Origin of the sequence: Enterovirga aerilata (genome assembly GCF_013044135.1) — a bacterium.
In the GTDB taxonomy this organism is placed as follows: Bacteria; Pseudomonadota; Alphaproteobacteria; order Rhizobiales; family Beijerinckiaceae; genus Enterovirga; species Enterovirga aerilata.
On record NZ_JABEPP010000005.1, the window covers coordinates 175,001 to 231,319 of the forward strand.

Annotated in this window: 54 protein-coding genes (2 of these 54 only partly in view); 31 read left to right on the forward strand and 23 right to left on the reverse strand. The window is 70.0% G+C overall.

All coding sequences use genetic code 11. The features are described from left to right. Positions 1-1,957, forward strand: the 3' portion of a protein-coding gene (locus HJG44_RS17940) for a M23 family metallopeptidase (protein ID WP_210261212.1). Its footprint begins 101 nt before the window's first position; 1,957 of the gene's 2,058 nt are visible here — the last part of the coding sequence; the start codon falls outside the window, past its left edge; the stop codon is at positions 1,955-1,957. A gap of 2 nt (positions 1,958-1,959) precedes the next feature. Here HJG44_RS17940 and gluQRS read toward each other — a convergent pair whose 3' ends face one another. Beyond that, positions 1,960-2,829: a tRNA glutamyl-Q(34) synthetase GluQRS gene (gene gluQRS / locus HJG44_RS17945; protein WP_171219704.1), complete on the reverse strand. Its 870-nt coding sequence runs from the start codon at positions 2,827-2,829 to the stop codon at positions 1,960-1,962. A 47-nt stretch (positions 2,830-2,876) separates the two neighbouring features. Between gluQRS and HJG44_RS17950 the strand changes: the two genes are divergently transcribed. Continuing rightward, the gene (locus HJG44_RS17950) at positions 2,877-3,494 is read left to right on the forward strand and encodes a DNA-3-methyladenine glycosylase family protein (RefSeq protein ID WP_246736341.1); all 618 of its coding nucleotides are present in this window, start codon (positions 2,877-2,879) and stop codon (positions 3,492-3,494) included. A 2-nt stretch (positions 3,495-3,496) separates the two neighbouring features. Here HJG44_RS17950 and HJG44_RS17955 read toward each other — a convergent pair whose 3' ends face one another. Then, the gene (locus HJG44_RS17955; RefSeq protein WP_171219706.1) at positions 3,497-4,279 is read right to left on the reverse strand and encodes a TIM barrel protein; all 783 of its coding nucleotides are present in this window, start codon (positions 4,277-4,279) and stop codon (positions 3,497-3,499) included. 73 nt (positions 4,280-4,352) lie between these two features. On the opposite strand from HJG44_RS17955, the gene ilvD reads away from it, so the two are divergent. The 3 genes from ilvD (at position 4,353) to HJG44_RS17970 (ending at position 7,896) form a co-directional block, all read left to right on the forward strand. Further along, positions 4,353-6,059 carry a dihydroxy-acid dehydratase gene (gene ilvD, locus HJG44_RS17960; RefSeq protein WP_171219707.1) on the forward strand — a complete coding sequence of 569 codons (1,707 nt, stop codon included), beginning with the start codon at positions 4,353-4,355 and terminating at the stop codon, positions 6,057-6,059. A gap of 394 nt (positions 6,060-6,453) precedes the next feature. Further along, positions 6,454-7,344, forward strand: a complete 891-nt coding sequence (locus tag HJG44_RS17965) for an NAD(P)-dependent oxidoreductase (protein ID WP_171219708.1) — start codon at positions 6,454-6,456, stop codon at positions 7,342-7,344. A gap of 129 nt (positions 7,345-7,473) precedes the next feature. Next, the gene (locus HJG44_RS17970) at positions 7,474-7,896 is read left to right on the forward strand and encodes a DoxX family protein (RefSeq protein ID WP_346767198.1); all 423 of its coding nucleotides are present in this window, start codon (positions 7,474-7,476) and stop codon (positions 7,894-7,896) included. Between the two features lie 13 nt (positions 7,897-7,909). Here the strand turns inward: HJG44_RS17970 and HJG44_RS17975 are convergent, their stop codons facing one another. After that, positions 7,910-9,133 carry an alpha/beta hydrolase gene (locus HJG44_RS17975; protein WP_171219709.1) on the reverse strand — a complete coding sequence of 408 codons (1,224 nt, stop codon included), beginning with the start codon at positions 9,131-9,133 and terminating at the stop codon, positions 7,910-7,912. A gap of 465 nt (positions 9,134-9,598) precedes the next feature. Beyond that, positions 9,599-10,471 (reverse strand): sulfurtransferase, encoded by an 873-nt coding sequence (locus HJG44_RS17980; protein ID WP_171219710.1) that lies wholly within the window; start codon positions 10,469-10,471, stop codon positions 9,599-9,601. 363 nt (positions 10,472-10,834) lie between these two features. On the opposite strand from HJG44_RS17980, the gene HJG44_RS17985 reads away from it, so the two are divergent. Then, the gene (locus HJG44_RS17985; RefSeq protein ID WP_246736342.1) at positions 10,835-12,055 is read left to right on the forward strand and encodes an extracellular catalytic domain type 1 short-chain-length polyhydroxyalkanoate depolymerase; all 1,221 of its coding nucleotides are present in this window, start codon (positions 10,835-10,837) and stop codon (positions 12,053-12,055) included. Here HJG44_RS17985 and HJG44_RS17990 read toward each other — a convergent pair. After that, complete coding sequence (locus tag HJG44_RS17990; protein WP_171219711.1) at positions 12,012-13,103, reverse strand: lysine-2,3-aminomutase-like protein; 1,092 nt, start codon at positions 13,101-13,103, stop codon at positions 12,012-12,014. The two genes, HJG44_RS17985 and HJG44_RS17990, sit on opposite strands and share 44 nt — an antisense overlap. Further along, a complete protein-coding gene (gene epmA / locus HJG44_RS17995) occupies positions 13,100-14,170 on the reverse strand; it encodes an EF-P lysine aminoacylase EpmA (protein WP_171219712.1) in 1,071 nt (356 codons plus the stop codon). Before epmA ends, HJG44_RS17990 begins: the two co-directional genes overlap by 4 nt. A 105-nt stretch (positions 14,171-14,275) precedes the next feature. Between epmA and efp the strand changes: the two genes are divergently transcribed. Further along, on the forward strand, positions 14,276-14,842 hold the full coding sequence (gene efp, locus HJG44_RS18000) for an elongation factor P (RefSeq protein WP_346767199.1): 567 nt from the start codon (positions 14,276-14,278) through the stop codon (positions 14,840-14,842). A gap of 19 nt (positions 14,843-14,861) precedes the next feature. Continuing rightward, entirely contained in the window at positions 14,862-16,034 is a 1,173-nt protein-coding gene (locus HJG44_RS18005) for an aminotransferase (protein ID WP_171219714.1), read from the forward strand. 35 nt (positions 16,035-16,069) lie between these two features. Here HJG44_RS18005 and HJG44_RS18010 read toward each other — a convergent pair whose 3' ends face one another. The 11 genes from HJG44_RS18010 to tkt form a co-directional block, all read right to left on the reverse strand. After that, complete coding sequence (locus tag HJG44_RS18010; RefSeq protein ID WP_171219715.1) at positions 16,070-17,284, reverse strand: ABC transporter substrate-binding protein; 1,215 nt, start codon at positions 17,282-17,284, stop codon at positions 16,070-16,072. A 108-nt stretch (positions 17,285-17,392) separates the two neighbouring features. Further along, positions 17,393-19,558: a glycoside hydrolase family 3 N-terminal domain-containing protein gene (locus HJG44_RS18015; RefSeq protein ID WP_171219716.1), complete on the reverse strand. Its 2,166-nt coding sequence runs from the start codon at positions 19,556-19,558 to the stop codon at positions 17,393-17,395. Positions 19,559-19,722: 164 nt separating this feature from the next. Next, entirely contained in the window at positions 19,723-20,703 is a 981-nt protein-coding gene (locus tag HJG44_RS18020) for a tetratricopeptide repeat protein (RefSeq protein WP_246736343.1), read from the reverse strand. Further along, positions 20,700-21,356 carry a thiamine phosphate synthase gene (locus tag HJG44_RS18025; protein ID WP_171219717.1) on the reverse strand — a complete coding sequence of 219 codons (657 nt, stop codon included), beginning with the start codon at positions 21,354-21,356 and terminating at the stop codon, positions 20,700-20,702. The genes HJG44_RS18020 and HJG44_RS18025 overlap by 4 nt, the downstream gene beginning before the upstream one ends. Positions 21,357-21,442: 86 nt before the next feature. Further along, on the reverse strand, positions 21,443-22,534 hold the full coding sequence (fba, locus tag HJG44_RS18030; RefSeq protein ID WP_171219718.1) for a class II fructose-bisphosphate aldolase: 1,092 nt from the start codon (positions 22,532-22,534) through the stop codon (positions 21,443-21,445). A gap of 70 nt (positions 22,535-22,604) precedes the next feature. Further along, positions 22,605-22,889, reverse strand: coding sequence for a hypothetical protein (locus HJG44_RS18035; protein ID WP_171219719.1), 285 nt, complete (start codon positions 22,887-22,889; stop codon positions 22,605-22,607). Beyond that, positions 22,889-24,097, reverse strand: coding sequence for a zinc metallochaperone GTPase ZigA (gene zigA, locus HJG44_RS18040; protein WP_171219720.1), 1,209 nt, complete (start codon positions 24,095-24,097; stop codon positions 22,889-22,891). Before zigA ends, HJG44_RS18035 begins: the two co-directional genes overlap by 1 nt. 106 nt (positions 24,098-24,203) lie before the next feature. After that, positions 24,204-25,400 (reverse strand): phosphoglycerate kinase, encoded by a 1,197-nt coding sequence (locus tag HJG44_RS18045; protein ID WP_171219721.1) that lies wholly within the window; start codon positions 25,398-25,400, stop codon positions 24,204-24,206. Beyond that, positions 25,397-25,855 carry a hypothetical protein gene (locus tag HJG44_RS18050; RefSeq protein WP_171219722.1) on the reverse strand — a complete coding sequence of 153 codons (459 nt, stop codon included), beginning with the start codon at positions 25,853-25,855 and terminating at the stop codon, positions 25,397-25,399. Before HJG44_RS18050 ends, HJG44_RS18045 begins: the two co-directional genes overlap by 4 nt. A gap of 76 nt (positions 25,856-25,931) precedes the next feature. Next, positions 25,932-26,939, reverse strand: coding sequence for a type I glyceraldehyde-3-phosphate dehydrogenase (gap, locus tag HJG44_RS18055; protein WP_171219723.1), 1,008 nt, complete (start codon positions 26,937-26,939; stop codon positions 25,932-25,934). Between the two features lie 57 nt (positions 26,940-26,996). Continuing rightward, positions 26,997-28,931 (reverse strand): transketolase, encoded by a 1,935-nt coding sequence (gene tkt, locus HJG44_RS18060; protein ID WP_246736363.1) that lies wholly within the window; start codon positions 28,929-28,931, stop codon positions 26,997-26,999. A 233-nt stretch (positions 28,932-29,164) separates the two neighbouring features. Here tkt and HJG44_RS18065 point away from each other — a divergent pair, with 233 nt between their 5' ends. The 4 genes from HJG44_RS18065 to HJG44_RS18080 all read left to right on the forward strand — a co-directional run bounded on the left by HJG44_RS18065 (position 29,165) and on the right by HJG44_RS18080 (position 31,316). Next, a complete protein-coding gene (locus HJG44_RS18065) occupies positions 29,165-29,461 on the forward strand; it encodes a DUF4164 family protein (RefSeq protein WP_171219725.1) in 297 nt (98 codons plus the stop codon). Between the two features lie 3 nt (positions 29,462-29,464). Further along, a complete protein-coding gene (locus HJG44_RS18070; protein WP_171219726.1) occupies positions 29,465-29,845 on the forward strand; it encodes a cell division protein ZapA in 381 nt (126 codons plus the stop codon). 94 nt (positions 29,846-29,939) lie between these two features. After that, positions 29,940-31,115 carry a winged helix-turn-helix domain-containing protein gene (locus HJG44_RS18075; protein WP_346767214.1) on the forward strand — a complete coding sequence of 392 codons (1,176 nt, stop codon included), beginning with the start codon at positions 29,940-29,942 and terminating at the stop codon, positions 31,113-31,115. A gap of 45 nt (positions 31,116-31,160) precedes the next feature. Then, positions 31,161-31,316, forward strand: a complete 156-nt coding sequence (locus tag HJG44_RS18080; RefSeq protein WP_171219727.1) for a type II toxin-antitoxin system PemK/MazF family toxin — start codon at positions 31,161-31,163, stop codon at positions 31,314-31,316. An 81-nt stretch (positions 31,317-31,397) separates the two neighbouring features. Here HJG44_RS18080 and HJG44_RS18085 read toward each other — a convergent pair whose 3' ends face one another. The 6 genes from HJG44_RS18085 to HJG44_RS18110 form a co-directional block, all read right to left on the reverse strand. Continuing rightward, on the reverse strand, positions 31,398-31,574 hold the full coding sequence (locus HJG44_RS18085) for a CsbD family protein (protein WP_171219728.1): 177 nt from the start codon (positions 31,572-31,574) through the stop codon (positions 31,398-31,400). 78 nt (positions 31,575-31,652) lie between these two features. Beyond that, on the reverse strand, positions 31,653-32,093 hold the full coding sequence (locus tag HJG44_RS18090) for a metallopeptidase family protein (RefSeq protein WP_171219729.1): 441 nt from the start codon (positions 32,091-32,093) through the stop codon (positions 31,653-31,655). 4 nt (positions 32,094-32,097) lie between these two features. After that, positions 32,098-32,358 carry a hypothetical protein gene (locus tag HJG44_RS18095; protein ID WP_171219730.1) on the reverse strand — a complete coding sequence of 87 codons (261 nt, stop codon included), beginning with the start codon at positions 32,356-32,358 and terminating at the stop codon, positions 32,098-32,100. A gap of 7 nt (positions 32,359-32,365) precedes the next feature. Then, positions 32,366-33,655: a hemolysin family protein gene (locus HJG44_RS18100; RefSeq protein WP_171219731.1), complete on the reverse strand. Its 1,290-nt coding sequence runs from the start codon at positions 33,653-33,655 to the stop codon at positions 32,366-32,368. A gap of 84 nt (positions 33,656-33,739) precedes the next feature. Continuing rightward, positions 33,740-34,285: a hypothetical protein gene (locus HJG44_RS18105; protein ID WP_171219732.1), complete on the reverse strand. Its 546-nt coding sequence runs from the start codon at positions 34,283-34,285 to the stop codon at positions 33,740-33,742. A 79-nt stretch (positions 34,286-34,364) separates the two neighbouring features. Further along, positions 34,365-36,650 carry an NADP-dependent malic enzyme gene (locus tag HJG44_RS18110; RefSeq protein WP_171219733.1) on the reverse strand — a complete coding sequence of 762 codons (2,286 nt, stop codon included), beginning with the start codon at positions 36,648-36,650 and terminating at the stop codon, positions 34,365-34,367. A 338-nt stretch (positions 36,651-36,988) separates the two neighbouring features. Here HJG44_RS18110 and mutS point away from each other — a divergent pair, with 338 nt between their 5' ends. From mutS to HJG44_RS18205, 19 genes are all read left to right on the forward strand, one after another. Beyond that, the gene (gene mutS / locus HJG44_RS18115) at positions 36,989-39,730 is read left to right on the forward strand and encodes a DNA mismatch repair protein MutS (RefSeq protein ID WP_171219734.1); all 2,742 of its coding nucleotides are present in this window, start codon (positions 36,989-36,991) and stop codon (positions 39,728-39,730) included. A gap of 358 nt (positions 39,731-40,088) precedes the next feature. After that, positions 40,089-40,523 carry a TadE/TadG family type IV pilus assembly protein gene (locus HJG44_RS18120; RefSeq protein ID WP_281411542.1) on the forward strand — a complete coding sequence of 145 codons (435 nt, stop codon included), beginning with the start codon at positions 40,089-40,091 and terminating at the stop codon, positions 40,521-40,523. Between the two features lie 4 nt (positions 40,524-40,527). After that, positions 40,528-42,192, forward strand: coding sequence for a TadG family pilus assembly protein (locus tag HJG44_RS18125; protein ID WP_346767215.1), 1,665 nt, complete (start codon positions 40,528-40,530; stop codon positions 42,190-42,192). Between the two features lie 123 nt (positions 42,193-42,315). Further along, positions 42,316-42,999 (forward strand): hypothetical protein, encoded by a 684-nt coding sequence (locus HJG44_RS18130; protein WP_171219737.1) that lies wholly within the window; start codon positions 42,316-42,318, stop codon positions 42,997-42,999. Positions 43,000-43,312: 313 nt separating this feature from the next. Beyond that, positions 43,313-44,224 carry a metal ABC transporter solute-binding protein, Zn/Mn family gene (locus HJG44_RS18135; RefSeq protein ID WP_171219738.1) on the forward strand — a complete coding sequence of 304 codons (912 nt, stop codon included), beginning with the start codon at positions 43,313-43,315 and terminating at the stop codon, positions 44,222-44,224. Positions 44,225-44,276: 52 nt separating this feature from the next. Then, positions 44,277-44,612 (forward strand): hypothetical protein, encoded by a 336-nt coding sequence (locus HJG44_RS18140; protein ID WP_171219739.1) that lies wholly within the window; start codon positions 44,277-44,279, stop codon positions 44,610-44,612. 113 nt (positions 44,613-44,725) lie between these two features. After that, complete coding sequence (ruvB, locus tag HJG44_RS18145) at positions 44,726-45,772, forward strand: Holliday junction branch migration DNA helicase RuvB (protein ID WP_171219740.1); 1,047 nt, start codon at positions 44,726-44,728, stop codon at positions 45,770-45,772. Between the two features lie 64 nt (positions 45,773-45,836). Beyond that, complete coding sequence (locus tag HJG44_RS18150) at positions 45,837-46,142, forward strand: hypothetical protein (RefSeq protein WP_171219741.1); 306 nt, start codon at positions 45,837-45,839, stop codon at positions 46,140-46,142. Continuing rightward, entirely contained in the window at positions 46,142-46,552 is a 411-nt protein-coding gene (gene ybgC, locus HJG44_RS18155; RefSeq protein ID WP_171219742.1) for a tol-pal system-associated acyl-CoA thioesterase, read from the forward strand. Before HJG44_RS18150 ends, ybgC begins: the two co-directional genes overlap by 1 nt. Continuing rightward, positions 46,549-47,322: a phosphodiester glycosidase family protein gene (locus HJG44_RS18160; protein WP_430395076.1), complete on the forward strand. Its 774-nt coding sequence runs from the start codon at positions 46,549-46,551 to the stop codon at positions 47,320-47,322. Before ybgC ends, HJG44_RS18160 begins: the two co-directional genes overlap by 4 nt. A 155-nt stretch (positions 47,323-47,477) precedes the next feature. Next, complete coding sequence (gene tolQ / locus HJG44_RS18165) at positions 47,478-48,188, forward strand: protein TolQ (protein ID WP_171219743.1); 711 nt, start codon at positions 47,478-47,480, stop codon at positions 48,186-48,188. Positions 48,189-48,198: 10 nt separating this feature from the next. Then, positions 48,199-48,645 (forward strand): protein TolR, encoded by a 447-nt coding sequence (gene tolR, locus HJG44_RS18170; RefSeq protein WP_171219744.1) that lies wholly within the window; start codon positions 48,199-48,201, stop codon positions 48,643-48,645. A gap of 17 nt (positions 48,646-48,662) precedes the next feature. Next, complete coding sequence (gene tolA, locus HJG44_RS18175) at positions 48,663-49,901, forward strand: cell envelope integrity protein TolA (RefSeq protein ID WP_171219745.1); 1,239 nt, start codon at positions 48,663-48,665, stop codon at positions 49,899-49,901. A 39-nt stretch (positions 49,902-49,940) separates the two neighbouring features. After that, positions 49,941-51,272 (forward strand): Tol-Pal system beta propeller repeat protein TolB, encoded by a 1,332-nt coding sequence (gene tolB, locus HJG44_RS18180; RefSeq protein ID WP_171219746.1) that lies wholly within the window; start codon positions 49,941-49,943, stop codon positions 51,270-51,272. A gap of 187 nt (positions 51,273-51,459) precedes the next feature. Beyond that, positions 51,460-51,996 carry a peptidoglycan-associated lipoprotein Pal gene (pal, locus tag HJG44_RS18185; protein WP_171219747.1) on the forward strand — a complete coding sequence of 179 codons (537 nt, stop codon included), beginning with the start codon at positions 51,460-51,462 and terminating at the stop codon, positions 51,994-51,996. 82 nt (positions 51,997-52,078) lie between these two features. After that, a complete protein-coding gene (gene ybgF, locus HJG44_RS18190) occupies positions 52,079-53,044 on the forward strand; it encodes a tol-pal system protein YbgF (RefSeq protein ID WP_171219748.1) in 966 nt (321 codons plus the stop codon). Next, the gene (gene tilS / locus HJG44_RS18195; protein WP_430395078.1) at positions 53,044-54,150 is read left to right on the forward strand and encodes a tRNA lysidine(34) synthetase TilS; all 1,107 of its coding nucleotides are present in this window, start codon (positions 53,044-53,046) and stop codon (positions 54,148-54,150) included. The genes ybgF and tilS overlap by 1 nt, the downstream gene beginning before the upstream one ends. Before the next feature lie 59 nt (positions 54,151-54,209). Continuing rightward, positions 54,210-56,129 carry an ATP-dependent zinc metalloprotease FtsH gene (gene ftsH, locus HJG44_RS18200; protein ID WP_171219749.1) on the forward strand — a complete coding sequence of 640 codons (1,920 nt, stop codon included), beginning with the start codon at positions 54,210-54,212 and terminating at the stop codon, positions 56,127-56,129. A gap of 127 nt (positions 56,130-56,256) precedes the next feature. Next, positions 56,257-56,319, forward strand: the start of a protein-coding gene (locus HJG44_RS18205; protein WP_246736344.1) for a DUF72 domain-containing protein. The gene runs 753 nt beyond the window's last position; the window shows 63 of its 816 coding nt (coding positions 1-63); it begins with the start codon at positions 56,257-56,259; the stop codon falls past the right edge of the window.

A 56,319-nucleotide genomic window follows, 5' to 3' on the forward strand; every position in this document is an offset into this window, starting at 1 on the left:
TGCGAGCTTCGGGAACGAGCCCCCGCTCGACCCGGCCGTCCCGGCTGCCGCCTCGGGCGGCCGTCACGCCGTGAGCTTCCGCTGGCTCGGCGCCTGCGTCCTCATCGGCCTCATGGGCGGGCTTCTTCTCGGCTCCGCGATCTACGTTTCCTCCGAGGGAGAGACGACCTTCGCTGACCTTCCCCAGCGAGCCCCTACTCTGGCCTCGCGCGGCGATGGCGCCGGAGCCGCCCGAAAAGCCGACAAGCTCGTCCGCACGGAAATGGTGGCGTCGGCCAAGCAGAGCTTCCGCACGCCGATGACGCTGCGCGCCGGCGACCGCGAGGTGATCAAGGTGCGCAACTTCGTGCGCATCGCCACGAACCTCTCCCTGACGAGCGGGGTCTACGCCTCGGACATCCCACCCTTCAATCCGCTGCGCTTCTTCGCTGACACTCCCGGCGAGCGCGGCTTCGAACCGCCGCCGGAGACTTCCGACGCGGAGGTGTCGGTGGTGAAGAGCGAACTCTCGACGCTCGCGGTCGAGTTCGGGCAGCATGGCCTGAGCGACGAGCAGGTGGTGCTCCAGCTCGAAGACGAGGCGCGGCTGCGCGCGGAGGCCGGCCGGCGCGCCAATGCCCCGCTGCCCTCGACCGCGATGCTGTCGCGGATGCTCGGCCGCATGCCAGCCGCCGCGGCCGTGCCCGTGCTTCCCGGCGGTGATGCCGCCCTGCAGGCCCCCTTCCGCTCGATCGAGGTCCGGGTCGTTCCGGAGAACGTCACCGAGGCACCGAAATCCGGCCCGAAATCCGCGGAGGTCGATTTCGAGGAGCGGGTGGTTCCCATCCGGCGGGGAGAGACGCTCGAGAGCGTCCTTCGCGCCAACGGCGCAAGCCCGGACGATGTCCGCGCGATCCTCGCCACGCTCGTCGGACGCGACCGTCAGCTCGGGCCGGTGGACGGGATGCAGCTGCGTCTCCTCCTCGCGCCGCCGCCTCGCCCCGGCGAGGCTCGCCGCCTCGTGCGCGCGATCCTCTTCGGCGAGCGCGGAATCGAGGCGATCTCGGCCATGAACGACCGCGGCGCCTTCGTGTCGGTCACGCCGCCGCAGACGCAAAGCGCGGCCCGCGCCCAGGGCCGGGCCGGAGGCGAGGAAGAGGAGGAGGACGAGCAGGAGGGAAGCGGCGTCACCCTCTACAACAGCCTCTACGAGACCGCGCTCAAGCAGGAGCTGCCCCGGCAGACGGTCGAGGAGCTGGTCCGCATTTTCGGCTACGACGTCGATTTCCAGCGCCGGGTCGCGCCGGGAGACAGCTTCGAGATCTTCTACGCGACCGACGACGAGGGCGGAGATCGTCTGGAGATCCTGTCCGCTACGATCACGCTCGGGAACGACACCCACCGGGTCTACCGCTACCAGGGCGAGGACGGCTCGGTGGACTATTTCGACGACGCGGGCCGCTCGCTGAAGAAGTTCCTGATCCGCAAGCCGGTCGTCGAGGCGCGGCTGAGCTCGGGCTTCGGCACGCGCTACCATCCGATCCTCGGCTACGCGAAGATGCATACCGGCGTCGACTGGGCCGCCCGGGTCGGGACGCCGATCTTCGCGGCCGGCAACGGCACCGTGATCAAGGCGGCGTGGGACTCTGGCTATGGCCGCAGGACCGAGATCCAGCACGCCAACGGCTACGTCACGGCCTATAACCACCAATCCTCCTTCGCGCGCGGCATCGCGCCCGGCGCGCGGGTGCGGCAGGGACAGGTGATCGGCTATGTCGGCTCCACGGGTCTCTCGACGGGCGCGCATCTCCACTACGAGGTGATCGTGAACGGCCATTTCGTGGATCCGATGAAGATCCGAGTCCCGCGCGGACGGGAGCTCGACGGGCGGGCGCTCGTGGAGTTCGGCCGCCAGCGCGACCAGATCGACCAGCTCATGCAGAAGGCCTCGCCCAACCGGCTGGCGCAGCGCGGCTGAGCTCAACCGAAGCCGAGGCGGCGCCGTATGTCCTCCGGGGACTCGCCGGCGGCGCGGAGGGCCGCCAGGGAGACCGAGCTGCGGCTCTTCGAGAGCTTCCGGCCGCCCTCGTCCGTCAGGAGCGCGTGGTGGTGGTAGAGCGGGCGGGGCAGGTCGAAGAGCCGTCCGAGCAGCGCGTGGATGTCGGTCGCCGCTTCGAGATCGACGCCGCGCACCACATGCGTGACGCCCTGCGCGGCGTCGTCGAGCACGACGGACAGATTGTAGCTCGTCGGCGTCTCCTTCCGAACGAGGACCAGGTCGCCCCAGCGCTCCGGCCGCGCCGCGACGGACCAGTCGCGGCCGTCCGGATCGAAGCCGCGCCAGGAGACGGGGCCGGCCGCGGCGCTCGCGGCCGCCATGTCGATGCGCCAGGCGACGCGTCCTCCCGCAGCAAGGAGGCTTTCGCGCCCGGCCCGAGGCAGGTTCCGGCAGGTACCCGGGTAGAGGGGCGTCCCGTCAGGGTCGCGCGGCCATCTCCCGCCCGTCTTGCTCTCCCACGCCGCTACCGTCGCGGCGATCTCGCTCCGGCTGCACCCGCACGGATAGAGGAGGCCGGCTCGGCGCAGCCTCTCGGCACCGGCCAGATACTCCGCCATGTGTCCGGATTGCCTGCGGACGGGCTGCGGCCAGCTGAGGCCGAGCCAGGCGAGATCCTCCTCGATTCCCGCGATGTTCTCCGGCGTCGCACGGACCAGGTCGATATCCTCGATGCGCAGGAGCCAGATGCCCCCAAGCCGGTGCGCGACGGCGTCGTTGAGGAGGGCGGAATAGGCATGGCCGAGATGGAGCCGCCCGTTCGGGCTCGGCGCGAAGCGCAGGATCGGGCTCATCGGCGCGGCCTCGCCGCATGAGCGGGCGCCTCGATTCGGAGGAAGCCATGGCGACCGGGCTGGCGGAGCTCTGCCGGCTCGATCCGGACCTGGCGCGCCTTGTCGCAGCGGGAATGCGGCCGCCCCTGCGCAGGCGCGAGCCCGGGCTTGCCGGCCTGCTCTCGATCGTCGTCGGCCAGCAGGTCTCGACCGCGAGCGCACGGGCCATTCTCGCCCGCCTTGCGGCCGCGTTCCCGGACCTCTCCGCTGCCCGGATCGCGGCCGCGTCGGATGCCGAACTCCTGGGCGCGGGCCTCTCGCGGCCGAAGCTCAGGACCCTGCGGGCGATCTCCGCCTCCATCCTGGCGGGCAGGCTCGACCTCTCGAGCCTCGCCGGCATGCCGGCGGCCGAGGCGCATGCCGCGCTGACCGCCGTCCCGGGGATCGGGCCATGGACGGCCGACATCTACCTCCTGTTCTGCCTCGGCCATCCGGACGTCTTCCCGGCCGGCGACCTTGCGCTTCAGGAAGCCGTCCGCGCGCTGCTCGGCCTGCCCGCCCGGCCGAACGCGAAGGCGCTCGCCGCGATCGCCGAGCGCTGGCGTCCATGGCGCGGCGTCGCGGCGGGGCTGCTCTGGGCGCATTACCGGCGGATCAAGAGCCGCGAAGGTGTGCTCGCGCTTTGAGGTCACCCCCGCCCGAACCAGGCCGGCGCCTCCTTCATCCAGCCGAGCCCGTCTTCCGTCCGGCCCAGCGGACGGTACTCGGCGGCGGCAGCACCGTCGTAATGGACGGCGCGAAGCGCGCCGAATGCAGCCTTGAAGTCGAGCTCGCCCGTGCCCGGCTCGTGCCGGCCGGGATTGTCGGCGAATTGCACATGGCCGATGAGCTCGCCCGCACGCCGGATCGCCGCAACCAGATCGGGCTCGGTCCGGGCCATGTGGTAGAGGTCGAATTGCAGGCGGATCCGCGGGTCGCCCTGCCCGGCATAGAAGCGGAGGAACTTGTCGAGGCTGTCGAGCCAGAAGCCCGGCACGTCGAAGGGGTTGATCACCTCCAGCATCAGCTCGGCCCCCGCGCGCTCGAAACGCCTGGCGGCGAGCGCCACGTTGTCCGAGAAGACGCGGGCGGTCGTCCTGTCGTCCTGCCCGATGGGTGGAGGACCGGCCAGCAGGTTGACCTTGCTGACGCCGAGCTCCTCGGCATAGCGCACGGCCTGCTCCACTCCCTGCGCGAAGGCGTCGCGCGCGCCTGCATCCGTTGCCCGGCCGTTGCCACCGCGGCCGTCGGAGGCCGGGAGGTTGATCAGTACGATGGGCAGGTCGCCGGCGGCCCGGCGGATTTCCTCGGTGCTCCACTCGTAGGGGAACTGGACCTCCGCGCCCGCGAAGCCCGCCCGCGCGGCCGCGGCGAAGCGATCGAGAAACGGCACCTCCGTGAACATCAGGGTGAGATTCGCGACGAGCTGCATCGACCCCCGGCCCGCTTGCGGCGACTTGCCTCACATCCGATAACGCCGCCCTTTCCGAGGAACAAGGAATCCGATGCGCCTGAGGTCTGACGTCACGCGGCACGGCATCGAACGCACGCCGCACCGCGCCTTCATGCGCGCGATGGGCCTGGACGATGCGGCCATCGCCCGGCCGATGGTCGGGGTCGTGTCGATGAAGGGCGAGGTCACGCCCTGCAACATGACGCACGGGCCGCAGGCCGACGCCGCGAAGGAGGGCGTGACCCGGGCCGGCGGCACGCCCCGCGAGTTCACGACGATCTCCATCTCGGACGGGATCGGCATGAACCACGAGGGCATGAAATTCTCTCTCGTGTCGCGGGAGCTGATCGCCGATTCGATCGAGGCCGTCGTGCACGGGCATGCCTATGACGGGCTGATCGCTTTCGGAGGCTGCGACAAGACCCTGCCAGGCGCCATGATGGGTCTCGTGCGCTGCAACGTGCCGGGCGTCTTCCTGTATGGTGGCTCCGCCCTCCCCGGCCGCCATGCGGGCCGGAACGTGACCGTGCTGGACGCCTACGAGGCGGTCGGCACCGTGATGACCGGAGCGCTCGACGAGAGCGTGCTCGATGAGATGGAGCGGGTCTGCAAGCCGACCTTCGGTGCCTGCGCCGGGCAGTTCACGGCCAATACCATGGCCATGGTGTCCGAAGCGCTCGGGCTGACCGTGCCCAATTCCTCCATGGCGCCGGGCGTCTATTCCGAGCGGCTGGAGATCGCAAAGCGCGCCGGCGCGATCGTCATGGAGAACATCGTACGCGGCGGCCCGCTGCCGCGCGACCTGATCACCCGCGCCTCGCTGGAGAACGCGGCCGCCATCGTCGCCGCGACCGGCGGCTCGACCAATGCCGCGCTCCACATCCCGGCCATCGCGCACGAGGCCGGGATCCGGTTCACGGTCGACGACGTGGCGGAGGTCTTCGCCCGGACCCCGCTGATCGGCGACCTGCGCCCGGGCGGGCGCTTCCTGGCCAAGGATGTCTACGACCTCGGCGGGGTGTCGATCATCATCCGCGAGCTGATCTCCGGCGGCTTCATCGACGGCTCGACCCTGACCGTGACGGGCCAGACTCTGGAGGAGGAGCACGGGGCGGCGCCCCGGCCGGACGGGACGGTGATCCGCCCCGTCGCGGAGGCCATCCGGCCGGATGGCGGGCTCGTCGTCCTGAAGGGCAATCTCGCCCCGAACGGCGCTCTCCTGAAGGTCGCCGGGCTGAAATCGACGCTGTTCGAGGGCACCGCCCGCGTGTTCGATTCGGAGGAGGATTGCGCGCTCGCGGTCCGGGCTCGCGCCTACGCGGCCGGCGACGTGCTAATCATCCGCTACGAGGGGCCGAGCGGCGGGCCCGGCATGCGCGAGATGCTGGGCGTCACGGCGCTGATCTACGGCCAGCAGATGGGCGAGAAGGTCGCGCTGCTCACGGACGGCCGCTTCTCCGGGGCGACCCGCGGCATGTGCATCGGGCATATCGCGCCGGAGGCGGCAATCGGCGGGCCGCTTGCGCTCGTCCAGACCGGCGACCGCATCCGCATCGACGGGGCGGCGCGGACATTGGACCTCCTGGTCGATGACGCCGAGATCGCCCGGCGCCGCGCCGCCTGGACGCCGAAGCCGACCCGCCATCCGGCCGGGCTGCTCGCAAAGTACGCCCGCCTCGTCGGCGGCGCGGAAAACGGGGCGGTGACGCATGCGGGAAGGGCGGTTTGGACGAACCCGGCCGGTGAGGCGGGGCTGTGAGCCTCGTTCACAACGAGCGGGTCAAGCTCACGGCGACGTATCTCAATGGCCTCGCGATCGCGGTTTTCGCCGTGGGCGGACTAGCGCCGGTCGCGGCACTCGTGAGCGGCGCGGCTCAGGCGGGCGCGGCGGCGCCGATCGGGATCCTGACGTGCGTTTGCGTTTGCCTCAGCGCAGGCCTACATCTTGGAGCAAGGCGCGTCTTAAGGAAGCTGGAGCCATGACCTGGGCGCAGATTGCCTCGCTCTACATCGCTCCCGTCGGAGCCGTGATCATTGCGGTCGCGCTCTATTTCTTTGCAGACCGACCCGTTGAGCGGCGGAAAGGGCATTCTTCGCGTTGACGGCCGGCCTATCGTAACCCCAGCTTCTTGGCCGCACGACTGCACCTCCACATGGCGGACCCGACTCCCCTCGGCTTCATCGGCCTCGGTCTGATGGGCGGGCCGATGACCCGGCGTCTGCTCGCCGCCGGGCGCACCGTCACCGTCTGGAACCGTTCGCCTGACAAGCTGGAAGCCGCCGTGGCGGTGGGCGCGAAGCGCGCGGGGAACCCGGCCGAGGTCGCCGAAGCCGCCGAGATCGTCTTTCTCAACCTCACCGACAGCGCGGCCGTCGAGGCGGTGGTGTTCGGGCCTGAGGGCCTGAGCGCCGCCCCGGGCCGAGGCAAGCTCGTCGTCGACTTCTCGTCGATCCGGCCCGATGCCACCGTCGAGATTGCCCGCCGCCTGGAAGCGGCGAACGGCATGCGCTGGGTCGATGCGCCTGTGTCCGGGGGGACGAAAGGCGCCGAGGAAGGCTCGCTCGCCATCATGGCCGGCGGCGAGGCGGCCGATATCGAGCGCACGCGGCCTCACATCATGACGATGGCGGCGCGGCTCACCCATATGGGCCCGCTCGGCTCCGGCCAGACCACGAAGCTCTGCAACCAGATCGTCGTCGGATGCACGATGGCGGTGCTCGCCGAGGCGACGCGGCTCGCAGCGAATGCCGGCATCGATCCGTGCCGGCTGCCCGAAGCCCTCGCCGGGGGCTTCGCGGATTCGAAGCCGCTGCAACTGTTCGTGCCGCGCATGGCGGCCGGCATCCACGACCCGCCGCTCGGCCACGCCTATACGATGCTGAAGGATCTGGATTCGGCGCTCGACGCCGCGCGCGAGACCGGAACGCCGGCACCCATGGCGGCGCTCGCAGCCCAGCTCTTCCGCCTCCTCGCCGCAACGCGGGGCGAGAAGGCGGATGCGCTCGAGCTCTACAAGCTCGGGGAAGCGGCGGCGCAACGCTGAGGGACGCCAGATCGCGGCCTTCACTCCGCGCCGTTGCGCAAGGCCGGGATTGCACGGGCGCAAAGGCCGGAGCTTGACCGTAATCCCGGTTCCCCCGATCACAAGCGGACCGAAACCGGGAACAGTCACGTGATCGATTCTACCTACGGGGCCGCCTGGGCGCCGCGCGTGCTCAGCGTCGTGCGCATCGTAGCGGCGCTCATCTTCCTGCTGCACGGAACCCAGAAGCTGTTCGGCTTCCCGGCTCCGCCTCCGAACGGCTTTCCCGCAGTCTTCTCCCTGCTTTGGATCGGCGCGATCCTGGAACTCGTCGGAGGCCTTCTGCTCATGGCAGGGCTCTTCACGCGCCCTGTCGCCTTCATCCTGTCGGGCGAGATGGCCGTCGCATACTGGATGTTCCACGCGCCGCGAAACCTCTACCCGACGCTGAACGGCGGCGATGCCGCGATCCTCTACTGCTTCATCTTCCTGTATTTCGTCTTTGCCGGCCCCGGCCCCTGGAGCCTCGACGCGAAGCTCCGCCGCGACGGCAAGCTGCCCGCCTGGGCCTAGGCGCTTCGAGCGCTCAATCCGTCGCGACATCCTCGCGAGGATCGTGAGCGCCCGGGACGATCGCCCTGAAAGTCTCCTCCAGGTTGCGGCGGCTGGCGGGATCGACAACCGCGGCCGGAACGGAAACGGCGGCGGTCGCCGCCGCCCCGAGCGAGCGCGCCGCACCGCCCACCACGAGCCCGATCCCCTCACCCAGGCTCTCGTCCTGGCCGACCGTCTGGCCGGCCACCAGCCGCGCACCGATCGAGCGCACGACCTCCGGCGATTCGGCGAAGGTCGCGTGGTGGAGCGGATCGCCGGAGCGCATGCGGGTGAGATCGACCGCGGTGATGTTCGCCTTGGCGAGCGAGCTTCGGTAAGGCTCCACCTCGGGGTCGATGGCGCCGAGCTGGACGTTGCTGCCCCAAAACAGGCGCGAGAAGGCGAGCGCCCTGTCGTCCTGCGCCACGAACAGCGTGATCTTGGGACGGTTCGGCCCGAGATCCTGGACCTGCGTGCGGGCGACATCAAGGTCGATGTCCGGGGCCGCGAGCATGACGTTGCGGATCTTCGCCGGCACGCGGCCCTTGCGGATCGCCTGCTGGCGCAGCGCTTCCAAGGTAACCCAATTCCCCATCGAATGGGCCAGCACGTCGATATCCGTGATCGCGGGCTCCGCCGAGAGCTCGGTCAGCAGGCGCTCGAGCGCGGTCCGCGAATAGGTCGCGCTCTCGCGATCGTAGGGATAGGCGAGGAGCCGGCCGCGGGACGGCCAGGTGAAGAGCACGGCCACGCCGGGCGCTCTGCTGTCGTGCTTGATCTGCGCGAAGCGGAAGACGGCGTCGTCGAACTGGTTGTTGTAGCCGTGCACGAAGACAAGGACGCGGCGCTGGCCCGAGCGGCGGACCATCTCCCGGACGGAGCTGTGCAAGCCCGCATCATTCAGCGGGTCGGACCGCAGGGTCACGAAATGGCGGGCAGGATCGCCGGGAGAGCTGTCCGGCCACTCGACCTCGCCAACCCGGTGGGCCGGCGGAATGGAGACGTCGATCCGGCGGTAGGACACGTGATGGGACCGCTCGCCTCCGAAGAGGAGCCCGGGCTCGCCGGGAAGAGCCTTCCGGGTGGTCGCGACCAGAATCGGAACACGCGTCGCCCCGACCGCCTGGGCGGAGACGGGCAGAAGGGCATCGGGGGCGCGCGTCCCGCAGCCGGCCAGCGATCCGGCCAAGGCCGCGGCGAGAAACGCCCGCTTCATCGAGTTCCCCATCGCGCAACAGGATAGCGCCCCCGGCCGAGCTTGTCGCGCGGCGCGGTCCGCACCTCAGGGCGGCGCGGGTTCGGGCTCCTCCGGCGGCACGTCGGGCGGAGGTGGCGCGAGCGCACGCGTCAGCTGCGGTGCATTGAGCGTCTCGATAGGCCGGAAGCTCGAACCGTCCACCTGCCCCGGCACGCGGATGCAGCCGACGCAGATGAAGCGGAAGCGATCCCGCCGCGCGAGCTTCTGATCCAGCGTCTCCTCTCCCCGGTTGCCGGATTCGGCCCCCGACGGCCCGACCGTGAACCGGAGCGGCTGCTCCTCATCCGCCCGGAGCGCGCCAGCGCCCAGCCCAGGCAGGAGGGCCAGAGCGGCCGCGAATGATCTGATCGGTCGAGGCAGAATCGACGTCCCTTCGCGTCGGTAAAGTAACCCCGAAGAGCCGCTCGGCCAAACGACCTCCGCTCAGCTGCGGTTGAGGACGGGCCCCGTCTCCACCGGACGGTCCGGGTCCGCGGTCCATTCGGACATCGAGCCGTCGTAGAGCTTCACGTCCCGCCGGCCGAGCACCTCGGCCAGGACGAACCAGTCGGTCGAGGCGGCTTGGCCCGTGTTGCAGAAGGTGACGACGGGGCCCGGCCCTGCCGGCGCAAACAGGCCTTCCAGCTCCGCCCTCTCCTTCAATCCATGACGTGCGCTGTCATAGGCCTGCGCTCCTTCGATGTTGATGGAGCCGGGAAGCCGTCCAGGCCGCGCGGCCTGCGGCGATTTCTCCTCGCCGGTGAAGGACTTCGGGCCGCGCGCATCGACGAGGAGCGCACCTCCCTCCCTGACCGCGCGCTCCACTTCGGCGAGCGTCGCCCTCACGGAGGGGTGGATCGTGACCGGATAGGTGGTCGGCTGCGGCTCCGTCGGCTCGATCGAGACAGGCTTGCCCGAACTCGCCCAGCCCTCCCAGCCGCCATCCAGCATCGAGAGGCGGCGATGGCCGGCGGCCCGGAAGGTCCAGAAGATGCGTGCCGCCACCGAGAAGTCGCCGGACGACATGCCGGCCGGCACGATCACGACATGGCTGTCCGGCTTGATGCCGAGCCTGCCGAACAGGGCCGACAGGCGTTCCGGATCGGGCAGCAGGCCGGCGGCCGCGCCTTTCTGCTGCCGCCATCCGTCCGCCACGTAATCGGAGTGGATCGCGCCCGGGATGTGCCCGGCATCGAAAGCCTGCCGGCCCCCACCATAGCCGGCCGAGCGGATATCGAGCACGACGAGGCCCGGCACGCCGAGCCGCTCGGCGAGTTCGTCGGGGGAGATCAGGGCCGGGGCGGTCTCGGTCGGCATCGGGCGTTCCTCGTTCTGCCCGCAGCCATGCCGCACCCGCCGCGCTCCGGCAACGGCCCTCGCACGACGCGCCCTGGTTGCCGAGCCGGCACGCGCGCCTTAACGCCTCCCGCAAGCTTTTCCGGGAGTACGCCTTGGACACAAGCTGGATGCGCTCGCGCCGCGGCGCGATGCGGCTGTTCGGAGCCGTCGCGCTCCTCGGGCTGGCGGGCAGCAGCGGCACGGCCCTGTCCTAGGCGGAGCGGAAGCTGCTCGCCTGGCGCTAGAAACCGTACAGCGACGGAACAGTCCCTCGCATCCTGCCGTTGCGCAACATATTTCATTGTGCGGCGCAGCATGACAGCTGTGCAGGAGATTCGAACGATGCGCGGACTAGCCTCGAACCTGTCCCGGCTCGCCCAAGGCCGGAACCTCATGGAGGACCTTCTGCGCAGGGTGGATACGTCCCCTACGCCTGGCCCGGCCCAACCGCGAACGGCTTTGACGAGGGTGGCCTCGTTCGGGACCAATCCAGGCAATCTCGGCATGCTCACCTACGTGCCGGACCAGCTCGCGCCGTCGCCGGCGCTCGTCGTCGTCCTCCACGGGTGCACGCAGAGTCCGGCCGCCTATAACGACGGAGCGGGCTGGTCGGACCTCGCGGACCGGCACGGCTTCGTCCTGCTCTTCCCGGAACAGACGAAGGCAAACAACCCGAAGGCTTGTTTCAGCTGGTTCCTGCCGCACGACACGGCGCGGGGCTCGGGTGAGGCGGAATCGATCCGTCAGATGATCGAGGCAGCCGCCGCCGAGCACGGCATCGACCGCTCACGCATCTTCGTCACGGGGCTTTCCGCGGGCGGCGCGATGGCCGCCGCGATGCTCGCCACGCATCCCGAGCTGTTTTCCGCCGGCGCGATCATCGCGGGTCTGCCTTACGGCGCAGCCGGCAATGTCCAGGAAGCGTTGAACGCGATGTTCCAGGGCCAGAACCGGCCGGCCTCCGAATGGGGTGACCTCGTCCGCTCGGCCTCCCCGCATCGGGGGGCCTGGCCTCGAATTTCGATCTGGCACGGAGCGGCCGACCAGGTGGTCAAGCCCGGCAACGCGGCGGAACTCGTGAAGCAATGGACGAACGTTCACGGACTGCCCATCACGCCGGACGAGCGCAGCTTCTTCGCAGGGAATTCGCGCGAGGTCTGGCACGACGCGTCCGGGGCGGAGGTGATCGAGTCCTTCGACATTGCCGGCATGGGGCATGGCACCCCGCTCGCAGTCGGCGAAGGCGACATGGAGGGAGGCGCGGCCGGCGCCTTCATGCTGGATGTCGGCATTTCGTCCACCCATCACATCGCCGGCTTCTTCGGCCTGACCGAGGAGGCCGCCGGCCACACGGCGATCCGGAGCAAGCCCACGATCCGGGCACAGGTCGCATCGTCGGGCCGGGAGGCTCTGGACGGCGAAATCCTGCCGCCTCGCCGAGAGACGAGGCAGGAGGGAGGCCACTTCGACCCCGAGACGTTCGGCGTGCCTGCCTCGCTTCCGCCTCAGGTGCTGCGGGTCATTCAGAACGCCTTCCAAGCCGCCGGGCTCGTGAAGCGCTGAGCGGCGCGCCGCCATCGCGATAGCGGTGCCGGCCTCCCTGCCAGTCCTCGACCAGGATGGCGTCGTCCTCCTCGGCAAGGTAGTTCGGGCCGAGGGGCGACTTCCCGAACCCTCCCGGAATGTCGAGCACATAGGTCGGCTGCGCGAGGCCCGAGACCCGGCCGCGCATCGCGCGCATCAGCTCCTGGCCCTCCGCAATGCCCGTACGCAGATGCGACGTGCCCGGCGCGAGGTCGCCGTGATGCAGGTAATAGGGCTTGATCCGGGCCTCGACGAACGCGCGCAGGAGCGCCTCGAGCGAGGCCGGATCGTCGTTGACGCCGCGCAGCAGCACCGACTGGCTCAGCATCGGGATACCGGCATCGACGATCCGGGCGCAGGCCGCGCGGGCCGTTGGTGTCAGCTCGCGCGCGTGATTGGCGTGCAGCACGAGCCAGGTCGCCTTGCCGGCCGCCTTCAGCGCCCCGACCAGCCCAGGCGTGATCCGGCCGGGATCGGCGACCGGCAGCCGGGTGTGGATGCGCAAGACCCGCACGTGCTCGATCCCGGCGAGCGCCGCGACAAGCTCGCCGAGCCGCCGCGGCGACAGGACGAGCGGATCGCCGCCGGACATGACCACCTCCCAGATCGTCGGCCGCCCCCGGATGTAGTCCAGCGCGCGCTCCAGGTCTTCCGGCGAGAGCGCCTCGGCCTTGCCCGGCCCGACCATCTCGCGCCGGAAGCAGAAGCGGCAATACACGGCGCAGACATGGACCGGTTTCAGCAGGACCCGGTCCGGATAGCGGTGGACGATTCCCTCCACCGGCGAATGCGCCTCGTCCCCGATCGGATCCGCGAGCTCCTCCGGGCGGGAAGCGAGTTCCTCGGCCGAGGGCACGAACTGCCGCGCGATCGGATCGGCGGGATCGGAAGGCTCGATCAGCTCGGCCAGCGCGGGCGTGATCTGGACGGCGTAGCGCGCCGCGACGGCCTCGAGCCGGGCGAGGTCTTCCGGTGCGGCGAGTCCCGCCTCGACGAGGTCGCCCGGCCGGCGGAGGGTACGGTTCATCGTGGCCCGATGTCAGCTTCTGCGACCGGCGTCCAGATCACGTCCTCGATCCGCTCCGCTCCGGTCGCCAGCACGACGAGACGGTCGAGCCCGAGCGCCACGCCGGAGGCCGGCGGCATCTCGGCGAGTGCGGCGAGGAAGTCCCCGTCCACCGGGTAGCGTTCGCCATAGATGCGTGCCTTCTCGTCCATCTCGGCCGCGAAGCGGCGGCGCTGCTCGGCGGGATCGGTCAGTTCGCCGAACCCGTTCGCGAGTTCGACCCCGCAGGCATAGAGCTCGAAGCGCTCCGCCACGCGGGGATCGTCTGCGGCCGGCCGAGCCAGCGCGGCTTCGGCGACGGGATAGCGGTCGAGCAAGGTTGGCCTCCCCTCGCCGAGCCGCGGCTCGACCTTCTCGACGAGGACGCGGCTGAACATGTCGGACCAGGTATCGTCCTCCGCGATGCGTATCCCGGCAGCCCGGCAGGCGCCTGCCAAAGCGTCGCGGTCCGTCTCCCGCGCCCCGACCGTCGCCAGGAGGTCGATCCCGGCAAGGTCGCGGAACGCGTCCGCGACGCTCACCCGTTCGGGCCAGACCGTCAGGTCGCAGCTACGGCCGCGGAACACCGCAACGGCTCGGCCGGTCGTCTCGGCCCCGAGCCGCACGAGCTCGGCCGCATCCTGCATGACGAGATCGTAGGCCTCGTTTGTCCGATACCATTCGAGCATCGTGAACTCGGGGTGGTGCAGCGCGCCGCGCTCGCGGTTCCGGAAGACATGGCCGAGCGAGACGATCCGCTCCTCGCCGGCCGCGAGCAGCTTCTTCATCGCAAATTCGGGTGACGTGTGGAGATACAGAGGGTGTCGCTCGCCCGCCGTGCTCGCCGCCTCGGTGGCGAAGGCATGAAGATGCGCCTCGTTGCCCGGCGAAACCTGCAGGGCGGCCGCATCCACCTCCACGAAGCCCCGCGCCGCGAACCAGCGCCGGACCGCGGCGACGATGCGGTTCCGCGCGATAAGGAAGGGGCGGCGGCGCAGATGCCGGTCCCGCGCCCACCAGGCGCCCCGGCCCGTTGCGGCTTCCCTCATGCCGGCCCGGTCACTGGCGAAGGCGGGAGATATCGGCTAACGGGCGCCCAACCGTTCTCCGCAAGCCCGTCCGGCCGCGCCGCTCACACAGCAAGGATCAGTCCCGTGAAGGTCATCGCCTCGTCCCTCCGGAAGGGCAACGTCGTCGAGGTCGACGGCAAGCTCTACGTCATCGTGACGGCCGAGAACATCCACCCCGGCAAAGGCACCCCCGTCACCCAGCTCGACATGCGCCGCATCTCGGACGGCGTGAAGGTCTCCGAGCGCTACCGCACCACCGAGCAGGTCGAGCGCGCCTTCGTTGAGGACCGCGAACATACCTTCCTCTACCATGATGCCGAGGGCTACCACTTCATGAATCCGGAGACCTACGACCAGGTCGCGGTTCCGGAGGACATCGTCGGCGACCAGGCTCCCTACCTGCAGGAGGGGATGGCCGTGATGCTCTCCCTCCATAACGGAACGCCGATTGCAATCGAGCTGCCGCAGCGCGTGACGCTCGAGATCGTGGAGACCGAGCCGACCGTGAAGGGGCAGACGGCATCCTCCTCCTACAAGCCGGCCCTGCTCTCGAACGGCGTGCGCACCATGGTCCCGCCGCATATCTCGGCGGGGACGCGGGTCGTCATCATGACGGCGGACGGCTCCTACGTCGAACGCGCCAAGGACTGAGCCGAACCGGGCGCGAGGCGTGGTTCCGCTCAACCCGCTGGTTGCAGGCGTCGCGCCGCCGCCCATCCCGGAAGCTCGCGCCTGGGCCGCTCGGTATGACGGCCGGCACGGGCCGCTGATCGATCTGACCCAGGCGGTGCCCGGCTATCCGGCCCATCCGGATCTCGTGCGGAAGCTGGCCGAAGCCGCCGGGCAGCCGGAGAGCTTCGGCTATGGCGAGATCACCGGGGACCTCGCGCTGCGCGAGGCCTACGCGGCCGACCTGAGCGGACTGTATGGCGGCGACGTCCGCCCCGAAGAGGTCGCGATCACGACCGGAGCCAATATGGGCTCCTTTGCGGCGACCATGCTGCTCGCGAAGCCCGGCGAGGCCGTGATGCTGCCCGTCCCCTGGTACTTCAACCACCAGATGAACGCCGCGATGCTCGGCATCGAGGTCGTGCCCCTGCCCTGCCAGGCGGAGGACGGCTTCGTGCCCGACCCGGATGCGGCGGAGAAGCTGCTGACCGATCGCGTGAAGGCGGTCCTGCTCGTCACGCCGAACAACCCGACCGGAGCGGTCTATCCGCCCGAGACGATCGCCCGCTTCGCCGGGCTCTGTCGCGAGCGGGGCATCACCCTCGTGCTCGACGAGACCTATCGCGACTTCCGGCCAGGCGATCTCGACCGCCCGCACGCGCTTTTCGCCGATCCTTCCTGGCGCGATCACCTGGTCCAGCTCTATTCCTTCTCGAAGAGCTATTGCGTGCCGGGCTACCGGCTCGGCGCGGTCGTGGCCTCGAGCGCCATGCTGGGCCAGCTCACCAAGATCCTCGATTGCGTGCAGATCTGCGCCGCGCGGGCGGGCCAGGCGGGGCTCGCCTGGGCGATTCCGGCGCTGCGGGAGTGGCGCGAGGGCAACCGCACCCTGATGAACGAGCGCGGCGCTGCGGCGCAGGCGGCCTTCGCGGCGCTCCCGGACTGGGAGATGTCGAGCCGCGGCGCCTATTTCGCCTATGTGCGGCACCCGTATCGGGGCCGGTCCGCCATGGCCGTCGCCGAGGCGCTTGCGACGGAGCGGGGAGTCATCGCCCTGCCCGGCTCCGCCTTCGGGCCGGGCCAGGACGCCTATCTTCGCCTCGCCTTCGCCAATGTGGAGGCGGAGCGGATCGCCGAGGTGGCAGGCCGGCTGAGAGATCCGCTCGCATTGTGAGAAGGCGCCGGACGGAAGTCCGGCGCTCTCCCGCCCTACCAGCTCACGTTGCAGCCGCTTTCGGCGAGGCTCGCAAAAGCCTGGTCGCCTTTGATCGTGGCGAGGTGCTTGTAATAGTCCCAGGGCCCCTTGGACTCGGCCGGCGACTTCACCTGGAACAGGTACATGTCGTGCACCATGCGGCCGTTCGGCAGCACCTTGCCGCCCTTGGCGAAGAAGTCGTCGACCGGCAACTCGCGCAGCTTCTTGGCGACGGCGTCCGTATCGTCCGTTCCCGCCGCCTTGATCGCCTTGAGGTACTGCAGGACGCTCGAATAGGTGCCGGCATGGACCATGTTGGGCATACGGCCGGTCCTCGCCATGAAGCGCTTGGCGAACTCGCGGTTCTGGTCGTCCAGATCCCAGTAGAAGCCTTCGGTAAGGACGAGGCCCTGCGCCGCCTGGAGGCCGAGACCGTGCACCTCGGCCAGCGTGAAGAGCAACGCCGCAAGTCGCTGGCCGCCCTGAACGATGCCGAACTCCGCCGCCGCCTTGATGGAGTTGTTGGTGTCCAGGCCGGCATTGGCGAGGCCGACGATCTTCGCCTTCGAGGCCTGGGCCTGGAGAAGGAAGGAGGAGAAGTCGTTGGTGGAGAGCGGGTGGCGCACGGCGCCGAGCACCTTTCCGCCCTTCGACTGCACGTATTTGGATACGTCCGCCTCGAGCGCATGGCCGAAGGCGTAGTCCGCGGTCAGGAAGAACCAGGTGTCGCCGCCGGTCTCGACGAGCGAACCGCCGGTGCCGACCGCAAGAGAGCGCGTGTCGTAGGCCCAATGGAATCCATAGGGCGTGCAGGCCTTGCCCGTCAGGTCCGACGTCGCGGCCCCGTTCGTCATGGTGATTTTCTTCTTGTCCCTCGACAGCTGCTGCACGGCAAGCGCGACCGAAGAGGCGGTCAGCTCCATGATCGCGTCGACCTTGTCGTTGTCGTACCAGCCGCGCGCGATGGTGGAGGCGACGTCCGGCTTGTTCTGGTGGTCGGCGGAGACGATCTCGATGGGCTTGTCGAGCACCTTGCCGCCGAAATCCTCGACCGCCATGCGGGCGGCCTCGACGGACCACTTGCCGCCGAAATCCGCATAGACGCCGGACTGGTCGTTCAGGATGCCGATGCGGACGGCGTTGTCGGAGACCTGGCCCTGCTGAGCCTGGGCGAGTGCAGGCGCTACGGCCAGCGCGGCGCCGGCGAGAATCCTGGCGAAGTGTTTCACGAGCGTTCCTCTTCCGTTGCTTGTGCGTCGGGACAGACGCTCGCCCGCCCCGCAAGTCAAGGAGTGGGGAGCGGGTGCTCGACGAAGGTCTTAAGCGCCTGGTCGTCCCTATGGCAGGACCTCGAACTCGCCCACGACCGGCGCGTCGGAGGCGGTTCCGAGGAAAACTTGGTAGCGGCCGGGCTCGACCACATAGGTGCCGTCATCGAGATGGAAACCGAGCTCGGCGACCGGAACCTGCAGGGTCAGCCGCTCTGCGCTGCCCGGTGCAAGGGCGATCTTCCGGAAGGCCTTGAGCTGACGGGCGGGGCGGGACCGGCTGCCATGCAGCTGACGGACATAGAGCTGGACCACCTGCCGCCCGTGCCGCCGCCCGGTGTTGCGCAGCGTGGCAGCCACTTCGAGCCGGTCCACCTTGGACAGGTGGCGCCTGGGCAGATCGACTTCCCCGAGATGCCATTCCGTGTAGCTCTTTCCGAAGCCGAACGGGAACAGCGGCGTGATCTCCTCGTCCACATAGCGGTAGGTGTAGTGGTTCGTCGGATCGTGCGGCCGGCCGGTGGACGGCAGATCGTAGGGGATCGGAACCTGTCCGACGGTGCGCGGCCAGGAGACCGGCAGCTTCCCGGCCGGATCGACCTCCCCGAAGAGAAGGTCGGCGATGGCGTTGCCACCCTCCGTCCCCGGGAACCAGGCCATCAGCACCGCGTCGAGCCGATCGATCACGGGTCCGAGCTCGATGGGCCGCCCCGCGATGATGACAAGCACCACGGGCTTGCCCATGGCGACGAGCCGTCCCAGCAGCTCGCCCTGGCGGCCGGGAAGGGTGAGGCGGGCGCGGGAGGCCGCCTCACCGCTCATCTCGTTGGCCTCCCCGAGCACGGCGAGCACGACGTCCGCCTCCCGGGCGGCCCGTTCCGCCTCGGCGAAGCCGGCGTCGGTCTCGCATGCGATGTCGCAGCCCTGCGCGAAGGAGACCGCTACATCGCCACGGCCGCGCAGACCATCCAGCACGGAGACCCCGTCCTCCCAGCGCACCATGGCGGCATGGGGGCCGACGAGGTGGCGCTGCGTCCGGCCAAGCTCGCCGATGACCGCGATGCGCCGCCCCGCCGCCAGCGGGAGAACGCCCTCGTTGCGCAGGAGCACCGCCGAATCCCGCGCCGCCCGGCGCGCAAGCGCGCGGGCCTCCGGGCTCGGCGGGGCTGGCTCCACCCGCGAGGTATCCGGGTCCGGACGCTCGAAGAGGCCCATGGCGAGCTTCGAACGCAGCACGCGCCGGGCGGCCTCGGTCACCGCGGCTTCGGGAATCCGCCCCGCCATCACCTCGTCCTGCAGATGGGCGGCGTAGAGCCCTGAATACATGTCCATGTCGACGCCGGCGAGCAGCGCCTTCCTGGCCGCCTCCGCCCCATCCCGGGCCACCCCGTGCTCCATCAGCTCACCGATGGAGTTCCAGTCGGACACGACGAAGCCGCGGTAGCCCCAGCTCTCCCGGAGGATGCCGGTCAGCATCGCGCGGCTCGCCGACACCGGCACGCCGTTGAGGGACAGGAAGGCGCTCATCACGCTTTCCGACCCGGCCTCGATCCCGGCCCGGAACGGCGGAAGATAGCTGTCGTGAAGGTCGCCGGGCGCGATCGCGCCCATGTCGTAATCGCGCCCGCCCGTCGCCGAGCCGTAGCCGGCGAAGTGCTTCAGAGTCGTCGCAATGCCTGCCTCGCGGAAACCCTCCACCCGGGCCCGGGTGAAGAGCCGGCCGAGGAGCGGATCCTCCCCGAACCCCTCGTTCATGCGGCCCCAGCGCGGGTCGCGCGCGAGGTCGGCCATCGGCGCGAAGGTCCAGTTGATGCCGATGGCCGCGGCCTCCAGCCCCGCCTGCCGGGCCGTCTCCCTCGCCAGCTCGGGATCGAAGCTCGCCACCTCAGCCATCGGCACCGGGAAGATGGTGCGCAGGCCGTGCAGCACGTCCAGGCCGACGAGAACCGGGATCCCGTGCCGGGAGCGGCGCGCCGCGGCCTGCACGTCCGCGATCTCATGCGGTTTGGTCACCGCGAGAACGGCGCCGATCCGGCCCCTTTCGAGGTCGCCGCGATCGAAGGTCGGGCTGAAGGGGACTAGGTTCAGCTGGCCGATCTTCTCCTCCAGCGTCATGCGGGAGAGCAGCGCCTCCAGCCGGCTTTCGCGCTCGGCAGCGGCGTCGGCGACTGCTTCCGGGGAGGCTGCGCAACAGGCGAGAAACGCGGCCGCGAGGAGGGCTTGGGTGCGATTCATCCGGGTCGACGTCGATCCTGTGCCGGGAAGAGGCAGGCGGCATGTAGCGGTGCGCCCGGGCTCCCGCGAGCCCCGCGCAGGCCCGCATTCCGGACGGTCAGCCTCCTCGTCCGCGGCGGCCGTCCCACGCCTCGCCGGCAGGCATCCGGAGATTGCCCGGCTGATCAGAGAACAGCAGCGCGCTCCGTCGCAAGCTGCTCGGCGCGCTTTCGGTCCTGCTCCGGCATGTCCTTCAGCACGCCGTCGAGCCAGGAATCCGGCAGCCCCTGGCCGGAGGCGAGGAGGTGCCAGGCCGCCGCCTCGATCAGGTTGCGCGGCACGCCGCGGCCGGTCGCATAGATGCGCGCAAGGCGGTTCTGCGCGATGGCGTTGCCGCGGATCGCCGCGCGCCGGAACAGCCGCGCCGCCTGCGCCTCGTTCTTCGCGATGCCCTCGCCGTTGAAGAGCGCGATCGCGAGTTCCACCTCGCCCGCGATCGAGCCGTTCTTGGCCGCCCGGATATAGAGCTTGGCCGCTTCCTCCGGGTTCTTCGGGACGCCCTTTCCGCGAGCATAGAGGACGCCGAGATCGTGCTGGGCGTCGCCGAGTTCCGCCTCGGCCGCGACGCGAAGGAGCCGGGCCGCCGCCGCGATATCCGCCTCGGCCCCGCCGGCAAGGAGCAGCAGGGCGAGGTTGTAGGCGGCCGTGGCCTCGCCGAGACCTGCCGCCTTCTCGAACCAGGCCCGGGCCGCGGCGGGATCCTTCTTCACCCCCCGCCCGTCGGCCGACATCAGCCCGAGCGAGGCCATCGCATGCGGATCGCCGCGTTCGGCCGCGAGCCGGTACCAGCGGGCCGCCTCGACCGGGTCCTGCCGGACCCCGAGCCCCTGGTTATAGAGTTCGCCGAGCAGCGTCATGGCGGCCGCATCCGAGCCGTCGGCCTCGATGCGCTTGGTCGCCTCGTTGAACGCGACGAGGTACAGGCCCCGCTGATAGGCCCCGAAGGCCAGGTCGACCCTGGCGGGATCGGCCGGCTTCTCCGAAGGCGGCTTCGTGGGAGCTTCGCGGGTCGGCTTCGCCGGATTCGACTGGGCCAGGACAGCCGGCGCGGCAGCCTGGACGGCCATAAGAAGCGCAGCCGCAACGCTCGTCTTCGTCAGGTTCAACGGGCCGCCTCCGGAGCGCCTTGGCGGAGCGCCTCCGCCGCGATCCGGAGCGCCTCCCCGGGCCCCGCCGGGTGCGACCACACGGCATCCCCGAGGGCGACGAACTCGGCCCCGGTGCGGGCGAGGTCGCGCACGGCTTCCAGCGTCGGCGCATAGGCCACGCAGGGCGTCTCGAAGATCTCGGCCCACCATTCGGCGCGCTCGACGGTCTGATCGAGCGGCGGCACGTAGCCGTCCGGCCGCGGCTCGCCGAACATCACATAGTCGACGCCCGCCTCTCCGGCCGTCATCGCGTCGTGCTTGGTGCGGAGCTGTCCGGCGCCGAGCATGCGCCCGTCGCGCAGGCGCTGGCGCAAGCCCGTCAGATCCGCCCCGGCACCGCCATGGACGCCATCCGCGCCGCCGCGCGCCGCCACGAGAGCCGCGTCGTGCTCGCCCAGAACCTCGACCAGCACGGCCGCGCCCGCATCCTGGGCGGCCGGAGCCGCCGCCTTGATCATCTTCACGAGCGTCCGCTCATCCGCCGGCGCGAGCCGCAGCAGGACGGCCGCGGTCTCCGCAGCCCCGCACGCCTCGGCGAGCCGGTCCCGGAACGGTTCGGGGCCGGCGAGAAGCGGCGAGACGAGGTAGAGACGCGGCTGGAACTCGGTCATCTGGCATGTCGTGGGCGGCACGAAAACGGGGCCCGCAGGCCCCGTCCCATGCTGAGGAATTGCGGCGAAACGCCGACTCCTTCGGCCTACTCGGCGGCCTGCCGGGTCACCGATCCGATCTTCGGGTCGAGCTCGCCCTTGGCGTAGCGCTGGGCCATTTCGGCGAGCGTCAGCACGCGCTTGATCTTGGAGGCTTGGCCGGCGGTGTTGAACTCCTCCAGCCGCTGCTTGCACAGTTTCGTCATCGCCTCCATGGCGGGCTTCAGGTACTTGCGCGGATCGAACTCGGACGGGTTCTCGGACAGGACCTTCCGGATCTGGCCGGTCATCGCCATGCGGTTATCCGTGTCGATGTTGATCTTGCGCACGCCGTTCTTGATCCCGCGCTGGATCTCCTCCACCGGCACGCCCCAGGTCGGCTTCATCTGGCCGCCATACTTGTTGATGATGTCCTGCAGCTCCTGCGGGACCGAGGACGACCCGTGCATCACGAGATGCGTGTCGGGGAGCTTGCGGTGGATCTCCTCGATGACATGCATCGCGAGCACCGCCCCGTCGGGCTTGCGGGTGAACTTGTAGGCGCCGTGGCTGGTGCCCATCGCGATCGCCAAGGCGTCGACCTTGGTCTCGGCCACGAACTTCACGGCCTCGTCCGGATTGGTGAGGAGCTGGTCGTGCGAGAGCTTGCCCTCGGCGCCATGGCCGTCCTCCGCCTCGCCGGTGCCGCTCTCGAGCGAGCCCAGGACCCCGAGCTCGCCTTCGACCGAGATGCCGCCGAGATGCGCCATGTCGACCACGGTCTTGGTCACGCGGACATTGTAGTCCCAATCGGCCGGCGTCTTGCCGTCGGCCTTGAGCGAGCCGTCCATCATGACGGAGGTGAAGCCGGCCTGGATGGCCGTCATGCAGGTCGCGGGCTCGTTGCCGTGATCGAGATGCACGCAGACCGGGATATGCGGATAGATCTCGGTCACGGCATCCATCATGTGCTTGAGCATGACGTCGTTGGCGTATTGGCGCGCGCCGCGCGAGGCCTGGATGATGACCGGCGCGTCGACGGCATTCGCTGCCGCCATGATGGCGAGCGCCTGCTCCATGTTGTTGATGTTGAAGGCCGGCACGCCGTAGTCGTGCTCGGCGGCGTGATCGAGCAGCTGCCTGAGAGTGATGCGGGCCATAGATCGTTCCCCGGCGTTTGGTGAATGGACGTGCCCGCGTCTTAGCCGGAGGACGGTCGAGGCGAAAGCCTCAGCCGCGCCTGCGGCTCAGCACGGCGAGCGCCGCCTCGATCGCGTCGTCCGTCACCTCGTCCACGGGCGTTCCGAGCTTGACCGCCTGGGTCGGCTCGCCCCGTCGCATCAGCAGGATGATGGTCTCCACGTCGGCGCAGCCGGGGTCGCGGCAGGCGATCTCGCTGACCGTGACCGCGTCCGCGTCCGTCAGCCCGGCGATCCGGGACACGCGCTCCTTGAAGGCGGATCGGCGGGCTTCGTCGGCAGACTTGTCGCGCCGGTTCCGGAAGGAGAACAGCATCAGGCAGCCTGCAGATCCCAGGCCGGGAAGGGATCCGCCAGGCCCGCCTGGGGCCGGCCGTCGAACCGGGCGGTCGTGACTGAGCCGACAAGGCACATGTCGAGCGCGGCCCGGAGCCGCGCCTCGTCGAGCCCGGTGCCGATGAAGACGAGCTCCTGCCGCCGGTCGCCCCAGGTCGGGCTCCAGTGCCGGTTCATCATGCTGCGCCAGTCCGGGTGGTCCGGCCAGCGCGCTTTCGGGATCGCGGCCCACCACCGTCCCATCGGTCCGACCCGGCAGATCGATCCCGCGAGCGACAGCTCGCCCACCCAGTCGGGCCGGGTCGCCAGCCAGAAATGCCCCTTGGCCCGGATCAGGCCCGGCCAGGTCCGGTGGATCACCTCGTGGAAGCGCGCCGGATCGAACGGGCGGCGGGCGCGGTAGACGAAGCTCGAGATGCCGTATTCCTCGGTCTCCGGCACATGCTCATGGGCGCCGTAGAGCTCCTTGTACCAGAGCGGGTGAGCCTGCGCCTTCTCCTCGTCGAACAGCTCCGTATCGAGCACGGCCGCGAGCGGGACCCGGCCGAAATCGGCCTCGACGATCTGCGCGTCGGCATTCAGGCCCCGCACGACATCGCGGCAGAGCCGCAGCCGGGCCGGATCGACGTCGCCCGCCTTGTTGATCACCACCACGTCCGCGAACTCGATCTGCTCGACCAGGAGGTCGACCAACGTCCTGTCGTCTCCCTCGCCGGCCTTCTCGCCTCGCTCCCGGAGGAAGTCCCGCGATCCGAAATCCTTCAGAAGATTGACCGCGTCCACGACCGTCACCATCGTGTCGAGCCGCGCCACGTCCGACAGCGAACGGCCGTCCTCGTCCCGGAAGGAGAAGGTGCTCGCGACGGGCAGCGGCTCCGCAATGCCGGTGCCCTCGATCAGGAGGTAGTCGTAGCGTCCCTCCCGGGCGAGCTTCGAGACCTCCGACAGGAGATCGTCCCGCAGGCTGCAGCAGATGCAGCCGTTGGTCATCTCGACCAGGGCCTCATCCGTCCGGGACAGGTTTCCGCCTCCCTCGCGGATGAGATCGGCGTCGATGTTGACCTCGCTCATGTCGTTCACGATCACGGCGACCCGACGGCCCTCGCGGTTGTTGAGGATGTGGTTGAGCAGCGTCGTCTTTCCTGCTCCCAGGAAGCCCGACAGCACGGTTACGGGAAGGCGGTTCATTCGGGCACTCGATCTCCATGGCATAGAATGTTACATTATAACATAACATTTATGCTGGAAAGAGAAGGGCGCTGTGAGAGCGCCCCTTCCGTTCGGCTTTGCCGGATCAGGCCGAGCGAAGGGCCTCGACGCCGGGCAGCTTCTTGCCCTCGAGCCACTCCAGGAAGGCGCCGCCCGCGGTGGAGACGTAGGTGAAATCCTGCGCCACGCCCGCATGGTTCAGGGCCGCCACCGTATCGCCGCCGCCGGCCACGGAAACGAGCTTGCCCGCCTTGGTGCGCGCCGCCGCGTGCCGCGCCGCCGCAACCGTGCCCTGGTCGAAGGGCGCGATCTCGAAGGCGCCGAGCGGGCCGTTCCAGACCAGCGTGCGGGCATCGTCGATCGCCGCCTTGATCCGGTCGATCGATTGCGAGCCGACGTCCAGGATCATGCCGTCCGACGGGATCGCGTCGATGCCGTAGGTGTGGTGCGGAGCCCCGGCCTTGAACTCGGCCGCCACGACGGCGTCGACCGGAAGGAGGATCGCGCAGCCCGTCTCCTTGGCGCGATCCAGGATCCGCTGCGCCGTCGGCGCGAGATCCTTCTCGCACAGCGACTTCCCGACCCCGATGTCGATCGCGTGCAGGAAGGTGTTGGCCATGCCGCCGCCGATCACCAGCGCATCGACCTTGGAGACGAGGTTCTCCAGGAGATCGATCTTGGTCGAGACCTTGGCGCCTCCGACCACCGCGACGACGGGGTGCTGCGGCTTCTCCAGCCCTTTCGCGAGCGCCTGGAGCTCCGCCTCCATGGTGCGGCCGGCATAGGCCGGGAGCAGGCGGGCAAGGCCTTCCGTCGAGGCATGCGCCCGATGCGCGGCCGAGAACGCGTCGTTCACGTAGATGTCGCCCAGCGCGGCGAGCTGCTGCGCGAAGCCCGGGTCGTTCTTCTCCTCCTCCGGGTGGAAGCGGGTGTTCTCGAGCAGCAGGATGTCGCCCTCTCTGAGGGCCGCGACCGCCCGTTCCGCCGGCTCGCCCACGCAGTCCTCCGCGAAGGCGACCGGGCGGCCGAGCTCCTCGGCCACGGCGGCCGCGATCGGGCGGAGCGAATCCTTCTCGCTGCGACCGCCTTTGGGCCGGCCGAAATGCGCGAGCAGGATCACGCGCCCGCCGGCATCCGCGATCTCCTGGATCGTCGGCAGCACGCGCTGGATCCGGGTCCGATCCGTCACTCGTCCGTTGTCGGTCGGCACGTTCAGGTCCACCCGGACGAGGACCCGCCTGCCCCTGACCTCGGCGTCGTCGAGGGTCTTGACGCCGATCATCGTGCGAGGGCTCCCGGGAAGTAGCGGAGAAGAAGGATGACGACGACCGCGGTCAGGATCGCGGTCAAGACGGAGGAGCCGACGAGCGCGGTCCAGCCGGGCACCTTCCGCACGCGCCGGGCGATGAACGAGACCTCGCCGTGCATGGCGGTGAGCTCGGCCCGGGTGGCGACCTCGTTCATCCGGTTCGTGGCCAGCTCGAAACGGCCGACGACGCGCTGGAGCGCGTCCTCGGACCGGGCCAGCTTCTCCTCGATGCGCGAGGTCTTGTCCTCGATCCGGGCCAGAGGCTCCGCCGGGACCGGGGCGGCCGTCGGAACGGCCGCGCCGGCGGCAGGCGATCCGTTCTGCGACGGGGCACTGGTCGGGGTCGGAGCCGGGACGATGATCTCGGGCTCGGTCGGGCGCGGAGGCGCGCCTGGCACGTCGGAACGGGCAGTCAAACTGTCGGACATAACGCTCTCGTGAAGGCGGCTGCGCAGAAAAAGCTACGCCAAGCTTGGCGGTTCCGCATCCCCGCCCAGGCGAAGCTCAGATCAGCTTCGCCATCGCGACCGCGGTGTCGGCCATGCGGTTCGAGAAGCCCCATTCGTTGTCGTACCAGGACATCACGCGCACCAGGGTGCCGTCCATGACCTTGGTCTGGTCCATGTGGAACGTGGACGAGTGGGGGTCGTGGTTGAAGTCGATCGAGACGTTCGGCTGCGTCGTGTAGCCGAGAACGCCCTTGAGCTGCTGCTCGGCGGCCCGCTTCACCGCCTCGTTGATCTCGTCCTTCGAGGTCGCCTTCCTGGCCACGAACTTGAAGTCGATCACGGAGACGTTCGGGGTCGGCACGCGGATCGAGACCCCGTCGAGCTTGCCGTTGAGTTCCGGCAGCACGAGACCGACCGCCTTCGCGGCGCCCGTGGAGGTCGGGATCATGGACAGGGCCGCCGCGCGGGCGCGGTACAGGTCCTTGTGCATCTGGTCGAGCGAGGGCTGGTCGTTCGTGTAGGAGTGGATCGTCGTCATGAAGCCCTTCTCGATGCCGACGGCATCGTTGAGGACCTTGGCGACCGGCGCGAGGCAGTTCGTCGTGCAGGAGGCGTTCGACACGACGAGGTGGTCCTTCGTCAGCTTGTCGTGGTTCACGCCGTAGACGACCGTCAGGTCCGCGCCGTCGGACGGGGCCGAGACGAGGACGCGTTTCGCGCCGGCATCCAGGTGAGCCTTCGCCTTATCCTTCGAGGTGAAGATGCCCGTGCATTCGAACGCGATATCGATGCCGAGTTCCTTGTGCGGCAGTTCGGCCGGGTTCTTGATCGCCGTGACCTTGATCTTCTTGCCGTCGACCACGATCGAATCCCCGTCCACCTCGACCTTGCCGGGATAGCGGCCGTGGACCGAATCGAAACGGAGCAGGTGGGCATTCGTCTCCACCGGCCCGAGATCGTTGATCGCGACGACCTCCACATCCGTCCGGCCTGCCTCATGGATGGCGCGCAGCACGTTGCGGCCGATGCGGCCGAACCCGTTGATGGCGACCCTGACGCTCATGTGATCGAACTCCCTCCCGCCCTGCCGACGACCTCGCCGCGGGGAATGATGTGGATTCTACAGATTATGGGTGCGCAGCACCCGCTTCGCCACGCCCTCGGCCGTGATTCCGAAATGTCGGTAAAGGTCCTTGTAGGGAGCGCTTGCTCCGAAACCGCTCATCCCGACGAAGATGCCGTCCGGGCCGATGACGGCGTCCCAGCCGAACCGGACGGCAGCCTCGACTGCGACCTTCACGGGCGCGGCCCCGATGAGGTGCCGCTTCCGGTCCTCGGGCTGCGCAAGGAAGAGCTCCAGGGACGGGACCGAAACGACGCGTGCGGCCACCCCCTTCCCGCTCAGGATCTCGCGCGCCTCGAGCGCGACCGAGACCTCGGAGCCGGACGCGAAGATGGTGGCGTGCGCCTCGCCCGCGGCGGGCGCCAGTTCGTAGGCGCCCTGTGAGCAGAGATTCGCCCCCGATGCCGCACGCCGGACGGGGGGGACGTTCTGCCGGGTCAGCGCGAGCAGCGTCGGCCCGTCCGTCCGCTCCAGCGCGAGCTGCCAGCATTCCGCCGTCTCGACCGCGTCCGCCGGGCGGAACACCCGCAGGTTCGGCATGGCGCGGAGCGCCGCCAGATGTTCCACCGGCTGGTGGGTCGGGCCGTCCTCGCCGAGCCCGATCGAATCGTGCGTGAAGACGTAGACCGCCGGGATGCCGCCGAGAGCGGCGATCCGGATCGCCGGCCGGGCATAGTCGGAGAAGACCAGGAAGGTCGCGCCCGCCGGCCGGTAGCCGCCATGGATCGCCATGCCGTTCATCGCGGCCGCCATCGCGTGTTCGCGGATGCCGTAATGGATGTAGCGGCCGGCGAAGCTCCCCGGCGCGAGCGCGGTCGGGTTGTTGACCCGCGTGTTGTTCGACGGCGTGAGGTCGGCGGAGCCGAGGATCAGCTCCGGCATGACCTTTGTGATGGCACCGAGCGCGATCTCGCTCGCCTTGCGGGTCGCGATCTCCTGCGGGGCGGCGACGAGGCCGTCCTTCAGCTCCGCGACGGCCTGCGCGAGGCCGTCCGGCAGCCTGCGGTGCATGCGCCGGGCGAACTCGGCCTTGCTGGCGGGGTCGAGCGCCTCCACACGGTCCGTCCAGGCCTTGCGCTCCGCCGCGCCGCGGCGGCCCGCCTCGCGCCAGGCGGACAGGACATGCTCCGGCACCTCGAAGGGCGCGGCATTCCAGCCGATCGCGGCCTTGGCGCCGGCAAGCTCCTCGGCCCCGAGCGGCTCGCCATGAGCCTTCGAGGTGCCCGCCTTCTTGGGCGCCCCGAACCCGATTGTGGTCCTGCACGCGATGAGGCTCGGCCTGTCCGAGGCCTGCGCCCGCTCGATGGCGGCCGCGATCGCGGCCGGGTCGTGGCCGTCGATACGCTCGGCGCGCCAGCCCGCCGCCTCGAAGCGCTTCGGCTGGTCGACGGAATCGGCCAGCGCGAGCGGGCCGTCGATCGAGATGCCGTTGTCGTCGAAGAGGACGACGAGGCGGTTGAGCTTCAGGTGCCCGGCGAGCGCGATCGCCTCCTGGCTGATCCCCTCCATGAGGTCGCCGTCCGAGGCGAGCACGTAGGTGAAATGGCTGGAGATGCCGTCGCCGTACTCGGCCGCGAGCATGCGCTCGGCCATCGCCATGCCGACCGCGGTCGCGAGCCCCTGCCCGAGCGGGCCGGTCGTGGTTTCGACACCGGGCGTCATGAAGTGCTCGGGATGGCCCGGCGTCCTCGAGTCGAGCTGGCGGAACCGCTTCAGCTCGTCGACGGTCATGCCCTCGAGGCCGGACAGGTACAGGAGCGCGTAGAGCAGCATCGAGCCGTGGCCTGCGGACAGCACGAAGCGGTCGCGGTCGGGCCAGAACGGATCGGCGGCGTCGTATTTCAGGAACTTCGTGAAAAGGACGGTCGCGACATCCGCCGCCCCCATGGGCAGCCCGGGATGGCCGGACTTGGCCGCCTCGACCGCATCCATGGCGAGCGCCCGCACGGCTCCCGCAAGCTCGGTATGGGAGACGCGTTCGGACGTGGCTGAATCGGACAAGATATTTTCCAGGATGCGCCGGGCGCGTGGAAGATGGGCGGGGCCGCTCGCGGGCGCGGTCTAGCCACGGGCGCCCCGCGAGTCCAGTGCGCCACCCGCGCCGCCGCATTGCGGGACGGTCACCCCAGGCCTAGTTTCGCGGCGGCCGATTCCTGGAGAACGCGATGTCCCCCGAGCTCGAGGCCGCCATCCGGCGGCTCAACGCGGCCGTGGCGCAGCTCGAGAGCGCCGCGGCGGCGCGGCCGGCGCTCGCCACCTCGCGCGGCGATCTCGAGACCGAGCTGCAGCTGATGCAGGACGACCGGGCGCGGCTCTCGGTCGAGCTCGAAGGGGCCACCGTGCGGCTCAACGAGGTCGAGGCCGCCTCCGAGCATGTGGGACGCCGGCTCCAGGCGGCGATCGGGCATGTAAGCGAGGTGCTCGCCCGGGCCGGAGCGTCCGGCGAGGCGGCGCAGAGCTAGGCGATGGCCCATGTCCAGGTCACGATCGCGGGCCGCTCCTACCGCATGGCGTGCGGGGACGGCGAGGAGGGGCATCTCCTGGAGCTGGCGGCCGCCTTCGACGGCAAGATCCAGGAGCTGCGCGCGGCATTCGGCGAGATCGGCGACATGCGTCTCCACGTCATGGCCGCGCTGACCATGGCCGACGACCTGATCGAAACCAGGAAGCGGATCTCCACGCTGGAATCGGAGATATCGGCGCTCCGCTCCATGGTCTCCGCCCAAGCCTCCCGGTCGGAAGCCGCAGAGCGGCAGCTCGCGGAGGCGCTGAACCGGACTGCCGACCGCATCGAGCGCGTCACGGACGCGCTCGCCGAGCCGAGGGGCGGCCAGGATTTCGGCTGAGCTTCCCGGCGGCGCGGCGGCCGAGGCGGAGCTCGAGGCCGTCGCCAGGCTCCCCCGGGCGCGCGAGCGCATCGGGGCGGCGCAGGCGCGCCGGATCGCACTCGCGGCCTGCGGCTTCGGCGAGAGGCGGGCCGAGCAGCCGGGGTTCCGGCGCGTCTCGCGCGTCACCGAGCGGCTCGGCCTCGTCCAGATTGATTCGGTCAACGTGCTCGCGCGGGCGCATCTCGTGCCCTTCTTCTCGCGGCTCGGCCCCTACGACACGGCCCATCTCGACCGCCTCGCCTATGGCGGGAAGAGGCGCCGACTCTTCGAATACTGGGGCCACGAGGCCTCGCTGATCCGGGTGGAGCTGCAGCCGCATCTGCGCTGGCGCATGGAGCGGGCGCGGGCCGGCCAGGGCATCTATCGCGGCCTCGCCAAGCTGCGCGCCGAGCAGCCGGCCTTCATCGACGCCGTCCTGGACGAGGTCCGCCGTGCCGGCCCCCTCGCCGCGCGCGACCTCGCCGATGGCGGGCGTGGCAGGGGCTCCTGGTGGGGCTGGAGCGAGGGCAAGCGCGCCCTCGAATGGCTGTTCTGGGCCGGCCTACTGACCACCAGGACCCGCCGGCCCGGCTTCGACCGCGTCTACGACCTGCCCGAGCGCGTCCTGCCGCCCGAGATCGTGGCCGCACCGACGCCGGAGCCCGCAGAGGCACAGCGCGAGCTCCTTCGGACGGCCGCCCGGGCACTCGGCATCGCCACCGAACGCGACCTCCGCGACTATTTCCGCCTGACGCCGGAGGACGGGCGCACGGCGCTGGCCGGTCTGGTCGAGGCCGGCGAGCTGATGCCCGTCGAGGTCGCGGGCTGGTCGAATCCGGCCTATCTCGACCCAAATGCCCGTTTTCCGCGCCGCATCAAGGCGGCCGCGCTCGTCTCCCCCTTCGATCCCCTCATGTGGGAACGCTCGCGCGCGGAACGGCTCTTCGGCTTCCGCTACCGGATCGAGATCTACACGACCGCGCACAAGCGCGAGCACGGCTATTACGTGCTCCCGTTCCTGCTCGGGGACCGCATCGCCGCCCGGCTCGATCTGAAAGCCGACCGCCAGGCAAGCCGGCTCCTCGTCCTATCCCAGCATCTCGAACCGGGTACCGACCCGGCGGAGATCCGCCCGCCACTCGAACGGGAGCTCGGCGATATGGCGCGCTGGCTCGGGCTGGCGGGGACCGACTGGCCCAAGCCCGCGCTTACGCGCCCTGCTCTCGCAAGCCCTGCTCAGGAGTTATAACGTTGCTTCAACGGCGCCTTATTCGATGCGGAGCGCGTCCGGGAGATGGCGAACTTCACGCTCAAGGATAAGGACGGGCTGATCCTGCTCGATCAGATCCGGACTCTCCAACGTACAAGGCTGCTCAAGCGGCTTGGAAAAGCTCCGGTGCCCGTCGTCGAGGAGACGCTCGCACGGCCGCGCGAGCTATTCGAACGGTAGCGACGCGCCTCTTCCATGGCGCCCAGCTCGATCGCCATACGGGAGACCCGGCCGTAGCCGGGCCTCCGGGAGCGAGCCCGTTCAGGGCTGGCCGCGCAAGGAGTCCTTGATGCCGCCGACCGTGTTCTGCACGGTGCCGGCCGCCTTCTGGGCCTTGCCCTCGGCCTCGAGCTTGGTGTCGCCGGTGACCTTCCCGGCCACCTCCTTCAGGGTGCCCTTGGCCTTCTCGACGGCGCCCTGAACGCGATCCTTGTCCATGTGAACCTCCTTAACTTCGGAGGACTAACGACCCGCGAGCCCGTTGGTTTCGCCCGTGGGTCGGATTCCGGACCGAGATCACTGCGACCGGTCGTCCTCCCCGGCCGCGGCTTCGATCCGCTCCATGTCCTCGTCCGAGAGGCCGAAATGGTGGCCGATCTCGTGCACCAGCACATGCGTGACGAGGTGGCCGAGCGTCTCGTCGTGCTCGGCCCAGTAATCGAGGAGCGGGCGCCGGAAGAGCCAGACCATGTTGGGCATCTGCCCGGTTTGAAGAAGGGCCGGATCGCCACCCTGGGCGAGCCCGACGCCCCGGAACAGGCCGAGCAGATCGAACTCGCTTTCGAGCCCGAGCTCATCCAGCATCTCGTCGTCCGGGAAGTCGGCGACCTGGATCGCCACGCCCGCACAGCGCTGCCGGAAGAGCTCCGGCAGGCGCGCGAAGGCCTCGTGCGCGAGCTGCTCGAACTCGACGAGTCCCGGGGCGCGCAGCCCGGACCAGTCCACCTCGCCGCTCATCCGCTCACCACCAGCGCAGTTGCAGGCCCAGCCACCAGACGAGCGCTGCCGCCACGACCACCGAGAGCGCCCTCCCGATCCGGCGGCCCCATAGCTCGACCGGATCCGTGCCGCCACCTTCCGCAGCCCCGATCGCGTCCCTCCCGGAAAAATGATCGGCCGCCCGCTGCCCGACACGCGCCAGCGAGGACGAGCCGACCGTCTCGCTGTCCCGCCTGACGCGTTCCAGCGCCTCCCGGCTTTCCCGTTCCCGGTCCTCCGTCACGTCCCGCTCACGCCGCCGCGGCCTCGAGCCGCCGCGCCAGGACCTTGTCCACGCGGCGGCCGTCGAGGTCCATGACCTCGAAGCGCCAGCCGAGCGTCTCGACGACCTCGCCCGTCGTCGGAAGGTGCTGCAGCTCGCCGATCACCAGCCCGGCGACGGTCTCGTAGGAGCGCCGCTCGGGCAGCGTGATGCCGAGCATGTCGGCCATCTCGTCGACCGGCATCCAGCCGGCCAGGAGCCACGATCCGTCCTCGCGGCGGACCGCCTCCGGCTCGGCGCCGCCCTCGTCCGACCGGAATGCGCCGGCGATCGCGTCGAGAATGTCGGCCGGCGTCGCGAGCCCTTCGAAATGGCCGTACTCGTCGTGCACCAGCGCGACCGGCACCTCGGCCTCGCGCAGCACGTTGAGCGCATCCAGCGCGTCGAGCGTATCCGGCACGACGGGCGCGGTGCGCATATGCGAGCGGATGTCGATCGGCCCGCCATAGAGCAGCGGCGCGAGCACCTCGCGAACCTGGATGACGCCCAGCATGTTGTCCGGGCTCCCCTCGCCGACCGGCAGGCGCGAATGGGTCGTCTCGGCGAGCCGCTGGCGCAGCTTCGCCTCGTCGTCGTCGAGGTCGATCCACTCGACCTCGGTCCGGGGCGTCATGACCGACCGGACGGCCCGATCGCCGAGTCGCATCACGCCCGAGATCATCTTGCGCTCGTCCACCTCCAGTATGCCGGCCGTCTCGGCCTCCGCCATGACCGTCCTGATCTCCTCCTCGGTGACGGCGTTATCCGACCCGGTCGGCTGGCCGAAGATGTGGAAGATGAGCCGGGTGGAGGCGTCCAGCAGCCAGACCACAGGTCCCGCGATCCGGGAGATGACGGACATCAGGGGCGCGACCGCGCAGGCGATCGCCTCCGGGTTTCTCAGCGCGAGATTCTTGGGGACGAGCTCGCCGACCACCACCGACAGATAGGTGATGATCCCGATCACGATGACGTAGCCGAGGGGCCCGGCGGCGCGGGGCGGAACGCCCTGAACCTGGAGGATCCCGGTGAGCTGCTCTCCGAGCGAGGCGCCGGAGACCACGCCCGCCAGGATGCCGACGAGCGTGATGCCGATCTGGACGGTGGAGAGAAAGCGGCCCGGGTTCTCGGCCAGCGCGAGCGCGGTCGCCGCGCCGCGACGGCCCGATTCCGCCATCCCCTTCAGCCGCGCCTTGCGGGCGGACACGACTGCGAGTTCCGACAGGGCGAAGACCCCGTTCAGGAGGATCAAAAAGACCGCGACCGCGAATTCGAGCAATGACCCGAAGGGCCGGCCCCGAACGGTCCGGTCCTCTCCTTGTAGTGGAAGGTCAGCAAAGAATGATCAGCGCAGGCCCTCCGGTCAAGACGACGCAGGTGCGGCCTCTGCAACGCTCCTCCGGGAACGCAGTGTCGCGGCGGAACTCTGCTCCCCGTCAGCGCGGGGACGTAGCCGCTGCGGCACATAGGCCCCTGTGCTGTCGAATGTCCCAATCACGTAGCCAAAGGCAGAGGGGGTAATCGCCTCACGAGCGAGGCCTGCTCTGGACAGCTCGGCCGCAGCTTGATCCGTCTTCGGCATTACGAAGAGCTTCCCGCCCACCCGGATTCCTGCAAACTCGCTCTGTGGACGAAGGCCGGAAGCCGCGACCATCGTAGCTGGGTCCGTATCGCGAGCGGCGAGGCGCGCATCAATGCCGTCGACTCGCCTCCCGATCATGTCGGCTTTGCCATCGAGACTGTCGAAGCGCTTGTCCACCGCATCGAAGCGCTTCTCGAATGTCTCGACGCGAGCCTTGATCGTTCCGATATCTGACGCCATCGTCCACATGGCCGGGACGGTGAAGCCCATGATCACGGTCGCGACGGCAAGCACGACCGTTAGGCCGGCCAGCACGTATGAGGGCATCCGCTCCATCGCTTGAACATAACCCTATACGAACCTCCTCGCCACCACGGCGAAGGTCGGCTTTTCCATCTGGTCCCGGCTACCCGCCGATATTGAACCCGGCGAGCGCGGCCATGCGGACGAGATCCGTGTCCGTCGCCCCGAGCGAGACGATCTGGACCGGCTTGTCGAGCCCGACGATGAGCGGCCCGACGACGGTCGAGCCGCCCAGCTCCTGCAGCATGCGGGTGGAGATCGAGGCCGAGTGGAAGGCCGGCATGACGAGGACGTTGGCCGGGCCGGAGAGGCGGCAGAACGGATAGGCCGCCATGTGATCGCGGTTCAGCGCCACGTCGGCCGCCATGTCGCCGTCGTATTCGAAGTCCACCCGCATGCCGTCCAGCACCTTCACGGCCTCGCGCACGTGCCGCGAGCGCTCGCCTTCGGGATGCCCGAAGGTCGAGAAGGCGAGGAGCGCGACGCGCGGCTCCATCCCGAGGCGGCGCGCGACTCCGGCCGCCTCGATCGCGATCTCGGCGAGCGCATGCGCGTCCGGCATCTCGGTGACGGCGGTGTCCGCGACGAGGACGGTTCCGGCCCGCGTCAGGCACAGCGAGACGCCGATTACGCGATGGCCGGGCTTGTCGTCGATGACGCGGCGGACATCCTCCAGCGCCACGGAGAAGTTGCGGGTCACGCCCGTGACGACGGCGTCGGCATCGCCGAGCGCCACCATGGCGGCCGCGAAATGGTTCCGGTCCTGGTTGATCAGGCGCTGGCAGTCGCGGAACAGATAGCCCTTCCGCTGCAGCCGCTCGTAGAGATATTGCGCATAGGCGGCGTTCCGGTGGGAGAGCCGGGCGTTGTGGATCTCGACGAGGCGGCCGTCGATCTCAAGCCCTGCATGCTCGGCCGCCACACGGACCCGATCCTCGCGCCCGACCAGGATCGCGGTACCGAGCCCCTGGTTGGCGAACGAGAGGGCGGCGCGGATCACCTGCTCCTCCTCGCCTTCCGCGAAGACGACCCGCTTCGGATATTTACGCACCCGCTCGAAGACGCGCGACAGGATGCCGGCCGTGGGATCGCGCCGGGCCTGCAGCTCGGTCCTGTAGGCGCGGAAATCCGTGATGCTTTTCCGCGCCACGCCCGTATCCATGGCGGCCTTGGCGACCGCCGGCGGCACGGTCGAGATGAGGCGCGGATCGAACGGAACCGGAATGATGTAGTCGCGCCCGAAGCGGGGCCGCGAGCCCTGATAGGCGGCCGCGACCTCGTCCGGGACATCCTCGCGGGCGAGCTCGGCGAGCGCCTGCGCTGCCGCGATCTTCATCTCCATGTTGATCGTGGTCGCCCGCACGTCGAGCGCGCCGCGAAAGATGTAGGGGAAGCCGAGCACGTTGTTGATCTGGTTCGGGTAGTCGGACCTTCCCGTCGCCATGATGGCGTCGTCCCGGATCGCCGCGACCTCCTCGACGGTGATCTCGGGGTCGGGATTGGCCATCGCGAATATGATCGGGTTCGGGGCCATGGAGCGGATCATCTCGTCCGTGAAGGCGCCCTTGACCGAGAGGCCGAAGACCGCGTCGGCCCCGTCCATGGCGTCGGCGAGCGTGCGCTTGCTCGTCTCCACGGCATGGGCGGACTTCCACTGGTTCATGCCGTCGGTGCGGCCCGCATAGACCACGCCCTTGGTGTCGCAGAGCAGGACGTTCTCGGGCCGGAGCCCCAGCGCCTTGAGAAGGTCGAGGCAGGCGATCCCGGCAGCGCCGGCGCCGTTCACGACGAGCTTCGTCTCGCGGATGTCGCGGCCGGTCAGGTGGAGCGCATTGATGAGGCCGGCCGCCGCGATGATCGCCGTGCCATGCTGGTCGTCATGGAACACGGGGACGTCCATGAGCTCGCGCAGGCGCTCCTCGATGATGAAGCACTCGGGCGCCTTGATGTCCTCCAGGTTGATGCCCCCGAAGGTCGGCGCGAGGTAGCGCACGCAGTTGATGACCGCATCGGCATCCTCCGTGCCGACCTCGAGGTCGAAGGCGTCGATATCCGCGAACCGCTTGAAGAGGACGGCCTTTCCCTCCATCACGGGCTTGGAGGCCATGGCGCCGCGGTTGCCGAGCCCGAGGATGGCGGTGCCGTTCGAGACCACGCCGACGAGATTGCCTTTGGCCGTGTAGTCGAAGGCGAGCGCCGGATCCTCCGCGATGGCGAGAACCGGCACGGCGACGCCGGGCGAATAGGCGAGCGACAGGTCGCGCTGCGTCGCCATGGGCTTGGTCGCCATGATCTCGAGCTTGCCCGGCCGGCCCGTCGCGTGGAAATGCAACGCCTCCTGGTCCGTGAAGGTCGGCCGCCTGCGGCGGGTCGGGGTCTGATCGCTCATCACTCTCTCGGCGTTTCCTCGACCCGGACCCTTAAGGGAGGTCGGCGCACCGGCTCAAGGAGAAAGAGGCGGAGGGTTCGTGCGGGGGTCAGACGGCGCCCGGCCAGCTTATATGGTCCGGGCATGGCACAGCACAGCGTGGCGAAAGCCGACCTGACCTTGCGCACCCAGATGCGTTGAACCTCGTAGCGGCGCTCCGACTCAAAGCGACCCTCGCCACCTTCGATTACGGCCTGGCCGATGCCGCCAAGGCGCTCGGGGTCCCTGCGCTCTCTTAGCCGGGGACGACTCGCCCTGCCCCGGTGAAAGCCGGCCCCCGCCCTGCTACCGTCGCACCCATGCCGATGGACGTCGCCTACCCGATCGCCGGCGATGAACCCGCCGCCCTGCCGGAGGAGCTCGCCCGTCCCGCCGGGCCGGATGCGCGCGTCACGCCCATGATGGCGCAGTATATCGAGATCAAGGCCGCCAATCCCGGCTGCCTCCTGTTCTACCGCATGGGCGACTTCTTCGAGCTGTTCTTCGAGGATGCGGAAATCGCCTCGCGCGCGCTCGGCATCGCGCTGACGAAACGCGGCAAGCACCAGGGGCTCGACATCGCGATGTGCGGGGTGCCGGTCGACCGCGCGGACGACTACCTTCACCGCCTCATCGCGCTCGGCCACCGCGTCGCGGTCTGCGAGCAGACGGAGGACCCGGCCGAGGCCAGGAAGCGCGGCGGCAAGTCCGTCGTCCAGCGCGCCGTAGTCCGGCTCGTCACGCCCGGCACGCTGACCGAGGAGCGCCTGCTCGAGCCGGCGCGCGCGAACCTCCTCCTCGCGGTGGCGCGCCGGCGCGTCTCGGAGACGGCCTTCTGCTACGGCCTTGCCTCCGTCGATATCTCGACGGGCCGCTTCTCCGTGTCGGAGACCGATGCCGCCGGGCTCGCGGCCGAGATCGCGCGTCTCGACCCGCGCGAGATCGTGCTGCCGGACACGATCCACGACGATCCCGACCTGAAGCCTCTCTGGCGCGACCAGCGGGCCGCGCTCACGCCCATCCCGCGCGACGGGCTGGACGCGGCCTCGGCCGAACGGCGGCTGAAGGAGTTCTACGGGGTCGCGACGCTCGATGCCTTCGGCACCTTCAGCCGGGCCGAGATCGCGGCCGCGGGCGCAGCCTTATCCTATGTCGAGCGGACGCAGTTCGGCAGCCGGCCTGCCTTGCAGCCGCCCGCCAGGCTCGACGGGGGCGCGACGCTCCTGATCGATCCGGCGACACGGGCCAATCTCGAGCTCACCCGCACGCTCGGCGGCGAGCGGTCCGGCAGCCTCCTTGCCGCCATCGACCGCACGCTGACCGCCGCGGGCGGCCGGCTCCTGGCCGAGCGCCTCGCCGGACCTTTGACGGATCTTGCCGCCATTACCCGCCGGCAGGATGCGCTGGCCTTCCTGCTCGCCGAGCGGGAGTTGCGCGATGCCCTTCGCGAACGCCTCGCCCGCGCGCCCGATGCGTCGCGCGCGCTGTCCCGCCTCTCGCTCGGCCGCGGCGGGCCGCGCGACCTCGCCTGCCTGCGCGACGGCCTCCTGGCGGCACGGAAGATCGCGGCGCGGCTCGACGGCATCGACGACCTGCCCGACGAACTCGCGGAGGCCCGCGACATGGCGCGCGGCGTCCCGCCGGAGCTCGGCGCCGAGCTGTCGCGCGCCCTCGCCGACGAGCTGCCGCTGCTCCGCCGCGACGGCGGCTTCATCCGCCCGGGCTACGACCCCGCCCTCGACGAGGCGCGTGAGCTCGCGCAGGATTCCCGCCGCGTCATCGCGGCCCTTCAGGCCCGCTATGCGGCCGAGACCGGCTGCCGCACGCTGCGGGTCAAGCACAACAACGTCATCGGCTATTTCGTGGAGGTGCCGCAGGCAGCGGGCGAGGAGCTGGCGCGGGCCGACAACGCCTTCATCCACCGCCAGACCATGGCGGGCGCGATGCGCTTCACCACGACCGAGCTCGGCGAGCTGGAGCAGAAGATCGCGTCGGCCTCCGATCGCGCGCTCCGCATCGAGCTCGGCCATTTCGACGCCCTGGCGGCCGCGATCAACGGCGCCGCCCCGGCGATCGCGGCGGCCGCGGAGGCCTTGGCCGTCCTCGACGTCACGGCGGCGCTCGCCGATCTCGCCGACGACCTCGCCTGGACGCGCCCTAAGCTCGACGACAGCCTCGCCTTCCATATCGGGGGCGGGCGCCACCCGGTCGTCGAGGCGGCGCTCAAGCGCGACGGCGAGCCCTTCATCCCGAACTCGACCGAGATCGGGGGCGAGCGCGACGGCAAGATCCTGCTCGTGACCGGCCCGAACATGGGCGGCAAGTCCACCTATCTGCGCCAGAACGCGGTCATCGCCGTGCTCGCCCAGACGGGAGCCTTCGTGCCGGCGAACTCGGCGCATCTCGGCATCATCGACCGGCTCTTCTCGCGGGTCGGCGCTGCGGACGACCTAGCGCGGGGCCGCTCGACCTTCATGGTCGAGATGGTCGAGACCGCCGCGATCCTGAACCAGGCGACGCGCCGCTCGCTCGTGATCCTGGACGAGATCGGCCGCGGGACGGCGACCTTCGACGGCCTCTCCATCGCCTGGGCGGCGATCGAGCACCTGCACGAGGAGAACCGCTGCCGCGCGCTCTTCGCCACGCATTTCCACGAGCTGACCGCGCTCGCCGAGCGGCTGCCGCGCCTCTCCAACGCGACGCTGCGCATGACGGAGTGGAACGGCGACGTCGTGTTCCTGCACGAGGTGGTGCCCGGCGCGGCCGACCGCTCCTACGGGCTGCAGGTCGCGCGCCTTGCGGGGCTCCCGGCCACTGTCGTCGAGCGCGCCAAGGTGATCCTGTCGGAGCTGGAGAAGCAGGACCGCGAGCGCCCGAAGGCGGCGCTGATCGACGACCTCCCCCTCTTCGCCGCCGCCAGGCCGGCGACGCCGCCCGCAAGGCTGGCCGAGCCCGACCCGCTCCGCACCGCGCTCGCCGCCATCGATCCGGACGAACTCAGTCCGCGCGAGGCGCTGGAGGCGATGTATCGGCTGAAGGCGCTGGCGGGAGAGCCGGCCTAAGTCGGGGCGTCCCGTCCGACGGGCCGGGCGCATAGAACCGTCCGCTTCCGATCTGTCCCGCCTGACGAGCGAGCCTTGCGGCAGAGCGCCGCGGCCGGCGGTCGACGACTGAACCCCCGCCGGGACGGTAGCGCTCTGACGGAGATCAGCGCCTCGCGGGCCGCGATATGACATGAATTCCCGCACGACCCGCGCCCGGCTGCACGTAGACGCTCGCAATTCTGCTGCCCACGATCTCATCGTGAGTAAAATAGCGCAATTCACCACTGAAGCCCAAGTCATAACAGGAGCGACGACGGATTTAAATCGGCTTTACTGCCAAACCATTTATCAACATGTCTGCCCAACAACTTGGATCATGCACGTCGTCTCAACGGCCCGATGTTTCGCATGCTCGTCCAAGGCGAACGCCGCCGTAGAATTCGCCATGGTAGCGCCGCTGCTGATGGCGCTTCTACTCGGCACGGTCCTGTACGGCTATGTGCTCCTCGTCCATCACGGAGTGCAGCAACTCGCGGCCGAGGCGGCGCGCTCGGCCGTGGCCGGCCTCTCCGATGCCGAACGGGACGCCCTGGCGCGCAACTTCGTCCGGGACAACGCGGCCGCCTACGGGATCCTCGATCCGAGCCAGCTTCAGGTCTCGTCCGAGATCGGCCCCCCGCCCTCGGCCGTCATCCGGATATCCCTCAGCTATGACATGACCCGATCGGCGGTCTACCGCTTGTCCAGCCTGATCCCGCTTCCAAGTCCCATCGTCCGGCGGAGCGCGGCGGTGCAGCGTGGCGGGTACTGAACCGGTGCCGAGGATCCGCTCCCCCCGGGATTGCTCGGGATCGGTCGCGCCGCTTGCGGCAGTGTCCCTCGCCGTTCTCGCATTTGCGTCGGCAGGCGTGCTGGATGTCGGCTTCTGGTTCGTGTCCAAGCGGCAGCAGCAGGCCGTGACGGATCTTGCGGCGATCGCAGCCGCAAGCGATCTCGCCAATCCGCGGAGTGCCGCGACGGCCACCTTGGCCCAGAACGGGTTCCGGGCCTCCGAGCTGGACGGGCTGGAACTGGGGCACTACCAGGCCAGTCCCGCGACCCCGCTCGGCAACCGCTTCGTTCCCGGAGCGACGCCGTTCAACGCCGCGCGTGTGTCCGTGCGGCGGCCCCTGGCAAGCCTGATCGGGTCCGTAATGGCCAATCCGGCCGCCAGCCTCCCCCGGAACCAGGCGGTGCGGACGGAGGCGATCGCGGCTCAGGCCCGCTTCGCCGGTTTCGGCATCGGCTCCGGGCTGGCGCGGCTCGATGCCGGCCTTCTGAATGCGATGCTCGGATCTCTCCTGGGCAGCGAGCTGCGTCTGTCGCTGCTCGATTACGAGTCGCTGCTCTCCGCGAAGATCGACCTGTTCCGCTTCCTCGATCTTCTGGCCGTGCGGGTCGATCTCAAGGAGGCGACCTACGCCGATCTCCTCAGCCGGCGCTGGCGGATCGGCGACCTCCTTCGCTCCGTTTCCGACGCGGCGCAGGCGGCCGCGTCGGATGCGCGTGCCCTGGCCGCCCTGTCCCAGATCGCGCTCGCGAAGGCGGGCTCCACGGAGAACATCTCCCTCGAGCAATTGTTCTCGGTGGGCCCTTTCGGCTCGCGCAGGACAGGCAGCGCGGATCTCGCCGGAAACGTCGTCGGTGCGCTCGATCTCGTGACCCAGGCTCTCCAGATCGCGCAAGGGGGCCGCGAGGTGCGGTGGTCCTTGCCGCTCAAGATCCCCGGCCTCGTATCGGCGGATATCCGGCTGGCCGTCGGTGAGCAGCCTGCGGGGCGGAGCAGCTTGGCGGTCGGAGCGACCGGCACGAGCGTCCACACCGCCCAGACCCGCCTCCTGGTGGATCTGCAGCTTCTCGGGATGGGATCCCTCGCAACCGTCCGCCTGCCGATCTATGTCGAACTCGCTCCTGCCCAGGCCGAGCTCACGGAGATGTCCTGCTCGGCCACCGACCCGCAAAGGGACGAGATCAGGTTGAAGGTAACGCCCGGCCTCACGGATGCCTGGATCGGCGAGGTCGGAACGGCCGAGTTCGGCAACGCCGCCATCAAGCCGAGTCCCGGCCCCGCAACCCTGGTCGGGATACCGCTCCTCCGCATCAAGGGCCAGGCTCATGCCCGGATCGGCGATCTCTCGCCGCAGACCGTCGTCTTCTCCCGCGTCGATGTCGAGCGCGGCACGCGCAAGACGACGGGCACCGGGGATCTCGCGGCCGCGCTGGTGAAATCGCTGCTGGGCGACCTGCGGCTCAAGACGGAGGTGCTGGGGCTCGGACTGCCGCTCGGGATCGAGGGCCTCGTCGTCGACATCCTGGCCGCCCGGACGGGCGTCATCGACCAAGCGCTTTCCAGCGCTCTCAGCCTCGTCGGCCTCAAGATCGGCGTGGCCGATACCTGGGCCACCACCATCCGCTGCTCGAGCGCCGTCCTCGTTCGTTAGCAGGCTCGGGCGGGCGGCGCCGGACCTGCCTTTCGGCCGTCTCGCCCCTCTCCTTCGGAGATTGCCGCTAATCCCTTTGCGGCGGCCGCGGCGTCTCGTCGGAGACCAGACGGACCTGTAGTCTTGGCTGTCTCGACCCGGGAGGGCGCGGGCATGGACGAGCCGGAGGGCGGGACGGCACGGGAGCTCGAGGCGCAGGCCGCCTCGATCCGGGATTTCGACGCGTGGTTCCGCTACGCCGAAGAAATCGGGCAGGATCGGCTCGGCAGCTTCCTGTTCACCGTGTCGATCCTCCTGGCCGCCTTCGCGACCCTCTATGCCGAGGGCGTCTTCGCCATCTCGCTCGTGCTGTCCCTGTCCGGCGTGCTGTTCTCCTTCGTCTGGCTGGTCATCGGCACGCGCCAGGGCAAGTTCCACGACATGCTGGAATGCGAGATCGACCGGCGCCTCAGGGAATGGATCGAGCTCGGCGGGACGGGCGGGCCCGCGCTTTTCCCGATCTCGCATGTGCGCGGCATGAAGGTCGCGGCCGCCCGGGACGAGGCGACGAGACCGGAAAAGCCCGGGACGCTTCGCGCGACGGCCGCCTACTTCCGCATGGTCGTAGCCTATCTCCGCATGGTCGTGCAGGACCACATGCGGGCCCGCGACCCCGGGGGGATGGCCGCTCCGCTCGACCATGTCGAGAACGTCTTCGCGACCCGGAAGCTGCTCTGGATCGTTCCGCTCTGCTTCCTCGGTCTCTATCTCGTCTGCTCGAGTTTCGCGCTGTTCGCGCTGGTGCGGCGGGCGATCGGCGCGGGCTAGGTTGTCCGGATTCCTCTCGGGCTGCGCGTCCGCCGGGAATGACGAAGTCCTCGGGCATCACGGCCGCGATCGCCCGGAGCCGCTCGGGCGCCGACTTCCCCGAAGCTGCGGAGGGAAGGAATGGAGCGCGGCGCGGCGGGGCGCCGGGAGGAAGCCCGGCAAATCCCCCCAGAACCATCCGGGCCGGTGAACCGGCGCCGCGCTCCCTCGCCCGTGCAACGAAGAGGGACAAATACCACGCCCTGACGCCTTCTCTTGCCTGACAAAACGTAACATAATAACGTTTCTTTAACTCCGGAGCCCTCGAACCCGCATGCTTGGACGCCTGACCCTTTGCATCCCCCTCCTTCTCCTCCTCGTCTCCGGGCCGGCGCTCGCGGACGGGAAGGTACAGGTCGTCGCCTCCTTCTCCATCCTGGCCGATTTCGTCCGGGAGGTGGGGGGCGAGCGGGTGGCGGTCGCGAGCCTCGTCGGGCCAGATGCGGATGCGCATTCGTTCCAGCCCTCGCCGGCCGATGCGCGCCGCATCAGGGATGCGAAGGTCGTCGTCGTGAACGGGCTCGGCTTCGACAGCTGGACCGACCGGCTCCTGCGCGCCGCCGGCACCAGGGCCGCGATCGTGGTCGCCTCCGCCGGGGTCAAGCCGCTGCGCGAGGAGGCGAGCCACGGTCATGGGCACGACCACCACGCCGACCATGACACCGATCCGCATGCCTGGCAGGACGTCGCGAACGCGAAGCTCTACGTGGCCAATATCCGCGACGGCCTCGCCAAGGCCGATCCCGAGGGCCGGGCCGCCTACGAGGCGAACGCGGCACGCTATCTCGAGCGGCTCGAGGAACTGGACCGCGGGATTCGGGCCGGGATCGGAGCGATCCCGCCGGGACGCCGCGAGGTGATCACGACGCACGACGCGTTCGGCTATTTCGGGAAGGCGTATGGCCTCACCTTCACGGCCCCGCAGGGCGTCTCGACGGGCGGAGAAGCCAAGGCGGCCGACATCGCCCGCATCATCCGGCAGGTGAAGGCCCGCAGGATTCCGGCCGTGTTCCTGGAGAACGTCTCCGATCCGCGGCTCGCGGACCGCATCGCGGCCGAGAGCGGGGCGAAGATCGGCGGCCGCCTTCACTCGGACGCGCTGTCCGCCCCCGGCGGCCCGGCGCCGACCTATCTCGACATGATGCGGGCGAACCTCGCGGCCCTCCGGGCGGCGCTCGCCGAATAGACCGGCATGGCGGCTGCAGCGGAACCGGGCGTGCACTCCGGAGTGTTCCGCTTTGGTCCGCCGTACCGAGAATCTGTCCCATCGCGGTCCCGTCATCCGCGACCTCACCGTCCCGGAGCGGGAGCTTGAGCTGAGGCCGGCCCGTCTCAGGCCGCCGCGGCGCCCCCGCCGCCACCTCCTCGCCCGGCTGTACGGCACCGCCCTGCTCGCCTGGACGCTCGGCCTCGGGGCGGCGACGACGGGGCTCCTTCTGCAGAACGGCGGCGCGCGCTCGGACGCGGCAGCCCCGCAGGTCCCCGGCACGGCCTTGGCCGAGCTCCTCGTGCCCCTGCCCGAGCCGGCGGCGCTCGTCTGGACGGAGCGCTTCGCCGAGCCCGGGCCGCCATAGGGCGGGTGCCGCGTTCGCACGCTGGGCCACAGGACCCGCACCCGCCGAGCGCGAGCCCGCGCCGCGGCGGCGTCTCAGGTGACTTCGCCCCTGCGAGGCCGTAAGGCCGGCACATGGCGTCGAGCCCGAAGAAGACCATCACGAGCCCGGAGCCCCGGGGCGACGATCCGGACGTCTCCCTCCGCCCGCTCGCGCTCGCCGAGTTCATCGGCCAGCGGGCGGCGCGCAAGAACCTGCAGGTCTTCATCGAGGCCGCGAAGGGCCGCGGCGAGGCGCTCGATCACGTGCTCTTCGTCGGGCCGCCGGGCCTCGGCAAGACGACGCTGGCGCAGATCGTGGCGCGGGAGCTCGGCGTGAACTTCCGCTCGACCTCCGGACCGGTGATCGCCAAGGCAGGCGACCTCGCCGCGCAGCTCACCAATCTCGACGAGCGCGACGTGCTGTTCATCGACGAGATTCACCGGCTCAACCCGGCCGTGGAGGAGATCCTCTATCCGGCCATGGAGGATTATCAGCTCGACCTCATGATCGGTGAGGGACCGGCGGCGCGGTCCGTGAAGATCGACCTGCCGCGATTCACCCTGGTCGGCGCCACGACCCGCGCCGGGCTGCTCACCACGCCCCTGCGCGACCGCTTCGGCATCCCGATCAGGCTCGAATTCTACGACACGGACGAGCTCGAGCTGATCGTGACCCGGGGCGCGCGCGTGCTCGGCATCGGCATCGCGCCGGACGGCGCGCGCGAGATCGCGGCGCGCTCGCGCGGCACCCCGCGCATCGCCGGGCGGCTGCTGCGGCGCGTGCGCGACTTCGCGCTGGTGGAGGGTGCAGACAGAATCACGCGCGAGATCGCGGACGTCTCGCTGCGGCTCCTCGACGTCGACGCAGCCGGCCTCGACCAGATGGACCGCAAGTACCTGACCATGATCGCCACCAACTATGGCGGCGGGCCGGTCGGCGTGGAGACCATCGCGGCCGCGCTCTCCGAGCCCCGCGACGCGATCGAGGAGATCATCGAGCCGTTCCTGATCCAGCGCGGCTTCGTGCAGCGGACGCCGCGCGGGCGTCTGCTCACCGCGCATGCCTTCCGGCATCTCGGATTTCCGGAGCCGAAGCGCGACCCGGCCGCGCAGTTCGGCCTCTTCGCCGAGGAGGAATGAGGTGGAACCGGGCGTGGCGGTGACCGCGTTCAGGGGTGCACCGCACCTCATCGGAGCCATCGCCATGCGCCGCCTTCTTGCGCTCGCCCTCTGCGTCATGCCGCTCGGTGCCACGGCGGAAGAGCTGTCGCGGCTGGAATGCGCGACCTACCGGGCGGCGCTCACCGCCTCCGGGGAGAGCGTCAAGGCGCTGGCGAGAGGCGCGCGCGAGATCGAGCTCTCTTCGCTGCGCGGCAAGGTCGACGAGGATACCAGGCGCGCGATCGCGCGCCTGGAGGACGCGAACGCGAACCTGCAGCCCGTCATGGAGGAATGGGCCAGGGCGGCGGAAGCATTGGCCGAGCGCATCAAGGTGCTCTGCTCCCGCTGATGGATCCCGCGCCGCACCGCCTTCCCGTCCGGGTCTATTACGAGGACACCGACTTCTCGGGCGTGGTCTATCATGCCAACTACCTGCGCTTCCTGGAGCGCGGGCGGACCGAGCTCCTGAGATCGGCCGGCGTGGACCAGTCCATCCTCCACGCGGAACCGGGGGGCATCATCTTCGCCGTGCGGCGCATGAACATCGAATACCTCCGGCCCGCCCGCATGGACGATCTGCTGACGATCGAGACCGAAACGACGGAGATCCGGGGCGCTTCGCTCCGCATGAGCCAGCGCATCCTGCGGGCCGATGCCGTCCTGCTCACGGCCGGGGTGCATGTCGCCGTGCTGGCGGGCGGCAGGCCGGCGCGTCTCCCGGACGAGATCAGGCGGCTGCTGCAGCGGAGGGCACCGTGAAACGGGCCCTGCTCTGTCTGGCCGTCGCGTTCCTGGTCGCAGGGCCGATCGGGCCCGGCCTGCCCGCCTGGGCCGCCGAACCGGTCTGCCGGCGCGTGTCGCACGAGGGCCAGGGCTATTCCGTCTGCACGGCCGACCTGCGCCGGCATGCGGTGCGGCTGTTCTGGAAAGCGGCCGATGGCGACCCGTATGGCGGCTTCCGCCGCCTCGTCCCGGAGGCCGGCCCGAACCTTCTGGCGGCCATGAATGCCGGCATGTACGATCCGGCGCTCGCCCCCGTCGGTCTCTATGTCGAGAGCGGGCGCGAGCTGAAGCCCGTCAACACCGCCGGCGGCGAAGGAAATTTCCATCTCAAGCCGAACGGCATCTTCTTCGTCGAGAAGGGCCGCGCGGGCGTGGCGGAGACCGGCGCCTATCTGCGCCGAAGGCCTCGCCCGGACTTCGCCACGCAGTCCGGGCCCATGCTCGTCATCGGCGGCCGCATCCACCCGAAGATCTCCCAGGACGGTCCGTCGAAGAAGCTTCGCAACGGGGTCGGGGTGCGCGACCCGCGGACGATCGTCTTCGCGATCTCCGACGGGCCCGTCAGCTTCGGTGCCTTCGCGCGCCTGTTCCGGGACGCGCTCGGCTGCCGCGACGCGCTCTATCTCGACGGCTCGGTATCGAGCCTCTACGCCCCGGAACTCGGGCGCCGCGACGGGCTCCTGCCGCTCGGCCCGCTCGTCGCGATCATGAACCGGCCGGACCAGGCCGCCGTAACCCGCCCTTAACCCTGACAATGTGTTAAGTGGAAGCGCGAGCACCGGGAGCGAACACGCTCTTACTTTCGACAGATTTACGGCACACCGAGAGACGCTCTGCCCGAGATCTTTCGACGAACCAAGGTGACCCGCACAGGTTCGCCGCCTATGAGGACGTGTCGAGAATGAACCCGGCTGACGCCCTTCCCGTCGCCCACGACCTGTCGCTCTGGGGCCTCTTCATGAGCGCCTCGCCGGTCGTGAAACTCGTGATGATCGGCCTGCTCGCCGCCTCCGTGTGGTGCTGGGCCATCATCATCGACAAGACGCTGCTCCTCCGCCGCACCCGCGCCGAGATGGACCGCTTCGAGGACGTGTTCTGGTCCGGGCAGTCGCTGGACGAGCTCTACCGTTCGCTGAAGGACAAGCCGGCCGCCGGCCTTCCGGCGATCTTCGTGGCGGCCATGCGCGAATGGAAGCGGAGCTTCGAGGGATCCGGGCGGCAGGTCGCGAGCCTCGCCCAGCGCATCGACAAGGTCCTCGACGTGACGATCCAGCGCGAGGTGGAGCGGCTCGATTCCAAGCTCGTCTTCCTCGCTTCGATCGGCTCGGCAGGGCCCTATATCGGGCTCTTCGGCACGGTCTGGGGCATCATGACGGCCTTCACGTCGATCGCCGCCTCCAAGAACACGAGCCTTGCGGTCGTGGCACCGGGCATCGCGGAGGCGCTGTTCGCCACCGCCATCGGCCTCTTCGCGGCGATCCCGGCCGTGCTCGCCTACAACAAGCTGCAGGCGCAGGTCGGAAAGGCGCAGGCCCGCCTGGAGGGCTTCGCGGACGAGTTCTCGGCGATCCTGTCGCGGCAGATCGACGAGCGCATGGCGCTCGCGGCCTGAGGTCGGACGAATGGGTGCGATGATCGGGACGGCCGGGGGCGGCGGGCGCCGCAGGCGGCGCGGGCGGCGGGCCGGCGTCATCAACGAGATCAACATGACGCCCTTCATCGACGTCATGCTGGTGCTGCTCATCATCTTCATGGTGGCCGCGCCGCTCATGACGGTCGGCGTGCCGCTCGACCTGCCGCAGACCAAGGCCGCGCAGCTCAACGTGGATCAGAAGCCGATCACCCTGTCGATCCGGCAGACGGGCCAGGTCTTCCTGGCCGAGAACGAGCTGAAGGACGACGAGATCGTGCCGCGCCTCGGCCAGGTCGCCAAGAACGGCCATGACGAGCGCGTCTTCGTGCGCGGGGACAAGAAGGTCGATTACGGCCGCGTCGCCCAGGTGATGGCGATCGTGACCTCGGCCGGCTACAAGCGCGTCGCGCTCGTCACCGAGCCCGAGCGCAGATAGCGGCAGGGGCGCGTCCGGTGCGTATCCCCTTCGACAGGTCGGAGCCCGGCGCCTGGATCTCCGGCGCGGCGCATGGCGCGATCCTGCTCGCGGCCGTGTTCGGACTGTCGACCAGCAAGCTGCCCGATGCCGAGGAGGGCATCCCGGTCGAGGTGGTGACCGACAACCAGTTCTCGGAAATGACCAAGGGCGAGCGCGAGGCCGCCAAGCCCCTGCCCGAGCCGAAGCCGCGCGCCGACCGGGTCGCGGAGACGCGGGTCGAGCGCGATCCCGGCGAGGAGAAGGTCGATGCGCCGGCGCCGCCGAAGCGCCCGGCCGAGGTGAAGGTCGCCGAAGAGGAGGCCGAGGCGGCGCCCCCGCCGCCGCCCGCTCCGAAGCGCGTCGCGGAAGCGGCGAATCCCCAGCCTGCACCCGCCCCGCCCTCCCGTCCCGAGCCGCCCAAGCCCGACCCCAAGGTCGAGGCCCAGAAGGCCGCCGAGGCGAAGGCCAAGGCCGAGGCGGCCGCGAAAGCCGTCGAGGCGCAGAAGCTCGCCGAAAGGCAGGAGGCGGAGGCTCTGGAGAAGGCCCGGGTCGAGGCCGCCAAGGCGAAGGCGCTCGCCGAGGCCAAGGCGAAAGCGGAGGCCGAAGCGAAGGCCAGGGCCGTGGCCGAAGCCAAGGCGAAGGCCGAGCTCGAGGCGAAGCTGAAGGCGCTGGCCGAGGCGGAGGCCCGCGAAAAGGCCGAGGCGGAGGCCAAGGCGAAGGCGCTCGCCCAGGCGAAGGCCAAGGCGGAAGCCGAAGCCAGGGCCCGCAGGCAGGCAGAGGCCGCCGACAAGTTCAGCCCCGGCGACATCCGGCAGCTCCTCGCGTCGAAGGAGCCCTCCCGCTCGAGCGGAGCCACCGGGCGCGAGGTCCAGCGCACCGCCTCCCTCGGCACGGCCACCGGCAGTTCCCAGCGGCTGAATCCGAGCCAGCGCGACCAGCTCATCGGCCTCCTGTCCGAGCAGCTTCACCGCTGCTGGCAGGTGCCGGTCGCCGCGCAATCCGTCGACAAGCCTCCCGTGCCGACCGTCCGCGTGAAGCTGAACCAGGACGGATCGCTGGCCGCCGAGCCCGTGGTGATGAATTCCTCGGGCGACCCGCTCTTCCGCTCGATCGCCGACAGCGCCACGCGTGCGACCCGCCGTTGCGCCCCTCTCAAGATCCCGGCCCAGTTCGCGCCCTTCTACAACGATTGGCGCGATCTCGTGGTGAATTTCGACCCGCGCCAGGTGGGATAGCCCCCGCCTCGACCGCGCGGCCCCAACCCGCCGAGCGCCATGACCTCAATCAGCCGCCGTTCCTTCAACGCTTTCGCTGCCGCCCTGGCGGCCGGAGCCGCCGCACCCGGCCTCGTCCGTCCGGCGAGGGCGGAACTCGTCATCGATGTCCGGCGCGGCAATTTCCAGCCGATCCCGATCGCGATCGCCGACTTCTCGGGCGAGGGCGATCTCGGGCAGCGGGTCTCCGGCATCATCGCCAACAACCTGACCCGCTCCGGCTATTTCCAGGTGCTCGACAAGGGGCGCTTCCCCGAGCGGCCGAGCTTCGATGCGGCACCGCAATTCGCGGCCTGGAAGGCGTCGGGCGCGCAGGGCCTCGTCACCGGCCGGGTTGCGCGCGACGCGTCCGGGCGCCTCAAGGCCGAGTTCCGGCTGTGGGACCTGGTTGCCGGCCAGCAGGTCCAGGGCCAGCAATACACGACCGACGCCGCAAGCTGGCGCCGGGTCAGCCACATCATCTCGGACGCGGTGTATACGAAGATCACGGGAGTCGGCGGGTTCTTCGACACGCGCATCGCCTTCGTGGACGAATCCGGGCCGAAGGAGAACCGTCGCAAGCGACTCGCCGTGATGGACCAGGACGGCGGAAACGTCCGCTATCTCACGCAGGGCGACTCGCTCGCCGTCGCCCCGCGCTATTCGCCCGTGACGCAGGACATCGCCTTCATGTCCCAGAGCTCGGGTCAGCAGCCCCGGGTGCAGGTGATCAACCTCGAGACCGGCTCCCGCCAGGTCGTCGGCAACTTCGCCGAGATGAGCGCGAGCCCGCGCTTCTCGCCCGATGGCCGCCGGCTCCTGATCAGCCTGCAGGACGGCGCAAACTCCAACATCTATGCCTACGACCTCGCCACGCGGCAGACGAGCCGGCTGACGAACACGAACGCGATCGACACCTCGGCCTCCTATTCCCCCGACGGCTCCCAGATCGTGTTCGAGTCGGACCGCGGCGGAAAGCAGCAGATCTACGTCATGGCTCCGGACGGCTCGAACCCGCGCCGCATCTCCTTCGGCCAGGGCGCCTATTCGCAGCCGGCCTGGTCGCCGCGCGGGGATCTGATCGCCTTCACCAAGCAGAGCGCGGCCGGGTTCGCCATCGGGGTCATGAAGCCGGACGGGTCGGGCGAGCGCATCCTGACCGAGGGCTTCCACAACGAGGGGCCGTCCTGGGCGCCGAACGGGCAGTACCTCGTCATCTTCCGCGATCCGGGCGGGCAGTCCGGCGGCAAGCTCTACATGATCGACATCACCGGCAAGGTCGAAGTGCCGATCCCGACCCCGTCCTACGCCTCCGACCCGACCTGGTCGCCGCTGCTCGGCGAGGGGCGTTGATGCGCGTCCACGTGCGCCGGCACACGGCTCCGCCCCATTTCAGACAGCATTAACGCTGACGAGACCTTCCGGATTCGCTGCCGGCGGCACTGCATGCCGGCAAGACTTCGTCAAGGTTGACGGAACCTGCCCTTAACGTCTCGCGGCTAGCTCTGGTGCATCCAGGGTCGCGTGAAGGAGTTCTCAGATGCTGTCGTCCCTCGCTCGGGGCGCAACCGCCCTCAGGCTCGCCGCCGTTTTCGCGGCCGCTCTGTCGATCGCCGCCTGCTCGTCCACGCCCGATCAACTGGCCGACGCTTCCGGCGCGGGCGGGGCCGGAGGCCGCGGCTTCGGCGCGGGCGGGGCGGCGACGCCCGGCTCCGCCCAGGACTTCGTCGTCAATGTCGGCGACCGCGTGTTCTTCGAGTCCGACTCGTCGGATCTCACCCCGACGGCGACCGCGACTCTCGACCGGCAGGCGGAGTGGCTGCAGCGCTATCCCCGCCACAGCTTCCTGATCGAAGGGCATGCGGACGAGCGGGGAACCCGCGAATACAACTTCTCGCTCGGGGCGCGCCGGGCGCAGACCGTGCGCGACTACCTCGCCTCGCGCGGCATCCCGTCCTCCCGCATGCGCACCGTGTCCTACGGCAAGGAGCGGCCGGTGGCGGTCTGCAACGACATCTCCTGCTGGTCGCAGAACCGCCGCGCCGTCACGGTCATCGGCGGCGCCGGCGAGTCCTGATCGCGGGTGGCGCGGCCTCGGGCCGCGCCGCCTTTGGCACGCGGTTCGGGCGTGCTACTCGGGGCCCCGTAGGAGAGTGCTCATGGCCCGTTTCGCCGCGCTGGCGCTCAGCGCCGCGCTGTCCACCACCCCGCTCGCTCCCGCCTTCGCGCAGGACGCGGCCGAGCTCCTCGTCCGGCTGAACCGCCTCGAGGGCCAGGTCCGCCAGATGTCGGGGCAGATCGAGCAGCTCCAGTTCGAGAACCGGCAGCAGAAGGAGCAGCTCCGGAAGTTCCAGGAGGACGTCGAGTTCCGGCTCCAGGAGCGCTCGGGCGGCGGCCGTTCCGCCGCGCCCGCAACGACGCAGCCCTCCTCCGCGCCGCAGACGCCCGCTTCGACGCCCCGGCCCAGCCGCCGCAGCGATGCGTTCGATCCGGACGCCGAGCCCGGTGCCCCGGGAGCGCCACGCCCGCTCGGGACCACCGCCGCCTCGCCGCCGCTGGCGGACCCCGCTCCCGGACGCCGGCGCGGCGGAGAGGACACGGCGTTCTCCGAGGGCGCGCCGCTCGACCTCGGCGCGGCGGCGCGCGGGCCGGTGGCAGGCATGAACCCGGCCGTCGCGGGCACCAACCCGGCCGCTTCCACTCCGCGCGCCACGGCGAGCCTGCCCGCCGGCGGCGGAGAGGCGCGCGCGGATTACGATGCGGCCTACGCCTATGTGCTCCAGAAGCAATGGGACCAGGCCGAGAGCGCGCTGCGCCGCTTCCTCGCCCAGCATGGCCGCGACCGGCTCGCGGCGGATGCGACCTATTGGCTCGGCGAGAGCTACCTCCAGCGCAGCAGGCACCGGGATGCGGCCGAGCAGTTCTTGAAGGTCTCGACCGAGCACACGCGCTCGTCGAAGGCTCCCGACGCGCTGCTCAAGCTCGGAATCTCGCTCTCGGCTCTCGGCGCCAAGGACCAGGCCTGCGCCACCTTCGCCGAGGTTGAGCGGAAGTATCCGCAGGCCTCCGCGAGCCTGAAACAGGCAGTCGACCGCGAGCAGAAGAAGGCTCGCTGCCCGACGTGATCCGCCGGCCCGCGGACGAGGCGCGGCCAGGCCAGGCCGAATTCGCAGCCGCCTTCGCCGGGCTCGAAGCCGCTCCCCGCGTTCTCGCTGCCGTATCCGGCGGACCGGACTCGGTCGCTCTCATGGGTGCCCTGGCGGAATGGGCCCGCGCTCCGGGGCGCCCTCCGGTATCCGTGGCGACCGTCGATCATGGCCTGCGCCCCGGGGCCCGCGCCGAAGCCGAGGCCGTCGCGGAGCTCGCGGCGAAGCTCGGGCTGCCGCACGCCATCCTGACCTGGGCCGGCCCGAAGCGGCGGCCGGTCTCGCAGGCGGCGGCCCGGCAGGCCCGCTACCGCCTGCTTCTCGAGCACGCGCGGGAGATCGGCGCCAGCCACCTTGTTACGGCGCATACGCTCGACGATCAGGCCGAGACCGTGTTGCTGCGGCTGGCGGCCGGGTCCGGACTTTCGGGCTTGGCGGCGATGCGGCCTCGGGTCGCGCGAGGCGGGCTGCAGCACGTCCGGCCCTTCCTCAGGATCCCGAAGGCCGGCCTCGTCGCGGCCTGCCTGGCGCGCGACTGGCCTTTCAGCGAGGATCCCTCGAATGCCGACCCTCGCTTCGCCCGGGTACGCTGGCGGCGCGCGATCATGCCTCTCCTCGCGGCGGAGGGTCTCGACGCGGAGCGGCTCGCCCGGCTTGCCGCCCGGCTCGCCCGGGCGGATGAGGGGCTCGATCATGCGGCGGAGACCGCGCTCGCCCGGCTCGCCCTGCAGCCGGGCCCAGGGGCGCGGGTCGAGATGGCCGCACTCGCGGCCGAACCCGCCGAAATCGCGCTGCGCGTCCTCAAGCGCCTGCTCGAGCAGCCTCGTTCCGCGGCCGAGGACGAGGCCGGCGGGCCGCATCTCCGGCTGGAGCGGCTGGAGGAATGTCTCGAGGCGCTTCTGCAGGCCCATGCGGCGGGCCTGCCCGTACGGCGGACGCTCGCCGGCCGCCTGCTCCAGCTCGACAGGACCGGCGTGCTCGCGATCGTCCCGGAGCCGGTGCGGCGTCGGGGGCGACGGGACGCGGTAACCCCGATCGAGGTCCCGAACCCCGCTTCACTTGGCACGGCCCCCCGGGGCGCCTAGATTACGGCTCGGGGACGAGCATGCGCGCTCGCGGCGCGTCCCGGGGATCGCCCGCTGAGATGAATCCGAATTTTCGCAATTTCGCCCTCTGGGTGATCATCTTCCTTCTGGTTCTGGCGCTCGTCACGCTGTTCCAGAATCCGGGGCAGCGCGGCGGCGGAGGCGACATCGCCTATAGCCAGCTCCTCACGGATGCCGATAACGGCCGCATCTCCAACGTGGTCATCTCCGGCCAGGAGATCACGGGCACCTATACGGACGGGCGCACCTTCACGACCTATGCTCCCTACGACCCGCTCCTCGTGCAGAAGCTGTCGCAGAAGGGCGTCCAGATCACGGCCCGGCCGGCCGGCGATTCCACGCCCTGGTTCATCGCGCTTCTGGTGAACTGGCTGCCGATCCTCGTCTTCATCGGCGCCTGGATCTTCCTGTCGCGCCAGATGCAGTCCGGGGCGGGCCGCGCCATGGGCTTCGGCAAGTCCAAGGCGAAGCTCCTGACGGAGGCGCATGGCCGCGTCACCTTCGAGGACGTGGCCGGCGTCGACGAGGCAAAGGACGACCTGCAGGAGATCGTCGAGTTCCTGCGCGACCCGCAGAAGTTTCAGCGCCTCGGCGGGCGCATCCCGCGCGGCTGCCTCCTGGTCGGCCCGCCCGGCACCGGCAAGACGCTGATCGCCCGTGCCGTCGCGGGCGAGGCGAACGTGCCCTTCTTCACCATCTCGGGCTCCGACTTCGTGGAGATGTTCGTCGGCGTGGGCGCCTCCCGCGTTCGCGACATGTTCGACCAGGCGAAGAAGAACGCGCCCTGCATCATCTTCATCGACGAGATCGACGCTGTCGGCCGTCACCGCGGCGCGGGCCTCGGCGGCGGCAACGACGAGCGCGAGCAGACGCTCAACCAGCTCCTCGTCGAGATGGACGGGTTCGAGGCGAACGAGGGCATCATCATCATCGCGGCCACCAACCGGCCCGACGTGCTGGACCCGGCGCTGTTGCGTCCCGGCCGCTTCGACCGCCAGATCGTCGTGCCCAATCCGGATATCGTGGGACGGGAAAAAATCCTGCGCGTCCATGTCCGCAAGGTGCCGCTCGCGCCCGACGTCGACCTCAAGACGATCGCGCGCGGCACCCCCGGCTTCTCGGGCGCCGACCTCATGAACCTCGTCAACGAGGCGGCGCTGCTCGCGGCCCGTCGCGGCAAGCGCATCGTCACGATGCACGAGTTCGAGGATGCCAAGGACAAGGTCATGATGGGCGCCGAGCGGCGCACCCTCGTGATGACGGACGACGAGAAGCGGCTGACCGCCTATCACGAGGCCGGCCATGCCATCGTCGCACTGAACGTCCCGGCGACCGACCCGGTGCACAAGGCGACGATCATCCCGCGCGGCCGCGCGCTCGGCATGGTCATGCAGCTCCCCGAGCGGGACAAGCTCTCGATGTCCTTCGAGCAGATGACTTCGCGCCTCGCCATCATGATGGGCGGCCGCATCGCCGAGGAGATGATCTTCGGGCCCGAGAAGGTCACGTCCGGCGCGCAGTCCGACATCGACCAGGCGACCCGGCTCGCCCGGATGATGGTGACCCGCTGGGGCTTCTCGCCCGAGCTCGGCACCGTCGCCTATGGCGAGAACAACGACGAGGTCTTCCTCGGCATGCAGGTCAACCGGCAGCAGAACGTGTCGGAGGCGACCGCCCAGAAGATCGACTCGGAGGTCCGCCGCCTCGTCGAGACGGGCCTGGAGGATGCCCGCCGCATCCTGACCGAGAAGCGGGAGGACCTGGAGACGCTCGCCCGCGGGCTCCTCGAATACGAGACGCTCTCCGGCGAGGAGATCCGCGACCTGCTCGACGGCAAGCCGCCCGTGCGCGATCTCGGCGAGCCGCCGGCGCCGTCCCGCGGCTCTCCCGTCCCGCAGGCCGGCCGGAACCGGCCGCGCGGCGAGCCCGGTGGACTCGAGCCGCAGCCGCAGGCCTGACCGCCGCCTCCCGGCTCCCCCGCACCAGACCGATCGGGCCGCATCCTCCCGGATGCGGCCTTTTTCGCGGGCGGGCTCCGCAGGCGCCGGCGCTTCCGGGTGGCGGGCCGTCCCGCATGGCGGCAGAATGGTCCCTGCGGCGGATCGGGGCGGGACGGGCATGATCAGGGTCGGGATCGGCGGCTGGACC

Bases quoted from the DNA above. Each gene is read 5' to 3' on its own strand.
- HJG44_RS17985 (WP_246736342.1), top strand. From the start codon at position 10,835: ATGCGCGGACTAGCCTCGAACCTGTCCCGGCTCGCCCAAGGCCGGAAC.
- HJG44_RS18035 (WP_171219719.1), bottom strand. From the start codon at position 22,889: ATGCTGTTCTCCTTCCGGAACCGGCGCGACAAGTCTGCCGACGAAGCC.
- ruvB (WP_171219740.1), top strand. From the start codon at position 44,726: ATGGCGTCGAGCCCGAAGAAGACCATCACGAGCCCGGAGCCCCGGGGC.
- gluQRS (WP_171219704.1), bottom strand. From the start codon at position 2,829: ATGAGCCCGATCCTGCGCTTCGCGCCGAGCCCGAACGGGCGGCTCCAT.
- tolQ (WP_171219743.1), top strand. From the start codon at position 47,478: ATGAACCCGGCTGACGCCCTTCCCGTCGCCCACGACCTGTCGCTCTGG.
- mutS (WP_171219734.1), top strand. From the start codon at position 36,989: ATGCCGATGGACGTCGCCTACCCGATCGCCGGCGATGAACCCGCCGCC.
- HJG44_RS18120 (WP_281411542.1), top strand. From the start codon at position 40,089: ATGCACGTCGTCTCAACGGCCCGATGTTTCGCATGCTCGTCCAAGGCG.
- HJG44_RS18070 (WP_171219726.1), top strand. From the start codon at position 29,465: ATGGCCCATGTCCAGGTCACGATCGCGGGCCGCTCCTACCGCATGGCG.
- HJG44_RS17980 (WP_171219710.1), bottom strand. From the start codon at position 10,471: ATGCCGACCGAGACCGCCCCGGCCCTGATCTCCCCCGACGAACTCGCC.
- ilvD (WP_171219707.1), top strand. From the start codon at position 4,353: ATGCGCCTGAGGTCTGACGTCACGCGGCACGGCATCGAACGCACGCCG.
- HJG44_RS18050 (WP_171219722.1), bottom strand. From the start codon at position 25,855: ATGTCCGACAGTTTGACTGCCCGTTCCGACGTGCCAGGCGCGCCTCCG.
- ybgF (WP_171219748.1), top strand. From the start codon at position 52,079: ATGGCCCGTTTCGCCGCGCTGGCGCTCAGCGCCGCGCTGTCCACCACC.
- zigA (WP_171219720.1), bottom strand. From the start codon at position 24,097: ATGAACCGCCTTCCCGTAACCGTGCTGTCGGGCTTCCTGGGAGCAGGA.
- HJG44_RS18105 (WP_171219732.1), bottom strand. From the start codon at position 34,285: ATGCCCTCATACGTGCTGGCCGGCCTAACGGTCGTGCTTGCCGTCGCG.
- ftsH (WP_171219749.1), top strand. From the start codon at position 54,210: ATGAATCCGAATTTTCGCAATTTCGCCCTCTGGGTGATCATCTTCCTT.
- tolB (WP_171219746.1), top strand. From the start codon at position 49,941: ATGACCTCAATCAGCCGCCGTTCCTTCAACGCTTTCGCTGCCGCCCTG.
- pal (WP_171219747.1), top strand. From the start codon at position 51,460: ATGCTGTCGTCCCTCGCTCGGGGCGCAACCGCCCTCAGGCTCGCCGCC.
- epmA (WP_171219712.1), bottom strand. From the start codon at position 14,170: ATGAGGGAAGCCGCAACGGGCCGGGGCGCCTGGTGGGCGCGGGACCGG.
- HJG44_RS18085 (WP_171219728.1), bottom strand. From the start codon at position 31,574: ATGGACAAGGATCGCGTTCAGGGCGCCGTCGAGAAGGCCAAGGGCACC.
- HJG44_RS17990 (WP_171219711.1), bottom strand. From the start codon at position 13,103: ATGAACCGTACCCTCCGCCGGCCGGGCGACCTCGTCGAGGCGGGACTC.
- tkt (WP_246736363.1), bottom strand. From the start codon at position 28,931: ATGGATGCGGTCGAGGCGGCCAAGTCCGGCCATCCCGGGCTGCCCATG.
- HJG44_RS17955 (WP_171219706.1), bottom strand. From the start codon at position 4,279: ATGCAGCTCGTCGCGAATCTCACCCTGATGTTCACGGAGGTGCCGTTT.
- HJG44_RS18135 (WP_171219738.1), top strand. From the start codon at position 43,313: ATGCTTGGACGCCTGACCCTTTGCATCCCCCTCCTTCTCCTCCTCGTC.
- HJG44_RS18045 (WP_171219721.1), bottom strand. From the start codon at position 25,400: ATGATCGGCGTCAAGACCCTCGACGACGCCGAGGTCAGGGGCAGGCGG.
- HJG44_RS17965 (WP_171219708.1), top strand. From the start codon at position 6,454: ATGGCGGACCCGACTCCCCTCGGCTTCATCGGCCTCGGTCTGATGGGC.
- tolR (WP_171219744.1), top strand. From the start codon at position 48,199: ATGGGTGCGATGATCGGGACGGCCGGGGGCGGCGGGCGCCGCAGGCGG.
- HJG44_RS18090 (WP_171219729.1), bottom strand. From the start codon at position 32,093: ATGAGCGGCGAGGTGGACTGGTCCGGGCTGCGCGCCCCGGGACTCGTC.
- HJG44_RS18015 (WP_171219716.1), bottom strand. From the start codon at position 19,558: ATGAATCGCACCCAAGCCCTCCTCGCGGCCGCGTTTCTCGCCTGTTGC.
- HJG44_RS18080 (WP_171219727.1), top strand. From the start codon at position 31,161: ATGGCGAACTTCACGCTCAAGGATAAGGACGGGCTGATCCTGCTCGAT.
- HJG44_RS17975 (WP_171219709.1), bottom strand. From the start codon at position 9,133: ATGAAGCGGGCGTTTCTCGCCGCGGCCTTGGCCGGATCGCTGGCCGGC.
- HJG44_RS18110 (WP_171219733.1), bottom strand. From the start codon at position 36,650: ATGAGCGATCAGACCCCGACCCGCCGCAGGCGGCCGACCTTCACGGAC.
- HJG44_RS18150 (WP_171219741.1), top strand. From the start codon at position 45,837: ATGCGCCGCCTTCTTGCGCTCGCCCTCTGCGTCATGCCGCTCGGTGCC.
- ybgC (WP_171219742.1), top strand. From the start codon at position 46,142: ATGGATCCCGCGCCGCACCGCCTTCCCGTCCGGGTCTATTACGAGGAC.
- HJG44_RS18025 (WP_171219717.1), bottom strand. From the start codon at position 21,356: ATGACCGAGTTCCAGCCGCGTCTCTACCTCGTCTCGCCGCTTCTCGCC.
- fba (WP_171219718.1), bottom strand. From the start codon at position 22,534: ATGGCCCGCATCACTCTCAGGCAGCTGCTCGATCACGCCGCCGAGCAC.
- gap (WP_171219723.1), bottom strand. From the start codon at position 26,939: ATGAGCGTCAGGGTCGCCATCAACGGGTTCGGCCGCATCGGCCGCAAC.
- HJG44_RS18065 (WP_171219725.1), top strand. From the start codon at position 29,165: ATGTCCCCCGAGCTCGAGGCCGCCATCCGGCGGCTCAACGCGGCCGTG.
- HJG44_RS17950 (WP_246736341.1), top strand. From the start codon at position 2,877: ATGGCGACCGGGCTGGCGGAGCTCTGCCGGCTCGATCCGGACCTGGCG.